General features: G+C 62.6%; 47 protein-coding genes. 24 read left to right on the forward strand and 23 right to left on the reverse strand.

Annotated elements, in window-relative coordinates:
* Positions 1–152: 152 nt before the first annotated feature.
* Positions 153–629, reverse strand: a complete 477-nt coding sequence (locus tag SFU85_08985; protein MDX6766912.1) for a transcriptional repressor — start codon at positions 627–629, stop codon at positions 153–155.
* 218 nt (positions 630–847) lie between these two features.
* A complete protein-coding gene (locus tag SFU85_08990; protein ID MDX6766913.1) occupies positions 848–1,735 on the reverse strand; it encodes a LysR family transcriptional regulator in 888 nt (295 codons plus the stop codon).
* A 125-nt stretch (positions 1,736–1,860) separates the two neighbouring features.
* Between SFU85_08990 and SFU85_08995 the strand changes: the two genes are divergently transcribed.
* The gene (locus SFU85_08995) at positions 1,861–2,544 is read left to right on the forward strand and encodes a YggS family pyridoxal phosphate-dependent enzyme (protein ID MDX6766914.1); all 684 of its coding nucleotides are present in this window, start codon (positions 1,861–1,863) and stop codon (positions 2,542–2,544) included.
* Positions 2,541–3,158: a DNA-3-methyladenine glycosylase gene (locus SFU85_09000; protein MDX6766915.1), complete on the forward strand. Its 618-nt coding sequence runs from the start codon at positions 2,541–2,543 to the stop codon at positions 3,156–3,158. The genes SFU85_08995 and SFU85_09000 overlap by 4 nt, the downstream gene beginning before the upstream one ends.
* Before the next feature lie 44 nt (positions 3,159–3,202).
* Here SFU85_09000 and SFU85_09005 read toward each other — a convergent pair whose 3' ends face one another.
* The 6 genes from SFU85_09005 to nusA form a co-directional block, all read right to left on the reverse strand.
* The gene (locus SFU85_09005) at positions 3,203–4,081 is read right to left on the reverse strand and encodes an ABC transporter permease (protein MDX6766916.1); all 879 of its coding nucleotides are present in this window, start codon (positions 4,079–4,081) and stop codon (positions 3,203–3,205) included.
* Entirely contained in the window at positions 4,078–4,995 is a 918-nt protein-coding gene (locus SFU85_09010) for an ABC transporter permease (protein ID MDX6766917.1), read from the reverse strand. The genes SFU85_09005 and SFU85_09010 overlap by 4 nt, the downstream gene beginning before the upstream one ends.
* A 185-nt stretch (positions 4,996–5,180) precedes the next feature.
* Positions 5,181–6,065: a glycosyltransferase family 10 gene (locus tag SFU85_09015; protein ID MDX6766918.1), complete on the reverse strand. Its 885-nt coding sequence runs from the start codon at positions 6,063–6,065 to the stop codon at positions 5,181–5,183.
* 44 nt (positions 6,066–6,109) lie between these two features.
* Positions 6,110–6,472 (reverse strand): 30S ribosome-binding factor RbfA, encoded by a 363-nt coding sequence (rbfA, locus tag SFU85_09020; GenBank protein MDX6766919.1) that lies wholly within the window; start codon positions 6,470–6,472, stop codon positions 6,110–6,112.
* A 56-nt stretch (positions 6,473–6,528) separates the two neighbouring features.
* Complete coding sequence (infB, locus tag SFU85_09025) at positions 6,529–8,637, reverse strand: translation initiation factor IF-2 (protein MDX6766920.1); 2,109 nt, start codon at positions 8,635–8,637, stop codon at positions 6,529–6,531.
* Between the two features lie 33 nt (positions 8,638–8,670).
* On the reverse strand, positions 8,671–9,930 hold the full coding sequence (gene nusA, locus SFU85_09030; protein ID MDX6766921.1) for a transcription termination factor NusA: 1,260 nt from the start codon (positions 9,928–9,930) through the stop codon (positions 8,671–8,673).
* A gap of 158 nt (positions 9,931–10,088) precedes the next feature.
* Here nusA and lpxI point away from each other — a divergent pair, with 158 nt between their 5' ends.
* The 3 genes from lpxI to lpxB are packed head-to-tail and all read left to right on the forward strand — an operon-like array spanning position 10,089 to position 13,008.
* Entirely contained in the window at positions 10,089–10,901 is an 813-nt protein-coding gene (gene lpxI / locus SFU85_09035; protein MDX6766922.1) for a UDP-2,3-diacylglucosamine diphosphatase LpxI, read from the forward strand.
* Positions 10,898–11,830: a Gfo/Idh/MocA family oxidoreductase gene (locus SFU85_09040; protein MDX6766923.1), complete on the forward strand. Its 933-nt coding sequence runs from the start codon at positions 10,898–10,900 to the stop codon at positions 11,828–11,830. The genes lpxI and SFU85_09040 overlap by 4 nt, the downstream gene beginning before the upstream one ends.
* Entirely contained in the window at positions 11,827–13,008 is a 1,182-nt protein-coding gene (gene lpxB / locus SFU85_09045) for a lipid-A-disaccharide synthase (protein MDX6766924.1), read from the forward strand. The genes SFU85_09040 and lpxB overlap by 4 nt, the downstream gene beginning before the upstream one ends.
* A 136-nt stretch (positions 13,009–13,144) precedes the next feature.
* Here lpxB and SFU85_09050 read toward each other — a convergent pair whose 3' ends face one another.
* The gene (locus SFU85_09050; protein ID MDX6766925.1) at positions 13,145–14,026 is read right to left on the reverse strand and encodes a polyprenyl synthetase family protein; all 882 of its coding nucleotides are present in this window, start codon (positions 14,024–14,026) and stop codon (positions 13,145–13,147) included.
* Between the two features lie 77 nt (positions 14,027–14,103).
* On the opposite strand from SFU85_09050, the gene SFU85_09055 reads away from it, so the two are divergent.
* Positions 14,104–15,417: a hypothetical protein gene (locus SFU85_09055; GenBank protein ID MDX6766926.1), complete on the forward strand. Its 1,314-nt coding sequence runs from the start codon at positions 14,104–14,106 to the stop codon at positions 15,415–15,417.
* An 89-nt stretch (positions 15,418–15,506) separates the two neighbouring features.
* Here SFU85_09055 and clpX read toward each other — a convergent pair whose 3' ends face one another.
* From clpX to tig, 3 genes are read right to left on the reverse strand one after another with little or no spacing between them, the layout of a single operon-like run.
* Positions 15,507–16,763: an ATP-dependent Clp protease ATP-binding subunit ClpX gene (gene clpX / locus SFU85_09060; protein MDX6766927.1), complete on the reverse strand. Its 1,257-nt coding sequence runs from the start codon at positions 16,761–16,763 to the stop codon at positions 15,507–15,509.
* A gap of 57 nt (positions 16,764–16,820) precedes the next feature.
* Positions 16,821–17,480, reverse strand: coding sequence for an ATP-dependent Clp protease proteolytic subunit (locus SFU85_09065; GenBank protein MDX6766928.1), 660 nt, complete (start codon positions 17,478–17,480; stop codon positions 16,821–16,823).
* Between the two features lie 8 nt (positions 17,481–17,488).
* Complete coding sequence (gene tig / locus SFU85_09070; protein ID MDX6766929.1) at positions 17,489–18,784, reverse strand: trigger factor; 1,296 nt, start codon at positions 18,782–18,784, stop codon at positions 17,489–17,491.
* 120 nt (positions 18,785–18,904) lie between these two features.
* Here tig and SFU85_09075 point away from each other — a divergent pair, with 120 nt between their 5' ends.
* From SFU85_09075 to SFU85_09085, 3 genes are read left to right on the forward strand one after another with little or no spacing between them, the layout of a single operon-like run.
* Positions 18,905–19,468, forward strand: a complete 564-nt coding sequence (locus SFU85_09075) for a flavoprotein (protein MDX6766930.1) — start codon at positions 18,905–18,907, stop codon at positions 19,466–19,468.
* Between the two features lie 35 nt (positions 19,469–19,503).
* Positions 19,504–21,447: an acetate--CoA ligase gene (gene acs / locus SFU85_09080; GenBank protein MDX6766931.1), complete on the forward strand. Its 1,944-nt coding sequence runs from the start codon at positions 19,504–19,506 to the stop codon at positions 21,445–21,447.
* Between the two features lie 3 nt (positions 21,448–21,450).
* Positions 21,451–22,839 carry a UTP--glucose-1-phosphate uridylyltransferase gene (locus SFU85_09085; protein ID MDX6766932.1) on the forward strand — a complete coding sequence of 463 codons (1,389 nt, stop codon included), beginning with the start codon at positions 21,451–21,453 and terminating at the stop codon, positions 22,837–22,839.
* A gap of 53 nt (positions 22,840–22,892) precedes the next feature.
* Here the strand turns inward: SFU85_09085 and SFU85_09090 are convergent, their stop codons facing one another.
* The 4 genes from SFU85_09090 to SFU85_09105 form a co-directional block, all read right to left on the reverse strand.
* Complete coding sequence (locus SFU85_09090) at positions 22,893–23,432, reverse strand: adenine phosphoribosyltransferase (protein ID MDX6766933.1); 540 nt, start codon at positions 23,430–23,432, stop codon at positions 22,893–22,895.
* A 245-nt stretch (positions 23,433–23,677) separates the two neighbouring features.
* A complete protein-coding gene (locus SFU85_09095) occupies positions 23,678–24,529 on the reverse strand; it encodes an RNA polymerase sigma factor RpoD/SigA (GenBank protein MDX6766934.1) in 852 nt (283 codons plus the stop codon).
* A gap of 72 nt (positions 24,530–24,601) precedes the next feature.
* Positions 24,602–25,450, reverse strand: coding sequence for a homoserine kinase (locus tag SFU85_09100; protein MDX6766935.1), 849 nt, complete (start codon positions 25,448–25,450; stop codon positions 24,602–24,604).
* 54 nt (positions 25,451–25,504) lie between these two features.
* Positions 25,505–25,996, reverse strand: coding sequence for an HIT domain-containing protein (locus SFU85_09105; protein MDX6766936.1), 492 nt, complete (start codon positions 25,994–25,996; stop codon positions 25,505–25,507).
* Positions 25,997–26,009: 13 nt separating this feature from the next.
* Here SFU85_09105 and holA point away from each other — a divergent pair, with 13 nt between their 5' ends.
* The 11 genes from holA (at position 26,010) to SFU85_09160 (ending at position 39,597) form a co-directional block, all read left to right on the forward strand.
* Positions 26,010–27,110 (forward strand): DNA polymerase III subunit delta, encoded by a 1,101-nt coding sequence (gene holA / locus SFU85_09110; GenBank protein ID MDX6766937.1) that lies wholly within the window; start codon positions 26,010–26,012, stop codon positions 27,108–27,110.
* A gap of 24 nt (positions 27,111–27,134) precedes the next feature.
* Positions 27,135–27,455, forward strand: a complete 321-nt coding sequence (locus SFU85_09115; protein ID MDX6766938.1) for a rhodanese-like domain-containing protein — start codon at positions 27,135–27,137, stop codon at positions 27,453–27,455.
* 28 nt (positions 27,456–27,483) lie between these two features.
* The gene (locus tag SFU85_09120; GenBank protein MDX6766939.1) at positions 27,484–28,521 is read left to right on the forward strand and encodes a phosphate acyltransferase; all 1,038 of its coding nucleotides are present in this window, start codon (positions 27,484–27,486) and stop codon (positions 28,519–28,521) included.
* A complete protein-coding gene (locus tag SFU85_09125) occupies positions 28,518–29,654 on the forward strand; it encodes an AAA family ATPase (protein MDX6766940.1) in 1,137 nt (378 codons plus the stop codon). Before SFU85_09120 ends, SFU85_09125 begins: the two co-directional genes overlap by 4 nt.
* A gap of 50 nt (positions 29,655–29,704) precedes the next feature.
* Positions 29,705–30,235 carry a GNAT family N-acetyltransferase gene (locus SFU85_09130; protein ID MDX6766941.1) on the forward strand — a complete coding sequence of 177 codons (531 nt, stop codon included), beginning with the start codon at positions 29,705–29,707 and terminating at the stop codon, positions 30,233–30,235.
* Positions 30,236–30,270: 35 nt separating this feature from the next.
* Positions 30,271–31,692, forward strand: a complete 1,422-nt coding sequence (locus tag SFU85_09135) for a dihydrolipoyl dehydrogenase (GenBank protein MDX6766942.1) — start codon at positions 30,271–30,273, stop codon at positions 31,690–31,692.
* 63 nt (positions 31,693–31,755) lie between these two features.
* Positions 31,756–33,093, forward strand: coding sequence for a glutamate--tRNA ligase family protein (locus tag SFU85_09140; protein MDX6766943.1), 1,338 nt, complete (start codon positions 31,756–31,758; stop codon positions 33,091–33,093).
* Positions 33,094–33,174: 81 nt separating this feature from the next.
* A complete protein-coding gene (locus SFU85_09145) occupies positions 33,175–33,765 on the forward strand; it encodes a CDP-alcohol phosphatidyltransferase family protein (GenBank protein ID MDX6766944.1) in 591 nt (196 codons plus the stop codon).
* Between the two features lie 53 nt (positions 33,766–33,818).
* Entirely contained in the window at positions 33,819–35,474 is a 1,656-nt protein-coding gene (gene der, locus SFU85_09150; GenBank protein ID MDX6766945.1) for a ribosome biogenesis GTPase Der, read from the forward strand.
* Between the two features lie 122 nt (positions 35,475–35,596).
* Positions 35,597–38,467 (forward strand): aminomethyl-transferring glycine dehydrogenase, encoded by a 2,871-nt coding sequence (gene gcvP, locus SFU85_09155; protein ID MDX6766946.1) that lies wholly within the window; start codon positions 35,597–35,599, stop codon positions 38,465–38,467.
* A 95-nt stretch (positions 38,468–38,562) separates the two neighbouring features.
* Positions 38,563–39,597, forward strand: a complete 1,035-nt coding sequence (locus SFU85_09160) for an aldo/keto reductase (protein MDX6766947.1) — start codon at positions 38,563–38,565, stop codon at positions 39,595–39,597.
* 27 nt (positions 39,598–39,624) lie between these two features.
* Here SFU85_09160 and SFU85_09165 read toward each other — a convergent pair whose 3' ends face one another.
* On the reverse strand, positions 39,625–40,236 hold the full coding sequence (locus SFU85_09165) for a polyphenol oxidase family protein (GenBank protein MDX6766948.1): 612 nt from the start codon (positions 40,234–40,236) through the stop codon (positions 39,625–39,627).
* A 224-nt stretch (positions 40,237–40,460) separates the two neighbouring features.
* Between SFU85_09165 and SFU85_09170 the strand changes: the two genes are divergently transcribed.
* Entirely contained in the window at positions 40,461–42,611 is a 2,151-nt protein-coding gene (locus SFU85_09170; GenBank protein MDX6766949.1) for a sodium-translocating pyrophosphatase, read from the forward strand.
* Between the two features lie 58 nt (positions 42,612–42,669).
* Here the strand turns inward: SFU85_09170 and SFU85_09175 are convergent, their stop codons facing one another.
* Both SFU85_09175 and SFU85_09180 read right to left on the reverse strand, forming a co-directional pair.
* Positions 42,670–43,029: a hypothetical protein gene (locus SFU85_09175; protein MDX6766950.1), complete on the reverse strand. Its 360-nt coding sequence runs from the start codon at positions 43,027–43,029 to the stop codon at positions 42,670–42,672.
* Positions 43,026–43,481 (reverse strand): hypothetical protein, encoded by a 456-nt coding sequence (locus SFU85_09180; protein MDX6766951.1) that lies wholly within the window; start codon positions 43,479–43,481, stop codon positions 43,026–43,028. The genes SFU85_09175 and SFU85_09180 overlap by 4 nt, the downstream gene beginning before the upstream one ends.
* Positions 43,482–43,631: 150 nt before the next feature.
* Between SFU85_09180 and SFU85_09185 the strand changes: the two genes are divergently transcribed.
* A complete protein-coding gene (locus SFU85_09185; GenBank protein MDX6766952.1) occupies positions 43,632–44,267 on the forward strand; it encodes a hypothetical protein in 636 nt (211 codons plus the stop codon).
* Between the two features lie 57 nt (positions 44,268–44,324).
* On the forward strand, positions 44,325–44,633 hold the full coding sequence (locus SFU85_09190; protein MDX6766953.1) for a hypothetical protein: 309 nt from the start codon (positions 44,325–44,327) through the stop codon (positions 44,631–44,633).
* Positions 44,634–44,640: 7 nt separating this feature from the next.
* Here SFU85_09190 and SFU85_09195 read toward each other — a convergent pair whose 3' ends face one another.
* The 3 genes from SFU85_09195 to SFU85_09205 all read right to left on the reverse strand — a co-directional run bounded on the left by SFU85_09195 (position 44,641) and on the right by SFU85_09205 (position 45,461).
* The gene (locus tag SFU85_09195) at positions 44,641–44,886 is read right to left on the reverse strand and encodes a hypothetical protein (GenBank protein ID MDX6766954.1); all 246 of its coding nucleotides are present in this window, start codon (positions 44,884–44,886) and stop codon (positions 44,641–44,643) included.
* 4 nt (positions 44,887–44,890) lie between these two features.
* The gene (locus SFU85_09200) at positions 44,891–45,148 is read right to left on the reverse strand and encodes a hypothetical protein (protein ID MDX6766955.1); all 258 of its coding nucleotides are present in this window, start codon (positions 45,146–45,148) and stop codon (positions 44,891–44,893) included.
* Between the two features lie 106 nt (positions 45,149–45,254).
* A complete protein-coding gene (locus SFU85_09205) occupies positions 45,255–45,461 on the reverse strand; it encodes a cold-shock protein (GenBank protein MDX6766956.1) in 207 nt (68 codons plus the stop codon).
* Positions 45,462–45,677: 216 nt separating this feature from the next.
* Here SFU85_09205 and SFU85_09210 point away from each other — a divergent pair, with 216 nt between their 5' ends.
* Positions 45,678–46,301 (forward strand): dihydrofolate reductase family protein, encoded by a 624-nt coding sequence (locus SFU85_09210; protein MDX6766957.1) that lies wholly within the window; start codon positions 45,678–45,680, stop codon positions 46,299–46,301.
* Positions 46,302–46,304: 3 nt separating this feature from the next.
* On the opposite strand, the gene SFU85_09215 is transcribed toward SFU85_09210, so the two are convergent.
* On the reverse strand, positions 46,305–46,536 hold a 232-nt coding region (locus SFU85_09215; GenBank protein ID MDX6766958.1), incomplete at its 5' end, for a DUF2306 domain-containing protein.

Consider the following 46,536-nt stretch of genomic DNA (forward strand, 5'->3'; position numbering starts at 1 on the left):
GGGTGATGGCGGCACCTGCCCACCCCCTTCGTCGTCTCTTCCTTGCGTATCTCGTCCCGATATGCGCGGTCGCTCCTCCTCGGGCCCGGGCAGGTGGCACTCATCACGCGGGCCACGGGGGTTATCCGGATAGGCTCTTAGTCCGTCAACCCTCAGCCCTTGGAGCGGCGGGTGCAGGTGCCGTTGCGGGCCATTTCTTCGCAGGTGGCCTCGATGCGCAAACGCACCGTGCCCGGACGGAAGCCGAGGTTTTTGGCCAGCACGCTTTCCCGCACATCCAGGCAGTAGTCCTCGAATTCGACGATTTTGTCACAGTCGAGGCAGATGATGTGGTTGTGATTCGGATGGGTGGCGTAATTGGGGTCGTAGTATTGCTGGTCCTTGCCGAGATCGAGTTCGCGCAGGAGGCCGGTCTGGACGAGGACGGGCAGGGTGCGGTAGACGGTGGCGCGGGAGACCGAGGCATCGATGGCGCGCGCGCGTTCGAGGAGATCGTCGGCGGTGTAATGGTCGGTGGTGCTGAAGGCGGCCTCGATGATGGCCCGTCGCTGGTTGGTGATGCGCATCCCGTTGCTTTCCATGTAGGCGAGCACTTTGGCGCGGATTTCGTGGGATTGTTCGGGGGCCATGTCTGAGGAGATGATTAAAGCAATGACGGCGCGGCTGTCACGCTTGGAGAAGGGCGCTGGCTTTCAGATTTCTGAGTGCGGAATGACGCTGTTTCCTCAGTGGCCAAGGGGGACGATGGACGGATGTCGGAGGGCTAAAAGCCATGAGTTAAAGCCCATGGGGAAGGGATTCCCCGATTACCAAGACAGAGGGAGGACGACAGACGTGAGCAGGGGGATCAGACGGCGGACTCGTCCTTGAGTGTCTTGAGGAAGCGCTTGAGGGCGGGGGAGAGGACGCGACCGCTCTTGTAAATCATGCTCAGGGGGCGGTGGTAGGGTTTGCCCTTGAATTCGATGGCCACCAGGCTGCCGCCGCGGACTTCCTGCTCGATGGTGGCGCGGGGGACGATGGAGATACCGGCATCGATTTCCACCGCGCGTTTGACCGTTTCGATGTTGTCGAATTCCATGACGGGTTTGGGTTCGAAACCGGCATCACGGAACATTTTGTCGATGGCCCGGCGGGTGGGGATGTCGGGCTCGAAACCGATGAATTTGGTCACGCCGATGTCCTTGACTTCGACCTCTTCCTTGGTGGAGATGGGGTGGTTGGGGGCACAGATGAGCACGAGGCGGTCCTTCTTGAAGGCCTCGGTCTTGAGGGACTTCTTCGGGGTGGCGAAAGCCACCAGGCCGAGGTCGCAGGTGCCGGCCTGGACTTCTTCGTAGACTTGGTTGGAGCGGCGATATTCCACATGCACGTTGACGTTGGGGAATTCCTTGAGGAAGCGCTTGAGGTAGGGGGGGAGCTCGTGCAGGCCGATCGAGTAGACCGTGGCGATGCGGATGTTGCCGGAGATGATGTTGCGCATCTCGTTGAACTGGTTGGTCAGGGTGTCGAAGTGGGAGATGATGTCCTTGCTCGTTTCGTAGAGCAGTTCGCCTTCGCGGGTGAGGGCGAAGCGTTTGCTGGAGCGCTCAATCAAGGGGATGCGAAACCGGTCTTCCATGGCCCGGATCTGCTGGCTGACCGCGGATTGGGTGATGCTGTTCATCTGGGCGGCCTTGCTGAAACTCTGGGATTCGACCAGATCACGGAAGACGCGGAACGATTCGATCTGCATCGAGCCATGATAAGGTGGACTAATTGGGCGTCAATTAGAAAATCAGATGGGAGGACAAGATCGGCATGAGCATGGCTTACAGGTCCTTTGCTTGGCTGGTGGTGAAAACAACGTAAGATGGCCTGATGGATGCAGCCTTGGCGTTGAAGTGGTGGAAAGAGGAGATGGAAAAAGAAGCGGCGGCCTGCGGGCGAACGCCGGGCTCGGTTCGCTTGATACCGGCCAGCAAAACCGTGGCGCCCGAACGGCTGCGGGAGTTTGTCGATGCGGGTTGGCGGGTTTTTGGGGAAAACCGCATCCAGGAGGCCAAGGCCAAAGTCCCGCTTTTGTCGTCCCAGGTGGAGTGGCATTTCATCGGAGGTCTCCAAGGCAACAAGGTCAAGGATGCGGTGGCGCTGTTCGCCTGCATCCATTCGGTGGATTCGGAGAATCTTTTGCGTGAAATCGAGAAGCGGGCGGCGGTTCCGGGGAAGATTCAACGGGTGTTGATCGAGGTCAATGTGGCCGGAGAAGCGAGCAAGCACGGGTGTCCGCCGGACTTGGCCCCGGAGCTGGTCCGTCTGGCCGATGCTTTGCCACATGTGGAGGTTGCGGGATTGATGACCGTGGCTCCGTTCTCCGAGGATCTGGAAGTGGTGCGTCCTTTTTTCCGCCGGTTGCGGGAGTTGCGCGATGAGATCCAACAAGCCACCGGGGCGGTCTTGCCGGAATTGTCCATGGGGATGACCCACGACTGGCGGGTGGCGGTGCAGGAGGGAAGTACGATGATCCGTATCGGCACTGGATTGTTTGGCATGCGGGCGCCATGAAGGCCGGGAAAAGCAGGCGTCTGTCGCGGCTTTTCTACCAAGGTGATGACGTGGTTGCCATCGCCCGGACGCTGCTGGGAAAACGTCTTTGTACACATATCGGCGGCGTGGTGACGAGCGGGCGCATTGTCGAAACGGAAGCCTACGGGGGGATCACTGACCGGGCTTCGCATGCCTTTGGCGGCCGGCGGACGACGCGCACCGAGACCATGTATGCGGCGGGGGGACTGGCCTATGTGTACCTGTGCTACGGACTGCACCATCTGTTCAATGTGGTCACGGGTCCGGAAGGCCGTCCGGATGCGGTGTTGGTGCGGGCAGTCGAACCCTTGGAAGGGGTGGAGGTGATGCTTCGCCGCCGGCGGATGGAGAGTGCCGCCCGCCGCCTGACGGCGGGTCCCGGGGTGATGTCGCAGGCGCTTGGGATCACCACCGCCATTGACAGGTGCGATCTCCGGGGCGACCGGGTGTGGATAGTGGATGACGGGGTGAGCGTGGCCGGGGCTGACGTGGTGTGCTCGCCACGGGTGGGGGTGGATTATGCGGGCGAGGATGCACGGAGACCCTGGCGGTTCCGGATCCGTGGCCACCGCTTCACCAGTCCGGCCCGGTAAGGGCCTTGGCATGAGCCCCATTTGATGGGTGCGTACTGAGCAGACTAACGGGAGCGATTCAGGCGGGGGTCGGAGCGGTCGCGGAGGGCATCGCCGAGGAAATTGAGGGAGAGGAGGGTGACGGCCATAAGTCCGGCCGGTCCGAGCAGGACCCACCAATTGATGGTGAGGGGATTGACCATGCCCGCGCCGTCGGAGAGGAGGGTGCCCCAACTGGCGCTGGGGGCTTGGACGCCCAGGCCGATGAAACTGAGGAAGGCCTCGACAAGGATGACGTTGGGGATGGTCAGGGTCAGGTAGACGAGGATGATGGGCAGGAGATTGGGCAGGAGGTGGCGTAGGAGGATGCGCAGGTGGGTCTGGCCCATGACGCGCGCGGCCTGGACAAAGGCGCGTTCACGGAGCGAGAGGACCTGGCCGCGGACGATCCGGGCCATGGTGAGCCATTCGACCAATCCGAGGGTGATGAAAAGGAGGATGACACGGGTGTGCGGCACGCAGGCGGACCATCCCTGTGCTTCCATGAATACCTTGGCGCGTTCGTCGAAGAGGGCGATGAGGATGATGACGATGAGCAGGCGGGGGACGGCGTAGAGCAATTCGACGAAGCGCATCATGAGGTCGTCGACCCAACCCCCGGCATAGCCGCTGACCAACCCGTAGGCGACACCAACGGTCAGACTGATGACGGCACCGATAAGTCCGACCATGAGGGAAATGCGGGCTCCTTCGAGCGAGCGGGAGAAGACGTCGCGCCCGTGGACATCGGTGCCCATCCAATGGGCCAGGGAGGGCGGGTTGAATTGCCGGCCGGAAGTGGTGCCGGATTTGTAGGGGGAGAGTTCCGGACCCAGGATCGCAGCGAGGACGATCAGGCCGAGGAGGGCCAGACAAACGGCCATGGTGCGCACGGGGGTGTTCACCACAGCCGGATCCTCCGGTCGAGCAGGGCGGTGGCGATGTCGGCGAGCAAATTGAGGAGGATGAGGAGGGTGAAGTAAACGATGACGCAGCCACCGACGAGGAAGATATCGCGGCTGAGCACGGCGTTGACGAAGAACGGGCCCATGCCCGGAATTTTGAAGATTTCCTCGATGACGAGGCTGCCGGTGAGGACATTGGCGGCAAGCGGGCCGGCGTAGTTGACCAGGGGGAGGGCGGCGACGCGGAGGGCGTGGCGGTAGGTGACGACGCGTTCGTCGAGTCCCTTGGCCCGTGCAGTCCGGATGTAATCCTGGCCGAGGACGTCAAGCATGCTGGTGCGCATGAGGCGCGCGCAATAGGCCCCGTAGGGGATGCCCAGGCATGCCATGGGGAGGACAAGGTGGCCGGGTGTGCCCCAGCCGGCGACCGGGAAGAGTGGGAACTGGATGGCGAGGAGGAGGATGAGCAACGGGGCAAGGACAAAGGCGGGCAGGCAAATACCAGCCAGGGCCAGGGCCATGGCGGCGTGGTCGCGGAAGCTGCCGTGGTGCAGGGCGGCCTGCGATCCTGCGACGATGCCGATGCCGAGGGCCACAACCATGGCCCCCAAGCCAAGGAGGGCGGACTTGGGGAAAGTCTGCCCGATGATATCCGCCACAGTGCGGTTGCGGTACTTGATGGAATCACCCAGATCCCCGCGGAGCAGGTTGGCCCAATACGCGGTGAACTGCCGCATCAAGGATCCATCCAGTTGATAGCGTGTGAACAGGCGTTGCTCGATATCAGCCGAGAGTTTTCGGTCGGCTCCAAACGGCGAACCCGGAGCCAGCCGCATGAAGAGAAAGGTGGCCGAGACGACGATGGCAAAGACGGGGAGAGAAGCCAGGAAGCGTTTGAAAATGAAGACAATCACGGGGAAAGGACCAGGTTCTCAGGGCAAAGGGAAAGGGCGTCTGCGTCGGAGATGTTTTCATGCCGGGAGGATTCGTCCAGCAGGAAAGATTCGCCGGCGATGCGACCCTGCCCACTTCGAGGGAGAATGGGGGGACGTCCCGGTAGCTCATTCAGCGGGGCGCGCAAAGGGATATCAATGGGATATCATTGCCCCCGGTAGAGTATTGTCTGGAGTTGGTGGTGGAACCGTCGTTCCCAAGCAGACCAAGGGTCCCTGTGGCACCACTTCGGTGCTTCCACCGCGCGAATGATCCAGCGGTCGAAAACATTGCGGTCGCAGAAGGGGGTGGTGCGGCCATCCTTCAAGAGCGGTTGCCGGCGTATTTCCTCGTAGCGTGCCGGGTCCGCATCGACCGCAAGGATGTGGTCGATGCATGCGTCAATGCCGGGGAAGTCGTGCACGTTGATGAAAGATTTGGTGTTGAAGTCGTCGGCGACCCGTGGATCGCCCCAATAAATGGGAATCGTACCGGCCAGTTTGGACTGCACGACTTTCTCGGTGGTGTAGCCCGGGTGGGAGGAATTTTCGAAAGCGAAGGAGAAGCGGTATTGTTGAAGGAAGGCGTTTTTGTCAACCACGGGAGCCCCGATGTTGTTGCGGAATTTTCCACCGGAATCGACCGGTCGGACCTGGCTGAGGCGGTCCAGGAATTCGTTGCGGAATCGACCCTCCGGGTTGGTGATGACGACGGCGCAAAACTTTTCCCGATGATCGGTGAAGACGGGAAATTCCGCCATGTGATGGTATAAATTGTAAATCGGCCAGCGCAGGTGGCGTGGGTTGTTGAGGTGGTCGAAACTGATGGCGTAGTCGCAATCCCGGAAATCCGGGCGGACGTTCTCGCCAATGTAGGCGATTTTCTTGCAGGAGTATTCCCGGTGCTTTTGTGCGAAGAGGGAATAAATCAGGACATCGGGGTCGGATGACAGTTCCAGATCGTAGAAACGGGACAAGCGCTGGGTGAAGAAGTTGTCCGTCAAAGGGAAGTCGTCCCAGAAATCACAGAAGCCCAGCCGGAGTTTCTTCATCGGTCTTCGGGGTTCCAAGGGGACGGGGATCGGGAAACCGAAAATTATTTTTCAGGAGCGTCGGCAGGGGGGTCTTCGAGGTTGCGGAGGATTTCCATGACACGGTCTCCCCGGGTCAGGGAATCGTCGAAGCGGAAGGTCAGTTTGGGGGTGTATTTGATGTGCATGCGCGCGGCGATTTCCTTCTGCCAATCGAAGGCCAGACGGTGAAGGCAGGCCAGGAGATCGTCGGGAGAGATGCGGTCGCCGATCTGGCTGACATAGACGAAAGCCTGGCGCAAGTCGGGGGTGACATCGACGGAAGTGATGGTCACCACGACATCCTCCAGAAGCCGTTCTTTGCGCAGCATGCGGCTGAGCTCGCTTTGCAAGAGGCCGGAAATCCGGGTGAGGCGGCGGGAGCTCATGTCCGATATGGGGGATTCCGGGTGCGGCGTTCTGCTGCGGGATCCGGGATCACGGGTTACAGGGCCTGGGGGACTTTTTCCAGGATGTAGCACTCGATAATGTCGTTTTCCATGTAGTCATCGAAGTTGCCCAGACGGATGCCGCATTCCATGCCGTTGCGGACTTCGGCGGCGTCGTCCTGGAAGCGCTTGAGGGTCTGGATGCTGCCGTCGTAGACCGGCTGGTTGCGTCGGATGACGCGGGCGCGGCCGGTGCGGACGATCCGGCCCTGTTCGACGATGCAGCCGGCGACGGGGAACTTGGACAGGCTGAAGACCTTCTTGACGGCGGCCTTGCCGACGGAGGATTCCCGGAGTTCGGGGTCGAGGAGGCCGGCCATGGCTTCTTTCACCTGGTCGATCAATTCGTAGATGATGGAGTAGAGTTTGATCTGGATGTCCTGGCGCTTGGCCTCGGCGTTGGCGGCATTGTCGACCTTGGTGCTGAAACCGATGATGACGGCGGCGGAGGCCTTGGCCAGGAGCACATCGTTGACCGAGATGGGGCCGACCCCGCCGAGGACGTAATGGATCTCGACCTTGTTGGTGGGGATCTTGTTGAGGGAATTGATGATGGCCTCGAGGGAGCCCTGGACGTCGGATTTGATGATGAGGTTGAGGGTCTTTTTCTGTCCGTCGGCGATGGAGTCGAAGAGGTTTTCCAGGGTGACCGGGCGGGCGGTGGAGAGTTTGTCGAGGCGGGCGGCGGCTTCGCGTTCCTCACCCAACTGGCGGGCCTCGCGTTCGTTGCGCATGATGTGGAATTCCTCACCCGGGGTGGGGGAGCCGCTGAAGCCGAGCACTTGCACCGGGGTGGAGGGACCGGCGACCTTGATGGGTTGGCCCTGGTCATTGAGCATGGCCTTGACCTTGCCCCAGAACGGACCGCAGACGAAGGGGTCGCCGATCTTGAGGGTGCCCTGCTGGACGATGATGGTGGCGTTGGCACCCTTGCCGACATCTATACGGCTTTCGACCACGGTGCCGCGGGCGGGACAGTCGTGATCGGCTTTGAGCTCGAGAAGCTCGGCCTGCAGGATCATGAGGTCGATGAATTCGGAGATGCCGGTGCCCTTGGTGGCCGAGACGAGACAGACAACAGTGTCGCCGCCCCAGTCTTCGGGGGTGAGGTCGACTTCCTGGAGTTGTTGTTTGACGCGGTCGGGGAGGGCGCCGGGGACGTCGATTTTGTTGAGGGCGACCATGATCTTGACCTTGGCGGCCTTGGCATGGGCGATGGCCTCGCGGGTCTGGGGCATGAGACCGTCGTCGGCGGCGACCACAATGACGGCGATGTCGGTGAGGTTGGCGCCACGGGCTCGCATGGCGGTGAAGGCCTCGTGGCCCGGGGTATCGAGGAAGGTGATGGACTGGCCGTTGCGGGTGATGCTGTAGGCACCGATGTGCTGAGTGATGCCTCCGGCTTCACCGGCCGCGACCTTTGTTTTGCGGACGGCGTCGAGAAGGGAAGTTTTGCCGTGGTCGACATGGCCCATGAACGTGATGATGGGGGGGCGGCCGACCTGAAGGGTGGTTTCGACGGGCGGAGGGACGGGGATTTCGACTTTTTCCTCGACCTTGTGCACGCCGCCGCCTTCTTTGCGCCGTTCGAGTTCGAAGACGAAGCCCTTGCGTTCGCAGACTTTCTTGGCGGTTTCCTCGTCAATGACCTGGTTGAGGGTGGCGAAGACGTTCATTTCCATGAGCTCGTGGACAACTTGGAAGGCCTTGAGCCCGACGCGGGCGGCGAGGTCCTTGACCACGATGGGGGGTTTCATGGAGATGACACTGCCAGGGGCGGGAACCTCGAGGGCGGTGGTGGCCGGGGCAGTGGGGGTCGTGACAGGCTTGGAGGCCGAAGGGGACTCAGCGGTTTTCGCCGGGGCGGCGGGAGCTTTTTGAGCCAAGGCCGCAGGGGTGGCTGCGGCGGTAGAAGCCGGTGCGGCAGCAGCGGGCGCTGGGGCGGGCGAGGGTTCGGAGGCGGCGGCTTTTTTGGCCGGGGCTTTCCGGGTGGCGGTTTTCTTTTCAGCACCTGCAGGAGCCGTCGCGGCCGTTTTCTTGGAAGGGGTGGATTCCCCGGATTCGGCGGGCTTGGCGGTTTTTTTGCGGGTGGTTTCGGGGGCCATGATGATCGGGTATCTGAGAGGAGAGGATTAAAATTAGGAAGCGGTTGTTTGTTCGGCGGATTCGGCGGCGCTGCGGAGGGATTGGATGGTTTCGTCGTCCAGATCGGGCAGGGCGTCCTTGATGTCGGAGGCCTCGACGCTGAGGATGACATCGGCACCGGTGAAACCGGCCTGGATGAGTTTCTCGGCCAGGTCGACGGCGATGCCCAGCTGGGTGGCGAGTTTTTCCGCGGCGAGGTGTTTCTTTTCCTCGAAGCCGACGACGTGGACCTCGTCCTTCTCGATGTCGATTTCCCAGCCGGTGAGCTTGCTGGTCAGGCGGGCGTTCTGGCCCCGGCGGCCGATGGCGAGGGAGAGGTTTTCCTCATCGACGAAGGCCTTGGCGCGCTTGGCGTCGTTGTCGATGATGAGGTTTTTGAGCTTGGCGGGTTTGAGGGCCTCGATGATGAGTTCCTTGATGTCGGGGGACCAGCGAAAGAGGTCGATCTTTTCGTTGTTGAGTTCGCGGACGATGTTTTTGACACGCGAGCCGCGCATGCCGACACAGGCCCCGACGGGGTCGATTTTCTCGTCCTTGGACCAGACGGCGATCTTGGTGCGGTAGCCGGCTTCGCGGGCCATGCCCTTGATTTCGATGGAGCCGTCGTGGAGTTCGTTGACTTCCAGTTCGAAGAGGCGGCGGACGAAGTTGGGGTGGCTGCGGCTGAGGATGATCTGGGGGCCACGGGCGGCGCTGTCGACGGCCAGCACGAGGGCGCGGATGCGTTCGCCCGGGGTGTATTCTTCGGTGGGGACGCGTTCCTTGGAAGGGATGACAGCCTCGAACTTGCCGAGGTCGATGATGACATCGGAACGTTCGAAACGGCGGACGACGCCGGCGACGATGTCGCCTTCACGGTCCTTGAACTCGTCGAAGATCATTGTCTTTTCGATCGAGCGGAGGTTCTGGTTGATGGTCTGCTTGAAGATCTGGGCGGCGATGCGGCCGAAGTCCTTGGGGGTGACTTCGATTTCGACCATTTCGCCGAGTTGGGCCATGATTTTCTGTTGGCGGGCTTTCTGCAGTCCGACTTCCTCGACGGGGTTGGTGACTTTTTCAACGACGCGGAGGGAGGCGAAGCACTTCATGACGCCGTTCTTGGGGTCGAAGCTGACGCGGAGGTCTTTGGCGGGGCCGAAGCTCTTGCGGGCGGCGGAGAGGAGGGCCTGTTCGATGGCCTCAAGCATGCGCTTGCGGTCGATACCCTTCTCTTTTTCCATGTATTCCAAAACTGCAAGAAAATCCTGGCTCATCTGTCGGTTCCTTCCCTTGTCTGTTCGATTCAGGTGGAATCGGGGAAAAAAAAAGTGGAAACCTGGGGTTTCCACCTTTCCTCACTCGGAAATCCAACCTGAATTGAAAAAACTAGTTGAAAAAGAGAGTGGGTCAAGGCTTAGTTTGACCCCTTAGGATGGCACCACTGGGGATCATTGCCGGCAAGGGATTGTATCCCGAGCTGTTGCTGGAAGAGGCCCGAGCGGCCGGGGAGAGCCGTATCTGCATGGCGGCCTTCGAGGGGGAGACCGATCCGGCCCTGGCGGCCCGGGCCGATGTGTGTGCGTGGATGCGGGTGGGGCAACTGGGGCGTTTGCTGGATTTTTTCAAACAGGAAGGGGTGGAACGGGCCGTCATGGCGGGTCAGATCACGCCCGGACGGTTGTTCGATCTGCGACCGGATTTCAAGGCTTTGTGGTTGTTGGCGCGGCTGAAGGAGCGGAATGCGGAAACGCTTTTTGGTGCGGTGGCGGGGGCGTTGGCCGGGGTGGGGGTGGAATTGTTGCCGGCGACCACGCACTTGGAGCGCTATCTGGCACCAGCCGGGCACGTGGCCGGCCCGAAGCCGCACCGCCGTCTCCGGGAAGAGATCGCGTTTGGATGGCCCAAGCTCAAAAAAGTGGCGGCGATGGACATCGGCCAGTGCTTGCTGGTGCACCGTGGAACGGTATTGGCTGTGGAGGGTTATGATGGCACCAACGCCACCATCCGGAGGGGTGGAGCCCTGGCCGCGGGGGCGACGTTGCTCAAAGTATCAAAGCCGGGGCAGGACATGCGCTTCGACGTGCCGGTCATCGGCCCGGATACGGTGCGGGTGGCGGCGGAGTCGCGGTTGGGGGCGATTGTGGTCGAGGCCGGAAAAACACTCATGCTTGGGCTCGACGAGATCGAAAGTCTGGCCCAGAAAGAGCATGTGACTATTTTTGCCGTGGATACGGAGGGAGCATGACGCCGGTGCGGGTAGGTGTGGTCGGAGTGGGCCATATGGGCCGGGAACACGCCCGGATATACGCCAAGCTGCCCTCGGCCGCCCTGGCCGGGGTGTATGATAACGACAAAGGCACGGCCCGGAAGATCGCGCAGCAGCACCAGTGCCGGGTTTTCGATTCCCTGGTCGACATGCTGGATGCAGTGGATGCGGTTTCGATTGCCACACCCACGTCATCGCATTTCGAGACGGCCAAGCTTTTCCTGGGCGCGGGCAAGAATGTTCTGGTGGAGAAACCGATCACCCATACCACCGCGGAAGCATCGGAACTGGTGCAAATGGCCGACCGGTACCGGCTGGTTCTGCAAGTCGGGCACATCGAGCGATTCAACCCGGTGTTGCAGGCCCTGGAGGAACGGCTGACCCGGCCCCGGTTCATCGAGTCCCACCGCCTTTCCCCCTACCCGGGTCGCAGCACGGACATCGGGGTGGTGATGGACCTGATGATCCACGATCTGGAGATCATCCTGCATTTGGTGCGGTCGCCGGTGGTCTCGGTCGATGCGGTGGGGGTGCCGGTCTTGAGTTCGGCGGAAGACATCGCCAACGCGCGCATCCGCTTCGAGAACGGATGTGTGGCCAACATCACCACCTCACGAATCAGTCCCGAGAAGATGCGCAAGATCCGGGTTTTCCAGGACGACGCCTACCTCTCGCTTGACTACATGAAGCAGGAGGGGCTGATCTACCGGCGCGAAAACGGGCAGATCACCCGGGACAATATCCCGGTGTTCAAGGACGAGCCCTTGAAACGGCAGCTGGATTCCTTCCTGCGTTGCGTGGCCGAGAAGGGCCAGCCGGTGGTCTCGGGCAACCACGCCACGGCGGCCTTGAGCCTGGCTTCGCGCATTTGTGCCCAAATCGCCGAATTCCAACCGCCCCGCCCATGAGTGCCGATCCCACTGGACCGGCCACGCCCGGGCCGGAAATATTCGTGGTGGCGGGCGAGGCCAGCGGGGACCGGCACGCGGCCGAGTTGCTGCGGGAGTTGCGCAAGCTTTACCCAACAGCCCGATTCACCGGGGTCGGGGGGCGCCACCTCAAGGCGGCCGGGCAGGAGCAATTGTTCGACCTGGCGGTGCATGCGGTGGTGGGTTTGACCGATGTGTTGTGGAACTACCGGAAATTCCGGGGTTTTTTCCGTCGTTTGGAGGAAGAATTGGTGCGGCGACAGCCGGCGGCACTGGTCCTGGTGGATTTTCCGGGGTTCAACCTGCGTCTGGCGGCGGCATTGCGTCGCCGGTTGCCGGAGACCAAGTTCATCTACTTCATCAGCCCGCAGGTCTGGGCCTGGAAGTCGGCAAGGGCCGACGACATGGCCCGGGTGCTGGACCATTTGTTGGTGATTTTTTCTTTCGAGAAGGAGTGGTTTGCCAAGCGCCGTCCCGACCTGCCCGTGACCTGGGTGGGCCACCCGATTGTCGACCGCTGGGCTGTGGATGAGACCCATCTGGACGAAGAGGAAGCGGCGGAACGCATCGTGTTGTTGCCGGGGAGCCGACGCCGGGAGATCGACCAGCACCTGACGATCCTCCTGGGTGCGGTGCGGATCATCAGTGCGCGGCGACCGGGGGTGAAGTTCAGTGTGCTGGCCTCCGACCCGGAGCGGCGGGCCCAGATCGAGAAAGTCATCCGGCGGGAGCGGGCGGAGAGCCTTGGGTTGGACATCCGCATGGGATATCAATTGACCCATCTGGCCCGTTCTTCACTGGCACTGGTGGCCTCGGGAACGGCGACGTTGGAATGCGCGGCGGCGGGCCTGCCCATGATCATCCTTTACCGGGTCAATCCCGTGACATTCTGGGTCGGGCGAAAATTGGTCAAGCTGCCCTACATCGGCATGGTCAATGTCATTGCCGGGGAGAAAGTGGTCCCGGAGTTTCTCCAAGACCTGGCCACACCGGAGGGACTGGCCGAGGCCTCGCTCGCGCTGTTGGACCATCCGCCCACGTTGGAGAAGATGCGCGAGCGACTGGCCAAGGTGCGGAAGACACTGGGAGAACCCGGGGTCAATGAACGGGCCGCGCGGGCCATCCGTCAGGTGATCGAAGAACCGCGCAAGGCTTGACCCGGGTCATTGGGTCGGCCTGCACCGGAAAATGTGGCTCCGTATGATGGTTTGGGAGCACGGCACCGTCCGAAGGTCAGGCGGTGCAGAATCCGGCGCAACATGGCAGGTCTCTCCGGGCGCGGGGCGACCGGGATCAGTTTTCCCGGGCCAGCATGATGTCGGAGATCGCGAGGAGGATTTCTGCTTTTTTTCCGAAGGGATTGAGGCTGTTGCGGGCCAATTTGGTCAGGCGGGTGGCTTCCTGGCGGGCTTTTTCCATGCCGAGAAGGGATGGGTAGGTGGCCTTTTCCGCGGCCAGATCCTTGCCCGCGCTCTTGCCGAGTTGTTCGCTGGTCTGGGTGATGTCGAGGATATCGTCAACCACTTGAAAGGCCAGGCCGAGGGCCTGGCCGAAGCGGGTGATGGCGGCCAGCTGCGCGGAGGTGGCGTCGGCCGACATGGCTCCGAGTCGGAGGGAAGAAGCGATGAGCGCGGCGGTCTTGCAGCGGTGGATGTAGGCCAGTTCCGCGGCGGAGATTTTTTTTCCCTCGCACTCCAGATCGACGACCTGGCCGGCGATCAGTGCGCGGCTGCCGGAGGCCCGGGCGATTTCCTGGATGACATCGGCGGTCTTGTAACGTTTCCATCCGGGGACACGGGAAGCCAGTTCGAAAGCGTGGGTCAGCAGGGCATCGCCGGCGAGCACGGCAATGCCTTCGCCGTAGACCTTGTGCGAGGTGGGTTTGCCCCGGCGCAGGTCGTCGTCGTCCATGCAGGGCAGGTCGTCGTGGACGAGCGAGTAGGTGTGGATGCATTCGACCGCGCAGGCCAGGGGCATGGCATCGGCGATTTTGCCGCCGAGGGTTTCCGCGGCGGCCAGGACGAGGATGGGGCGGAGTCGTTTGCCGCCGGCAAAGAGACTGTAGCGCATGGCGCCATGGATGGTGGCGGGTTTGGTGTCGGCCGGAGGCAGGGCACGGTTGAGGGCTTTTTCGAAACGTTCCTGACGCGACTTCCAGTACTTATTGATGTCCACGGGGTCGAATCCTCTCAACGCCCTCCACGGCTGGCAAGCCTTCTTGTCAGTTGGATCTCGGGGGGTAGGGTGAGTGGATGCGTCGAATCGTCCTCTGCGCCTGCTTTATGGCCGCTGGTGGCGGGCTGTTTGCGGCGAACCCCGCCGTGGCCAAACCTGCTCCGGGGCGTGCGGTGGTGCCGGTGGTGCGGCACGAGAGCAGCGTGGCTCCCTTGGTGGTGGTGGCGCCTGATTCGGGGGATGCCCGGCGGGCGCTGGCTTACGCAGAAGAGGCTTGGCGGATTTTCGCCACGACATTGCAGGTGAAAGCACCCCCGGCCGAGACCCGCATCGTGCTGCAGTGGGTGGTGGTCAAGGAACCGGCGGCCCTGCCATCGGAGTTTCCCGTGCGCCTGGCTTTGGCCGGGAAGCGGAAGGACTTTATCATTGAATGGTTTGGAGACGCCTCACAGGCACGCGAGCCGGTGGTGCGCAGTGTGATGGGGGCGTGCCTTCAGGCTCTGGCTTGGGACGGACAAATGCCAGCGCCGGGTGGGTCGATCGCCCACGCGCCCTTCTGGATGTCGGAGGGCTTGGTGCAACGCCTGCTGGACCGCCGGATCGAGGACACAGCCCAGATCATCCACCGGCTGGAGCGGGCGAAGGCACTGCCCAAACTGGAGGAAATCCAGGGCTGGGAAGATGCAGGGGAACTGCGCCAGGAAAAGCTCATCCGGCGTGCGGTAACGAACTGGTTGTTCCGTCAAGCGACGGGGAGTCCGGTGGAGGCCGAATCGCTCAAGCTTTGGTGGCAGTCGCAACGGGACAATTCATCGCCGCGCTATTGGGATGATTCCGGGCAGAGCGAGGGTTGGTGGCACCGGGTGGCCGAGGTGAGGGGGCCGGTGGGCCTGCCCGTGTTGTCGTGGGAACAAACGGCGAATCATGTCCGGGAAGCGCTGCATTTTTCCGCCAGGTTGAAAGGGGAGAAAGAAAGCCGCTTGCTGAGCATACTCGATCTTCCGGAAGCGCCCTCGGATCTGGAAAATCCCGCGGTGGTGCAGGAGGTTGTGAAGAAACTGGTCGATGTGGAAAGCCGGGCCCATTGGTTGTGGCCCTATGTTCTGGAGAAATACCGTGCCGCCCTCGATTCCTGGAGCGCAGGGCGTTACGTCGTTTACCGGCAGCAAGTCGACCAGGCGCTGGTGATCCAGGGCCGGATGGACGGACTGGTCAAGCGTTCGGAGGATTACCTGGATTGGTTCACCGTCAACTACCCTCTCCAAGTGCCCGACCCGGAGTGGGAGGACTACCGGCGGTTGGCGGTGGAAATGGAATCCGCCCGGGCGCCCTTCCAGGGCACAAGACCCGGACCGGCGGGGATCATCGAGCCGGTTGGGAAACGACGATAACCCGGTTGTTTTCCTTTTGGGCTGGGCGTGGTCCTGTTCGCCCCATGAGCGTGGCCTGACAACAGGTGCTCAGACAACTTGATATGGGTTCAAGCAGCCTTCTGGTTGTCCTTGCGCGTCAGGAGGGGCGGGCGTTTGCCCTCGATGGTGGCCCGGGTCATGGTGACGGAGGCGATGTCGTTGCGGGAGGGCAGTTCGAACATGAGGTCGCGCATGACCGTTTCCAGGATCGAGCGGAGGGCGCGCGCACCGGTGCCGCGCCGGCGTGCGGCCTCGGCCAGGGCCCGCAGCGCGTCCTTGGTGAAGACCAGTTCCACGCCGTCGATGCCGAGTAGTTTGGCGTATTGCTTGGTGAGGGCATTGCGCGGGTCCTTGAGCACGGAGACCAGTTCGTTTTCGGTCAGTTCCCCCAGGGTGGCCAGCACGGGCAGGCGGCCGATGAATTCCGGGATCATGCCGAAGCGCAGAAGGTCCTCGGGCTCGACGTGGGCCAGGGCATCCGCGGCGGTGGCCTCGGTGGCGGCGTGGCCGAAGCCCATGCTGCTCCCGCCCCGGCGGCGGTGGACGATGGCGTCCAGGCCGACAAAGGCCCCGCCGCAGATGAAGAGAATGTTCTCGGTGTTGACCTGGACGTACTCCTGTTGGGGGTGCTTGCGCCCGCCCTGGGGGGGGACGTTGCAGACCGTGCCCTCCAGAATCTTGAGCAGAGCCTGTTGCACACCCTCGCCGGAAACATCCCGGGTGATGGAAACGTTCTCTGTTTTGCGTCCGATTTTGTCGATTTCGTCGATATAAATGATGCCGCGTTCGGCCCGTTTGACGTCGTAGTCCGCATTCTGGAGCAGGCGCAGGATGATCGTTTCCACATCCTCGCCCACGTAGCCGGCCTCGGTCAGGGTGGTGGCGTCGGCGATGCAGAAGGGGACGTCAAGGATGCGGGCGAGGGTTTTGGCCAGGAGGGTCTTGCCCGAGCCGGTGGGACCGATGAGGAGGATGTTGCTTTTCTCGATTTCAACGTCGGCGAATGGCCCGGGAAGGGCGAGTTCGGTTCCCTTGTGCAGGATGCGTTTGAAATGGTTGTGCACCGCGACGGACAGGGTGCGTTTGGCCCCGTCCTGGCCGATCACGTATTTGTCCAACTCGTGCAGGATGGAGGCGGGTTTGGGGACCTTGAGCGATTTGGTCGGCGGGGCATCGCCTTCGCCGAGTTCTTTTTCAAGGATATTGCGGCAGACATGGACACAACTGTCGCAGATGTACACGCCGGGGCCGGCGATGAGTTTGCGCACCTCGGCATGGCTCTTCCCGCAGAAAGAACACATGGTGAGGTTAGGCGTCCGGGCCATGGGGTCATCCTAGCAGCAGGGGCCGGTCAAGACAAGGACCAGCGGCCGGACTGGGGGTCAGGCGGGTTTGCCACCCTTGCGGGGGGAAACCACGTGGTCGATGATGCCGTAGGTCTTGGCGTCGTCGGGCGACATGAAGCGGTCGCGGTCGGTGTCTTTTTCAACCTGCGAGTACGACTGCCCGGTGTGGTCGGCCAGGATTTCGTTGAGTCGGCGTTTGGTGCGGAGGATTTCCTGGGCCTGGATGGAAATGTCGGTGGCCTGGCCCTGGGCACCGCCGAGGGGTTGGTGGATCATGATGCGGGCATTGGGGAGGGCGTAGCGCTTGCCCTTCGTTCCCGCGGCCAGCAAGACCGCTCCCATGCTGGCTGCCTGGCCCACGCAGAAGGTGGCGATGTCGCAGGTGACGTACTGCATGGTGTCGTAAATGGCCATGCCTGCGGTGACGTAACCCCCGGGGGAGTGGATGTAGATCTGGATGTCCTTTTTGGGATCCTGCATCTGCAGGAAGAGCAACTGGGCGGTGACGGCGTTGGCCACGAAATCGTCGATCGGCGTACCGATGAATATGACGCGGTCCTTGAGCAGGCGGGAGAAGACGTCCCAGGAGTGTTTTTCACGGCCGATTTCCTCCACGACCTGGGGGACGATGTAGGGACCGGACACCGAGGTGAGGCGGGGGGCGTAGGCGCTGAGCAAACGGACGTCGGAAACCATGGGATAAACTACTCCATGGAGGCCGATTGCAAGAGGAAATCGAGCGTCTTGCGATTGAGGATGTCCTCTTCGACCTTGTCCAGGTTGTTGTTTTCGCGGAGTTTTTTGACCAGTTTCTCCACCGTCAGTTGGTAACGGGCGGCCAGGAACTGCAACTCGGCGTTGAATTCTTCCGGGGTGACCTCGATTTTTTCGGCTTCGGCGATTTTGGTCATGATGAAGCCGAGTTTGACCCTGTCTCGCGCGGTGGTCTGGGCGGCGTTGAAAAGATCTTCCTTCTTCTCGTTGAGCAGGTCCTCGGAAATCCCGCGCTCCTGGTTTTCCCGCACGATGTCGTAGAGGGCGCGCTGGGTTTCGTTCTGCACGGCGGACTCCGGCAGGTCGAATTCGGTGTTGCCGCGCAGGAATTCGAAGATTTGTTTGGCGTGCTCGGCGCGGGCAGCGCGTTCTTTGTCGGCGGTGACATTGACCCGGATGCGTTCCTGTAATTCGGCCAGAGGGACCTGGGCCAGTTCCTGGGCCAGGGCGTCATCGAGAACGGGCAGGATTTTTTCCCGGACATCCTCCACCTTGACTTCGTATTGGGCCTTCTGGCCGCGGAGGGCCTCCTGGGCGAAGTCCCCGGGGAAGGTCACCGAGACCGAACGGTCTTCCCCGGCTTTGGCTCCGACGAGTTGGTCGCCGAATCCGGGCAGAAAGATGTCTTCCTTGATCCAGATCCAGAATTTCTCCTGTTTGCCCAGTTGGGGCACGTCGGGAACGATTTCTTCGATCGGGCGGCCATCGACTTTTCCGGAGTAGGTGATGATGACAAAGTCATCCTGCTGCACCGCGCGGTCAACGGTGCGGTAGTCGGCGCGCTGGTCGCGGATGCGCTCCAGCACTTTTTCAACGTCGGCGTCGGTGATGCTGGTGTCGCTCTTTTTGACCTTGATGCCTTTGTAAGAGGGCAGTTTGAAATCGGGAGCCAGGTCGACCACGGTGGAAAAGCTGAAGGTCGATCCCTTTTGTGCCACCTTGACGTCTTCGACGCCGGGGACATTGACCACTTGGAGTTTTTTGCTCCGAACGGCCTCGCGGAAGGCGTCGGGGACAAGTTTGCGCCGAACTTCCTCCTCGATGTCCTTGGCGTAGCGCTTCTCGATGACGGATAGGGGAGCTTTGCCAGCACGGAAGCCCTTGATGGTGGCCATCTTCTGGAAATCTTCGGTGATGCGGGAAAATTCGGCGTTGACCCGGTCGGCGGGAACCTCGATGCGGAGGCGGCGACGGAGGTTGGAAACCTCTTCAATGGCGATATTCATAGCCCTCCAAGCTAGCCCTGGCGACGAACGATGCCAGCAAATTGTCGGATTCCGACAATCGACGGTTTTTTGCCACCGGGGGGCTTGGCGAAGCGGCCCCTCTCTGGGTAATCTGGTCGGATGGCTGCACGCAAGAAATCTCCCGGTGTCCCTTCCCGGGTGGTTTTGGGCGTGACGGGTTCGATTGCGGCCTACAAAGCGGCCGATATCGCCAGCGGGCTGACCAAAGCCGGAGTGCTGGTTGATGTGGTGATGACCGCCGAGGCGCGGAGATTCATCACTCCGCTCACCTTCACCGCCCTGACCCACCGCCCGGTGGTCGCGGACCTCTGGGACGAGGAACAGGGAGGAAAGCCGACCCATATCGAGTTGGCTGACGCGGCCCGCTTGGTCATCATCGCCCCGGCCACCGCCCACCTCATCGCCCAAATGGCCCACGGTCTGGCCTCGGATGCGCTCACCTCCATCCTGCTCGCCACCCGTGCGCCGGTGACGGTGGCCCCGGCGATGAATGGCAAGATGTGGAGCCATCCTGCCACCCAGGACAATGTGCGACTGTTGAAAAAACGCGGGGTGTCTTTCATCGGCCCCGAAGCCGGCCTGCTGGCCTGCGGTTATGAGGGACTGGGACGTCTCTGGCCCGCCGACAAGATTGTGTCCCGGGTGTTGCAATCCCTGCGTTGATCGCTTTAGTGTCTTTTTTCCAATCCATCCATCCCATGAGCCAAGACATCCAATCCATGTTGAAAGAAAAGCGCGTCTTCAAGCCCAAGGCCGCATTTGCCAAGAAAGCCCTTGTTTCCAGCGAGAAGGAATACCTCAAACTTTACCACCGCTCGCTGAACAAGCCGGAGAAATTCTGGGCCGAGATGGCGGAAGGCCTGCAATGGATCAAGAAGTGGCGCAAAGTGGTCAATTGGAAGGTTCCGTTCTCCGAATGGTTTGTGGGGGGGAAACTGAACGTATCGGCCAACTGTCTCGACCGCCACGTGGCTTCCGGGCGACGCAACAAGGCCGCCATCATCTGGGAAGGTGAACCCGGCGAGGTGATCACCCTGACCTACCAACAACTGCTGGTCCAGGTTTGCAAATTTGCCAACGTTCTCAAAGCCGAGGGGATCAAGCCCGGCGACCGGGTGGCGATCTACCTCCCGATGATTCCGGAAGCGGTGGTGGCGATGCTGGCCTGCACGCGCATCGGTGCGGTCCACACCGTGGTGTTCGGTGGGTTCAGTGCCGAGGCCCTCAAGGAACGCATCAACGACTGCCAGGCCAAGTTGGTGGTGACCGCCGACGGTGGATTCCGCCGGGGTTCGGCTTCCGGCCTGAAGGGAAGTGTCGACACCGCGGTCCAAGGCACCCCCACCGTCACCCGGGTCATTGTGGTCCGGCGCACCGGCCAGGAAGTGTCCATGGGCCCGCTTGACCGGTGGTACCATGAACTGATGGCCGCAGCCTCCCCGGACTGCCCGCCCGCGGTCCTCGACAGCGAGCACCCGCTCTTCATCCTTTACACCTCGGGCTCGACCGGCAAGCCCAAGGGCATCCTCCACACCACCGCCGGCTACCTCCTGGGTTGTTTCCTCACCACCAAATACGTCTTCGACCTCAAGGAAGACGACATCTTCTGGTGCACGGCCGACATCGGTTGGATCACCGGTCATTCCTACGTGGTTTATGGGTGCCTTTCCAATGGCGGCACCAGCCTGCTTTACGAGGGAACCCCCAACCATCCGCAACCCGACCGGTTCTGGGACATCATCGCCCGCCACAAGGTCAACATCTTCTACACCGCCCCGACGGCCATCCGCGCCTTCATGAAGTGGGGCGACGAATGGCCGGCGAAGCACGACCTTTCCTCCCTCCGCCTCCTTGGATCGGTCGGTGAGCCGATCAACCCCGAGGCCTGGATGTGGTACCACAAGGTCATTGGCAAGGGGAACTGCCCGATTGTGGACACCTGGTGGCAGACCGAAACCGGCTGCCACATGATCACCACCCTGCCCGGGGCCAATCCGACCAAGCCTGGCTCCGCCGGGGTGCCGTTCTTCGGCATCGATGTGGCCGTGGTGGATGAAACCGGCAAGGAAGTCCCGCCCGACCACGGCGGCAAGCTGGTCATCCGCCGTCCCTGGCCCTCGATGTTGCGGACGATCTACGGCGACGCCTCGCGTTACCGCAAGCAGTATTGGAGCGAGGTCAAGGGTTGTTACTTCACCGGGGATGGCGCCCGCCGTGACAAACAGGGTTACTTCTGGATCGTCGGCCGCATCGACGATGTCCTCAACGTCTCCGGCCACCGCCTGGGCACGGCCGAGGTGGAAAGCGCCTTGGTCAGCCACCCTGCCGTGGCGGAGGCTGCGGTCGTCGGACGTCCTGATGATCTCAAGGGCCAGGCCGTGGTGGCGTTTGTCATCCTCAAGACCGGCCAGACCGCTTCCGATGCCCTCATGGCTGAACTTCGCACCCATGTGGCCAAGGAAATCGGTCCCATCGCCAAACCCGACGACATCCGTTTCGCCGAAGCCCTGCCCAAGACCCGCAGCGGCAAAATCATGCGCCGTCTGTTGAAGGAAGTGGCCGCCGGGGGCGAGGTCAAGGGCGATGTCACCACCTTGGAAGACCTCAACGTCATCGCCGCTCTGCAAAAGCTCGACGAGTGACCCATGACCGACCGATCCGGCCATTCCCAAATCATCCGTTCGAAGATGCAGGCCGCAGGGCAGGGCGGGGCGGCCATTGAGGCCTTCCTGCGGTCCTGCGAAGTCTTCCGTTCCGGCGACACCGGGATGATCCCGGAAGACCGCATCGTTGCGGTCGATGACCTGCTGCGTTGGGAAGAACTTCCCGATCTGGTCGATCCCTCCCTCCTGGCCCGGGCGGCGGTGGTCAAACTCAACGGTGGTCTTGGCACCAGCATGGGGTTGGATAAAGCGAAGTCGCTCCTCCCGGTCAAAAACGGGGCCAACTTCCTTGACCTCACCCTGCGGCAATTGGCCCACCTCGCCACGGGAACGGGCACGGCTCCTTGTTTCATCCTCCTGAACAGCTTCAGCACCAGCGCCGACACCCGCGCCCACCTGGCCGCCCATCCGGTGGCCGGGGCACCCGAACCCTGGGAGATGATCCAGTCCCAGGTGCCCAAACTCAATGCCGCCACCGCGGCCCCGGTCGCCTGGCCGGACCAACCCGACTTGGAATGGTGTCCGCCCGGCCACGGCGATATCTATCCGACGTTGTTCCACTCCGGCCTGATCGAAAAGTTGGAGGCGCGCGGCATCCAGACCCTTTTCTTCTCCAACTCGGACAATCTGGGCGCCGTCCTGGACCCGCGCATCCTGACCTGGTTCGTGCGCGGCAAACTGCCGTTCTTGATGGAAGTGGCCGAGCGCACCCCGTCGGATCGCAAGGGCGGACACCTGGCCCGGCGGCGGGAAGACGGGGCGCTCATCCTCCGCGAGTCGGCCCAGTGTCCTTCCAGCGATGAATCCGCATTCCAGGACATCAAGCGCCACCGTTTCTTCAACACCAACAACCTTTGGATCTCATTGCCCGTCCTCAAGGAAGCCCTCACCCGTTCGGGCGGCTTCCTGCCCCTTCCACTCATCGTCAACCGAAAGACCGTCGATCCGCGCAATAAGCAATCGACCCCGGTGGTGCAGTTGGAAACCGCCATGGGTGCGGCCATTGGTTTCTTCCCCGGCGCCGCCGCTCTGGTCGTCCCTCGGTCCCGCTTTGCCCCGGTCAAGACCACCTCGGACCTCCTGGTGGTGCGTTCCGACGCCTATGCCCTGAGCCCCGCGCACACGCTGGCCGCCCGGTCCCAGCCGGTGGTCAGACTCGATGACCGTTTTTACAAGAACATGGCCGACTTCGAGGCCCGTTTTCCGGACGGGCCGCCGTCCCTGGTGGGCTGCCGCAGCCTGACCGTTCAGGGCGACTGGACCTTCTCATCGGGAGTGGTTTGTCAGGGAGAGGTCGACCTGCGGACGGAATCGCCCCGCTCGCTTCCCGCCGGCGAGGTCACCGGCGTGTTGGGTCAATCGGCCTGTTGAACGGGTTTCGGGACGCGGTGGAAGTCCATACCGGGACCCCGGGCTTCGATCAATCAATCGTACTGCAGGATGGAAAAAACCGGGGTGGGGGAGAGTTTGGCCGCTCCCTTGAGGAACTTCAGTTCGATGAAAAAGGCGGCCTCGGTCACGTTGCCGCCGAGCTGTTTCACCAAGTCGACGGTGGCCTGCATCGTTCCTCCCGTGGCCAGAACATCGTCGATGATCACCACCTGCTGGCCGGGTTTGATGGCATCAATGTGCATTTCCACCGTGTTGCTGCCGTATTCGAGGTCGTAGGAAGTGGTGATGGTTTTGTAAGGGAGTTTGCCCTTCTTGCGCACCAGCGAAACCCCGCAACCGAGGACATAGGCCACCGCGCTGGCGAAGAGGAACCCGCGGGCATCGACGGCGACGATCTGGTCGACCTGCTTGCGTTGGTAGCGGTCGGCCAGGACGGTGATGGCCAGGCGGAAGAGCTGGCCGTTTTGCAGGATGGGCGTGATGTCCTTGAAAACCACACCGGGCTTGGGGAAGTCGGGTACGTCCCGGATGGAGGATTTCAGGCGTTCCACGGCGGATTTGAGCAGGACCATGGACGAGGATTAGAGCAGACGGCGTGCGGTGACAATCTGTATGTCAGTCGGGGAGGGGGGATGCTGAAACTTGAAATGCGAAGACTGTCAGGATTCAGAATTCGGGATTTGGGATTTGGGATCTAGGATGAAACCCAATGGCTGATGCAACTACGGAACGGGGAAGGGATCCCCCGTCTTCAAACCCAGGGTGCCCCAAGATCAGCCAATAGCTAACAGCAAAGAGCAAAGAGCAGGTTGGGGGATCAGTGCTTTTTCGAGGCCAGGTAGGGGGACTCCTGGCGTTCGAGTTCGGCACGGAGTTTTTTCAGGGCCTGGTTCTGCAACTGTCGGATGCGTTCCCGGGTCACCTTGAGCTTCGCACCCACTTCTTCAAGTGTGAGTTCCTTGCGGGAGTCATCCAACGGGAAACGCAGGGCCAGGATGGTGCGTTCGCGCTCATCGAGGACATGGAGAATCTTGCCCAGGGAGGCCCGCATGCTGCGGTCGGTCAGGATGGCCACCGGATCGGGGGATTTATCGTCGGGTACCAGGTCGCCGAACTCCGTGCCGTCTTCGTCACCGAGCATGGCGTTGAGCGAGGTCGGACGCATGGAAACGCGGTGGAGCATCTTGACCTTCTTGAGGGGAAGGTGGAGTTCCTCGGCCAGTTCCTCGTCTGTTGGTTCCCGGCCCAGTTCCTCGGTGAGTTGCATGGCCAGACGGCGCATGCGGGCCAGGCGGTCGACCATGTGGACGGGGAGGCGGATGGTTTTGCTCTGGTTGGCCAGCGCACGTTTGATGCCCTGCTTGATCCACCAGGCGGCGTAAGTGGAGAACTTGGTGCCGCGGTTGGGGTCGAAACGGTCGGCGGCTTTCATCAGGCCGATGTTGCCCTCGGAAATCAGGTCCAGAAGCGGGAGGCCGTAGGCGGAGTAATCCTGGGCGATCTTGACCACCAGGCGCAGGTTGGCCTGGATCATCCGCTCGCGGGCTTTTTCGTCGCCCTTCTTGATCTTGCGGGCGAGGGATTTTTCCTCCGCCAGGGTCAGCAAATCCACTTTGCCGATCTCGTCGAGATAGGAGGTCAGGGCAAAATCTCGGTCATGCGGGGGCATCAGCAGTCGCCAGTCTAGAATCGATCCGCGACCGGGCAAGGGAAAAGCCCGTGCAGATTCTCCGGGCTCGGATCAGGGGTCCAAAACGACCGCGCCGTCATTGTCCGCGGTCAGGACGTGGGTGACGGGTTCCGCCACGCCCGCCCCGCGGAAGGCCGCACCCATGGCCAGGGCAATCTGGTGTTCGCTGTGCAGGGTCAGGGCCATCATGGCGGAGCCGGAACCGCTGATGAAGGCCCCGAGCGCGCCTGCATCAAGGGCCGCGTCCATCACCGCCTGGCAGCCGTGAATGAGAGGGGCCCGGTAGGGTTGGTGCAGGGTGTCCTGGAAGTTTCCCCGCAGGGCCGGGTAGTTTTTGTCCACGAAGGCCCCGACCAGTGCGGCGGTGCACTGAAGGTTGAGGATCGCATCCCGCAACGGCAGGGTGGCTGGAAGAACGGCCCGCGCCGCTTTGGTTTCCACCTCGAAGTCCGGGATGGCGACGACGAACTTGAGTGTGGGCTCGACATCGATCCGGGTGTGGCCCTTGGGGCCGCAGGCCGCGAAGCCGCCGTGGAATGCCGGGACGGCATTGTCGGGATGGCCCTCCAATTGGATGGTCAATTCGAGTATTTTTTCCGGTGGAAGCGGTCTCTTTTCGCGTTCATTCAGGGCCAGCAGCAATCCCAGCCGCACGGTCACGCTGCTGCCCAGGCCGCGCGCGCGGGGAACATCGCCTTCGATCAATACCTTCCAGGATCGCCGCTTGCGCCCGGCCGCCCGGAAGAAGGCCTCCGCCGCCTCTGACATGAACGCGTCCGGCCATGGGGCGGGTTCGTCGAGCAAGGTCAGGGTGTTGTGCAGGCGCACCGCCGCCCCCAGGCAGTCGAAACCGGGACCGAGGTTGGCCGTGGTGGCGGGGACGCGGACACGAACGGGCATGGCGCCATCGTGGAACGTACCGGCGGGCAACGTCCAGCCGGAAGTGCGGCGTCTTCAGGCCGCCGGGCCGGAAAGAAGCCCGGAAAGGGTGCGGTGCACCGTTTCCAGGTCGTTCGGGTGGATGCGCGTCTCCGCCAGCGGAGTCATGAAATTGGCGTCATTTTCCCAGCGCGGCACCACATGCACATGCAGGTGCTTGGGAATCCCGGCCCCGGCCGCCGTCCCCAGGTTCATGCCGATGTTGAATCCATTCGGTTGATAGGCTTCCCGCAGGGCCCCGGTCACCCGCCGGACCATCGACCAGAGATCGAGGGTCTCGCCATCGGACAATTCCTCCAAGCCGGCCACCACCCGGTAGGGGACGACCAGGCTGTGGCCGCTGTTGTAGGGGTAGCGGTTGAGCACGGCGTAGCAGGTCTTGGAACGGGCGATGACGAGGTGGGCGGCATCGTCGGTAGACTGCCCGATTTCCCAGAAGAGGTTGGCCGACGTTTTTTGGGCGCCGGAGACATAACGGTTGCGCCACGGTGCCCAAAGGTGTTCCATATCGGGTCCATCTATGGCAGAGAACGCGGGCAAGCGCAAATCCGGACACTGGCTCATCGCAGGCAGCGATGAATTCGCGGTCAAGGAACGGACCCGCGCCCTGTTGGCCACCTTGGCCCCGGAGGATCCGATGAACTTCGAGGTGGTCGACGCCCAGGCCGACACCGTTGAGGCAGCCCGGCAGAGGCTGGTCCAACTTCAGGAAGCCCTCCTGACCCTGCCTTTTTTTGGGGGCAGCAAGCTGGTCCATTTCAAGTCCTGCCCTTTTCTGGCCGATTCTGTCACCGGTCGCAGTGAAACCGTGCTGGAAGGTTGGCAGGGGGTGGCAGAAACGCTCCGGAAAGTGGGACCGGAGGAAGTCAGCCTGGTCATCAGCGCCGGTCCGGTCGACAAGCGCCGCTCGTTTTTCAAGGCCTTCTCCAGCTTGGGAACTGTGGAGTTTTTCGATCTTCCCGACCTCGGTCGCGGACGGGACCTCCAGGCTTTTGTCAGCGGGGTCGAGGGCATGTTCCGGGAGGCAGGCTTGCAACCGGAACACGGGGTGGCCGAGTTGATGGTCGAACTCGTCGGGGGCAACACCCGGGGCATCCATGGCGAAATCGAGAAGCTGGCGCTTTTCGCCCATCCCGAGAAGCGCATCACCGAGGCCCACTTGCGGACGATGGTCGCCTCGACCCGCGAGTCGATCATCTGGGACCTCAATGACGCGGTCATCGAGGGCGACACCACCCATGCGATTTATCTGGTGAGGCAATTGCTGGCCCAGGGCGAGTCCGAGGTTGGTATGGGCATCCTGTTGGCCGGGCAGGTCAGGCTGGCCGCGCTTGGCACCCATTTGTTAGAGACCAAGCGTCTCCGTTTGGTCAAGCAGGGTTACGGGGTGAACGTCGAGATCACGCAGGAGGGGATGCAATTGGTGCCGGAAAACAAAAAAGGGGAAAAGCCCTCCGGCTTCCGCCTGGCGCGCATCGTCGAGCGCGCGCGCAAGCGCAGCGCGGCCCGTTGGTTCCATGCCGTCGATTTCCTCCACCAAACCGCCTTCCAGTTGGTCAGTTCGGGCGGGGACCGCCGCCGCATCCTCGAGGCCGCAGTCATCCGGCTTTGCCAGATCTGATTTTTCACCTTTAAGCGCATGGCGATGAAGCAGATTGATGTGCAGACGTTGCGGCAGTGGCGCGAGGACGGACGTGATTTCCGGCTGGTCGATGTGCGGGAAAAGGACGAGTGGGAACTGGTCCGCATCGAGGGTTCGGAATGGCTCCCGTTGTCCTCCTTCCAGCAGTTGGCGCCCCAGCGGCTCGATCCCGCGCACGAGGTGGCTTTGATCTGCCATCACGGCGTTCGCTCCCATCACGCGGGCTTGTTCCTGGAGCGGCTCGGTTTCAATCGGGTGGTCAATATCAGCGGCGGTATCGATGCCTGGGCTAAATGTGTTGATCCGACCCTGCGCACCTACTAGGTTGGTTCTCCGCCGACCGGCGCCCTGCATGAGCGAATTCATCGAATCGATTTTCGACAAACTGCGCCGCCACCCCAAGCGCATCGTCTTCCCCGAAGGCAACGACCCGCGCGTCCTGCGCGCCGCCACGGAATTCTACCGGCTCCGGCTGGGCGTGGGTATTGTCCTCGGCGACCCCGACCACATCCGCAATGTCGCCCGCGGCCACGACATCAACCTCGACCACGTCCTCCTGGTCAATCCGGAGAAAGCGGATGACATGCCGCTTTTCATCCGTCGGCTGGAAACCCTCCAGCGCTACAAAGGCATCAAGAACCAGGACGCCGAAGCCATTCTCAAGAACCCGAATTACTTCGCCGCCATGATGCTGCAGAACAGCCAGTGCGATGGCCTGGTGGCCGGTGCCAGTGAGTTTTCTGGCAACATCCTCCGTCCGCTCTTCCAGCTCATCAAACCCCTGCCGGGTGTGAAGAGCATCTCCAGTTGCGTCATTCTGGTCGTTCCGGACTGCACCTACGGCGACAACGGGGTGATGTTTTTCGCCGATGCCGGGGTCATTCCTAGCCCGACCGTCGAACAACTGGCCGATATCGCCGTGGAAACGGCACGCCTGCGCCGCCAGCTCACGGGCAAAGTTCCGCACGTGGCCATGTTGTCCTACTCCACCAAGGGCAGCGCCCAGACCCGCGATACGGAGAAGATCATCGCCGCCACCGCCCTGGCCCGGCAGAAGATCCGCGACCTCGGGATCAAGGCCGAGATCGACGGGGAATTACAAGTGGATGCCGCCATTCTTCCTGAAATCGCCGCCATCAAGGCTCCGGGCAGCCCGGTCGGGGGAATGGCCGATGTCTTTGTTTTCCCCGACCTCAGTTCGGGCAACATCTCGGTCAAGCTGGTCCAGCGGCTTTCCAAGGCCACTGCCTACGGGATGATCCTGTTGGGACTTTCCAAGCCCGCGGCTGAATTGTCGCGCGGGGCCAGTGTCGAGGACATGGTCGGCTGTGCCGCCCTCGTCGGCCTCCAGGCTGTCGAATACCGCAAGCTCTATCCCGATCAAGCATGATCGGGTCGCAGGACCCCGCCATGGAACTGAATACGGTCACCCCGCGGGTCTTTGTCGCCGCCACACGGCAGGACGATGGAAAGACGACCACTTCCCTGGGTCTGCTCGGGGTTCTTCGCCAGCGCCTGGGCCGTATCGGTTACATCAAGCCCGTCGGGCAGCGCACGGTCGATATCGGCGGACTGAAAATCGACGAGGATTCGGTCCTGATCAATGACACGTACAATCCCGGCCTGCCGCTGGAGGCCATGAGCCCGATCGCCGTCGAGGGGGATTTCACCCGCAAGTATCTGGACCATCCCGACCCCGCGCCGCTGGAGGAAAAAGTGGTGGCCGCCTTCAACCGCGCGGCTTGGGAGCAACAGTTTGTCATCATCGAGGGCACCGGACATGCCGGGGTGGGCAGTGTCTTCGACATGTCCAACGCCCGCGTGGCCCAGTTGCTCCGCAGCCGGGTCATCATCGTCAGCCAGGGTGGTGTCGGAAAACCCCTGGATGAAATCGCCCTCAACCTCTCCCTCTTCCGCGAAAGGGGGGTCGAAGTTCTCGGTGTGGTCCTGAACAAGGTCATCCCGGACAAGATCGAGAAACTCCGCCCCTACGCCGAGAAAGGACTTTCCCGCATGGGACTCAATCTCCTCGGCATCATTCCGTTGAGCCAGGAACTGCGCAAACCCACCATCAACCAGGTCCGCCAGGAACTGGGCGGGGAATGGGTCTCGGGGGCCAAGTACCACCGCCGCCGCGTCAACCGGGTCTTCATCGGGGCCGCCTCCTCCCGCCATGCTGAATTGTACTTTGAGCCGGATTCGCTCATCATCACCTCCGGCGATCGGGAGGACCTCATCCTGGCCATCCTGGCCGCCTGTGGCGATGGCTCGGCGGTCCGGCTGGCCGGTGTGGTCCTGACCCAGGGCCTGATGCCGCAGAGCGGCTTGCTCAAGGTCATGCAGGGCAAGAATATCCCCTTTATTTGTGTCAAGCAGGACAGCTACACCGCCGCCACCATGATCAACAGCATGACGGTCAAAACCGAGCCCGGCGACAGCCAGAAGATCGGCCTCATCCAGGATCTGATCAACACCCATGTTTCCGTCGAGCGCATCATCGAACACGGGCGTGTCTCCGCATGAGGGTGCAAAATCCTCATTGAAAAGCCCCCGCCCGTCCTCATTCTCTCACCATGTTCAGACCCTATTGGGCGGCCTTTCATTGGAACTTGAAATCGCTGCCTGCAGATTGTCCCCGACCGCAGGTCAAGTCCATCGAGCTCCGTGAGGCCACGGTCGAGGATGCCGCCAACCTTTGGTCGGTCATGCAGCGTTCCTTCAACACCGAACTGGCCTGGGGGCTCCTGCTCGAAGAGCGCACCCGCTTCCTGCGCCGGACTGTCTATGACGGCCTCTTGGACCGCAAGGTGGAATTCCTCGTCGTGGAACACGGCCGTCGCATCATCGCCGGCAGCGGGTTGCTGAAAAATCCGCAGAGCCCGGTCCACCTGGTGACCGGCATCTGGGTCATGGAAGAATACCGTTGCCGGGGCCTTGGCCTGTACCTTCTCCATGCCTCCCTCAAACGGCTCGCCGAATCCGGCTTGGAAGATGCCTCGGTCATCACCCGCAGCAACACCGCCGCCGCCAAGTACCTCTACCCCAAACTGGATTCCCACACCGTCAAGCTCGAGGCCTATCCAGAACTCAAGTCGTTGGACTGAATCCCCTCAACGATCGGGAACGGGTTGCCTTCACCATGTCTTCAGCAATTTACGACGTCGTGGTCATTGGCGGGGGCAGCGGGGGTTACGCCGCCGCGCGTACCGCCGCCGCACTCGGTGCCCGGGTGGGTGTGGTCGAGGGAGGCCGGGAGATGGGCGGTCTCTGCATCCTCCGGGGTTGTATGCCGACCAAGGCCCTCCTCGAGTCGGCCCACCGCAGCCATGAGATCGGGCGCGCCGCTGAGTTCGGCATCGATGTCGGCAAACCCCGCCCCGATTGGGAACGCATCGTCGACCGCAAGGACGCCTTCATTCGCGACTTTGCCGGCTACCGCCGTCAACAATTGGAAAAGGGAAAGTTTGATTTGATCCGTGGTCGCGCCCGCTTCATCGATGCCCGTCGCATCATGGTCGACCCGCTCAAGACCGGTGGCCGCAGACGGGAACTCGCCTCGCGCACCTTTATCCTCGCCACCGGCTCGGTCATCGAGCGCAAGCCCATTCCCGGTCTTTGGGAAACCGGATGCCTGACCAGCGACGAAGCCATCCACCTCCGCCGCCCGCCCAAGAGTCTGGTCGTGCTCGGCGGCGGCCCCATTGCCTGTGAATTCGCCCAGTATTTCCACCACCTCGGGGTACGCACCACCCTCCTCCAGCGCAGCCGGCAATTGCTCAGCGGCCACGATGCCGATACGGCCGGGGAACTGGAAAAGACCTTCCGTCGCGAGGGCATGGAGGTCCTGACCGGAACGCAGTTGCTCCAGGTCTCCCGTCATGGAAACGGCAAACGGGTCTCATTCGAGCAGGATGGGAAGCGTCGCCACATCGACGCCGGCGAAATTCTCTACGCACTCGGACGTATCCCGGCTGTTGCAGGGCTTGGTTTGGAATCCGCCGGAGTGGCCTTGCGCGGGCTCGCCGTGCAGACCGGACCGACGATGCAGACCACTTGCAAGCACATCTTCGCCGTGGGCGATGTCACCGGACCCTACGAAGTGGTCCATACCGCCATCACCCAGGGTGAAGCAGCGGCCCGCAACGCACTGAAGTTCCTTCGAGGCACCGGTAAGTTGGAACGGGTTGACTACACCTCCCACATGGAAGTGGTTTTCACCTCGCCCGAGGTCGCCTCGATCGGCCTGTCCGAGAAGGAGGCTCTGGCGGAAAAGGTTCCCTTCCTATCCGCCAAGTATCCCTTCAACGACCACGGCAAGTCCCTGATCATGGGAGCCCGGGAAGGCTTCGTGAAGATCCTTGCCGATCCGGCCAAGGGCCGCATCCTCGGCGCCCAGATCGTCGGCCCGCATGCCTCGGATTTGATTCACGAGTTCGCCGCCCTGATGCACTTCAAAGCCACGGTCCACGACCTCATCCGCATCCCGCATTACCACCCGACCCTGGGCGAGATTGTGACCTATCCGGCGGAGGAAATTGCCGACCAGTTGACCGCGAACTGATTGGGTGGGGGGCAAGTTTCCCTTTGCCACCCATGACGGTTTTGCGGTTTAATTTACTTTCCCATGAGCAACGTCCGTGTCCGTTTCGCCCCTTCTCCCACCGGCCTCCTCCACATCGGAGGCGCCCGCACCGCGCTCTTCAACTGGCTTTACGCCCGCCACACCGGCGGCACCTTCGTCCTCCGCATCGAGGACACCGACGCCGCCCGCAACACACCCGAGGCCCGGGCCATCATTTTCCGTGGTTTGAAATGGCTCGGCCTGGATTGGGACGAGGGGCCGGATGAGGATGGTTCCACCCGCGGCGACCGCGGTCCCTACAGCCAGAGCCAGCGCGGCGACATCTACCGTGGCTACATCAAGCGCCTGCTCGACGAGGGCAAGGCCTACGAATTCGAAGGCGCGGTCAAGTTCCGCACCCCCAAGACAATCTGCACCGTGCCCGACCTCATCTGTGGTGACGTCCAGTTCGACCGCACCAACGACCCAGACTTGGTCATCGCCCGCAAGGACGGCTCACCCGTTTTCCATCTCGTCAATGTGGTCGACGATTTGGAGATGGGCATCACCCACGTCATCCGCGGTGAGGACCACCTTTCCAACACGCCGAAGCATCTGGCCCTCTTCGAAGCCCTGGGCGCCACCCCGCCCCGCTACGCTCACATCCCGCTGATTCTCAACACCAACGGTTCCAAGATGAGCAAGCGCGACGAGGGTGCCTCCGTCGGTGAATACATCGAGCAGGGCTATCTGCCCGCGGCCGTGCGCAATTACCTCTGTCTTCTCGGCTGGTCGCCCAAGGACAACCGCGAGGTCATCGACATCGCCGAAGTCGTTGAACGCTTCGACCTCCCGCAGGTCAACCGCAGCAACGCCCGTTTCGACATCAACAAGCTTTACTGGATCAACGGCGAATACTGGCAGGCCATGGACGCGGCCGCCTTCGAGACCTTCTCACGCGACTTTCTGACCCAGAAGAACGCACTTCCGTCCGGCACCGACCCGGACTACCTGTCCCGGTCCCTCGCCATCATCCGCGAGAAAATCAAGATCGGCCGCGACCTTCCCGAGTGGATCGCCCCGTTCCTCAACGAGGAATTTGCCTACGACGCCAAGGCGGCCGAGAAAAATCTGGCCCAGCCCGAGGCCTACGCCCGGGTTGGCAAATTGAAGGAAGTCTTCGCTTCCCAAACCGATTGGACGGCTGCCCCATTGGAAGCCGCCCTGGTCAAGGCTGCCGAGGACGAGGGAGTGAAGACGGCATTCTACGTCCATCCCTGTCGCGTGGCCGTTTCCGGCACGGCGGTCGGCCCCTCGCTCTATCACATGCTTGAAGTCATGGGTCGTGAGCGGGTCCTGCGCCGGATCGACCGTTCGCTCGCCCGGTTTGCCAAGGTCTGACCGGCCCCATCCGTCGGGCCATGGGATCGCGGCCGGGATGGATTGCATTCTGGCCGCGGATGGCTAATGTAAATGCGGAGCATGACACTGCCCAATTTCATCACCCTCTTCCGCTTCTGCCTCGTGCCGGTGTTCGTGGGGGCCCTTCTTTATTACCAGCGCAGCTACCGACTTGGGGAACCGGACTCGCTCTATTGGGCGATTGCCCTCGGTTCGTTTGTCACCGCTTCGCTCTCCGATGCCCTCGACGGCATCCTGGCCCGCCGGCTCAATCTTCACAGCCAGCTCGGCGCCATCATGGACCCCTTGGCCGACAAGGCCCTGCTGGTCAGTGCCATCATCACCCTCTGTTGGCTCGACACGGATCTGGCCCAGCTTCCCATCTGGTTTGCGGTCCTGGTTCTCGGTCGCGATTTCCTCCTGGTCGCCGGTGTGATCGGTCTCCAAGTCTACGTGCGCAACATCAAAATCAAACCGCACTGGTCCGGTAAGCTCTCCACCGCCCTGATCATGCTCATCGTCTCGCTCATCCTCCTCAAATGCCCGTCCGCTTGGGTTGATCCGCTCGTCTGGATCGGCGGCGCATTCACCCTGCTCTCCACCGGGATCTATCTTTCAAGGGGCATGCGCGCTGTCGTCACGAGCGGAATCGACCCCCCGCGCCACCGCTGAGGTTGCAAAACCCGCCGTTTACACGCCCGCCCCGGGCGGTAGTCTGTCCCTTCATGAAACCCGTCCTGGCCATCGTCGGCCGACCGAATGTGGGCAAGTCCGCCCTCTTCAACCGCATTTCCGGCAAACAGATCTCCCTCGTCTTCGACCGGCCCGGAGTCACCCGCGACCGCATCAGCCTCGACTGCGCCTGGCAGGGCAAGCCTTTCCAGTTGGTCGATACCGGCGGCATCGGCCTCGATGACGAGTCCGGCTTCGAGGATTCCATCCAGCGTGAAGTCACCGTCGCTCTCGCCACCGCCAGCGACATCTTCCTCGTCGTCGATGGCCGGGAAGGCCTGCACCCCCTCGATGTCGAGGTCGCCCGCCGCCTCCGCAGCACCGGTCTCGGCATCCACGTGGTTGTCAACAAGATCGACACGAGCCTAACTTCTGGATGGGAAGGCGAGTTCCAGCGTCTGGGTTATCCCTCGATCCATGCCGTCTCCGCCCTCCACGGGCTCGGGGTCGAAGCCCTCATGGCCCGTATCACCCGGGACTGGCCCGCCGCCGAGGAGATCGAACTATCCGTCCGCACCAAGCCGATCCAGGTGGCCATCGTGGGCCGTCCAAATGCCGGCAAGTCGTCGATGATCAACGCCCTCCTCAATGAGGAACGCGTCATCGTCAGCCCGATCGCCGGCACCACGCGTGACGCCGTCGATGTCCACTTCCACCGCAACGGCCAGCATTACTGCCTGGTCGACACAGCAGGCATGCGCAAGAAGGCCCGCATTTCGGATCCGTTGGAATCGATCATGAGCGGCCGCTCGGCCCACACCATCAACCGCGCCGATGTCTGCGTGCTCGTCGTCGACGCCGTGCAGGGCATCGGTGTGCAGGAAAAGAAAATCGCCGGGCTCATCCAGGAAGCGGGCAAGCCCTGCCTCATCCTGGTCAACAAATGGGACCTGACCAAGGGCGCCGAGGTCCGCCGGCCCGAGGCTGTCAGTCCGAAAAGTGAGCGCAAGGGCTGGTTGACGCGCGAACCGAAAAGTTTCCAGGAGGAATACGAGATGGCGGTCCGGCGCGAGTTGTTCTTCCTATCCTACGCCCCGGTGGTGTTTGCCAGTGCCCTGGAGAAAACCAACGTCGAGGCGTGGATCGACACCCTCGAGCGCATCGGCCGCAACCGTCGCGCCGAAATCCCCGCCGGACCGCTCAACCGCCTCGTCCACCGTCTCTTCGCCGGCCACAACCCGCCCTCCAAGGGCAACCGCCCGTTGAAAATTTACTATGTAGCCCAGATGCGCGATGAACTGTGTCCGACCCTGGCCGTTTTCATCAACGATGCCCAGCTCTGGACCCAGGACTATGCCCGTTACATGGAGCAACATGTCCGCGAGGAATTCCCCCTCGAAGGTTGTCCGCTCGTCTGGCAATTGCGCGACAAGAAGGGCACCACCGAAAAGGGAAGTGCCGGTCGAAGCCCAGCGGGGAATGCCGCCAGGGGAGGGGAACCGCAAGCGAGAAGAGGGGGCAGGCCGCCGCGCCAGCCCAAAGCCGAGGCTCCACGCCGGGAAAAGCCCAAACCCTCACGCACCCAACCCCCGACACCGCGTCGCCGGGCCAAACCATCCCCATCCCACAAGCAGAAACAGGCCGGCCCCAACAAACCGGTCAAGTGGGACCGCCGTAGCATGCCCAAAAAACGGAATCACCACAGCTGAAGATCCCTTCTTTCATTCGTGTTCGGGGTCCTTTTTCCTTCCTTAAAGGTAAATACTCTTTTCTCCAAAGAACGTGAAACGGTTTGAATTCTGCGTGCCGGACTTATACTGCTCCGACGTTTATGCACCAGACTCTGGCCTCCTCTGATCCTTCTTCGCTCGACCCCCATGCCTTCGCCCCCCGTCACCTCGGGCCATCCGAAGGTGAAACCCGCGGGATGCTGGAAGCGCTCGGGGTTGATTCGATCGCGACCCTGATCCGCCAGGTGGTCCCCGACAGCATCCGTGTCCCCGCCCTCCTGCCTGAGCTTCAGCCCCTCGATGAAACCGCCGCCCTGGCCCGGCTGAAAAGCTACGCCGCACAGAACCGTACCTGGCGCACCTACATCGGCCAGGGTTATTACCCCAGCATTCTTCCCCCGGTCATCCTGCGCAATGTCCTGGAAAATCCCGGATGGTACACCGCCTACACTCCCTATCAGGCCGAAATCGCCCAGGGGCGTCTGGAAGCCCTTCTCACGTTCCAGACCATGGTCACCGACCTCACGGGAATGGAGATCGCCAACGCCTCGCTTCTCGACGAGGCCACCGCCGCCGCCGAGGCCGTGGGCATGTGTGCCGCTCTCGTCGACAATCTGGCCGAACGCCCCGTCTTCCTCGCCTCGGACCGTTGCCATCCGCAAACCCTCGCCGTGGTCCGGACCCGGGCCCGGGCCATCGGCATTGAGGTGAGGGTGGGGGACGCCAACGCTTTCACCTTCGAACCCGGCACCATCGGTGTGCTGGTCCAATACCCCGATACCCACGGTCGCGTCGAGGATTGGTCGGGCCTCGTAGGCAAGGCGCACGCCGCCGGGGCGAAAGTCGTGGTCGCCACCGACCTCCTGGCCCTGACCCTGCTCCGTCCGCCGGGCGAATTCGGCGCCGATATCGTGGTCGGCAGCACCCAGCGTTTCGGCATGCCCCTCGGCTTCGGCGGGCCGCACGCGGCCTTCTTCGCCACCCGCGATGCTTTCAAACGCAGCATGCCCGGCCGCCTCATCGGGGTCTCCAAAGACTCGGCCGGCAAGCCCGCCATGCGACTCTCGCTCCAGACCCGCGAGCAACACATCCGGCGCGACAAGGCCACCAGCAACATCTGCACCGCCCAGGTCCTGCCCGCGGTCATCGCCACCATGTATGCCGTTTACCACGGCCCCGAACGCCTGCGCACCATCGCCGCCCGCATCCACGGGCGCACCCGCGCCCTCGCCGCCCATCTGGCCTCCGCCGGATTCAGCCTCGAAGACGGACCGTTCTTCGACACGCTCTCACTGCGTGTTTCCGGCCAGGACCGGGCCGACATCCTGGCCCGGGCGCATCAAGCGGAAATCAATCTCCGACACGACGATCCATCCCGCATCGGTGTCTCCCTTGATGAAACCGTCGGAGACGATGCGCTCAACACCCTGGCCGCCGTCCTCACGGGCCGGCCCGCCGCACTCTCCTGGCAGCCCGGTCTTCCCGAGGCATCCTTCCGCCGCACTTCGGAGTACCTGCAGCACCCCAACTTCCAGACCTACCACTCCGAAACCGAAATGCTCCGCTATCTCAAGCGGCTGGAGAATCGGGACATCGCCCTGACCCACTCGATGATCGCCCTCGGATCCTGCACCATGAAGCTCAATGCCACCGCGGAGATGATTCCGATGACCTGGCCCGAGTTCGGCAATGTCCATCCCTTCGCACCGGAAGAACAGTGGCAGGGCTACCGGGCCATGTTCGACGACCTCGAACGCTGGCTCGCCGCCGTCACCGGTTTCCAGGCCGTTTCGCTCCAGCCCAATGCCGGCTCGCAGGGCGAATACGCCGGCCTCCTCGCCATCCAGAAATTCCACCAGGCCCGCGGGGAGGGGCACCGGGACATTTGCCTCATTCCGCAATCGGCCCACGGAACCAACTTTGCCAGCGCGGTCATGTGCGGGTTGAAGGTCGTCGTCACCAAATGCGATGACATGGGCAATGTCGATCTCGCCGACCTCCAGACCCACATCGCCGCCCACCGCGACCGCCTTTCCTGCGTCATGGTCACTTATCCCTCCACCCACGGGGTCTTCGAGGAGGAAATCCGCGACATCTGCGCCGCCGTCCACGGGGCCGGGGGACAGGTCTACATGGACGGGGCCAACATGAATGCCCAGGTCGGCCTTTGCAGCCCCGGGGCCATCGGGGCCGATGTCTGCCACCTCAACCTCCACAAAACGTTCTGCATCCCCCATGGCGGCGGCGGTCCGGGCATGGGTCCGATCGCGGTCGCTTCCCACCTGGCCGGCTATCTGCCGCAAAACCCCGTCGCTGCCGTTGACCCCGAACACCAGGTCGGCGCGGTCTGCGCCAGTTCGCACGGCAGCGGGTGTATCCTCACCATCTCCTGGACCTACATGGCCCTCATGGGCGGATCCGGTCTGACCCGCGCCACCGAGATTGCCATCCTCAACGCCAACTACATCGCCTCCCGCCTCCGACATGCCTACCCCGTCGTCTTCCAGGGACGGCAGGGACGGGTGGCCCACGAATGCATCATTGATTTGCGCCAGTTCAAGGCAAGTGCGGGTATCGAGGTGGAGGATGTGGCCAAGCGCCTGATCGATTACGGCTTCCACGCCCCCACCATGTCCTGGCCCGTGCCCGGCACCCTCATGATCGAACCGACCGAGAGCGAGCCCAAGGACGAACTCGACCGCTTCTGCGACGCCCTGCTGGCCATCCACCAGGAAATCAAGGACATCGAAGAAGGCCGCCTGGACCGCAAGGACAACCCCCTCAAGAACGCCCCCCACACCGCCGAAGTGGTTGTCTCGGATGCCTGGAACCGTTCCTACTCCCGCGAACGTGCCGCCTTCCCGCTGCCCTGGATCCGCGAGCGGAAATACTGGCCCCCCGTGGGCCGGGTCGACAATGTCCACGGCGACCGCAATCTCTTCTGCTCCTGCATTTACCCGGGTAAAGAATGAGTTAGGGAAGACAAGACCTGGTTCCGGGAGTTGATCGGCGGGGGCACCGGTCGTTTCTGTTCGCGCGCAGCCCGGGACCATGGTAGGATTGGGCCATGTCGAGCGATCGCCGCGATTTCCTCAAGAAAATCGGTCTGGCCGGGGCCGCCTCCCTGGCTCCGTTCTCATCCAAGGGAGCCCCTGCAGATGAACCCACCCCGGCGCCCGCAGGCAACCCCAAGCCCGTCACGGTGCCCCGGCGCAAGTTCGGCAAACACGACCTGACCGTTTCCTGCCTCTGTCTCGGCGGCCACACCCTGCGCACCGCCTCCGATGAGGAAGCGGCCAAGATTGTCGACGCCGCGCTCGAGTGCGGGATCGATTTCTTCGACAACGCCTGGGATTACCACGGGGGAGGGGCCGAGGAATTGATGGGCCAGCTCCTTCGGGGCCGCCGGGACAAGGTCTTTCTCATGACCAAGGTGTGCAGCAACCACAAGGGCGGGGGAAAGAAGGCCGCCATGGCGATGTTGGAGGACTCCCTCCGCCGCCTCCGCACCGACCACCTCGACCTCTGGCAATTGCACGAGCTTGTCTCGCTGGCGCAGGTGGAAACGGCCTACCAAGTGGATGAGACCCTCGAGGCCCTGACCGAGGCCAAAAAGCAGGGCAAGGTGCGCTTCATCGGGTTCACCGGCCATGCCAACGCGGCCGCCCACTTGGCCATGCTCGAGCGGCAGTTCCCCTTCGACGCCTGCCTGATGCCCGTCTCCGCCGTCAATTTCCAGAAAGGCCCGAATTTCAATCTCCAAGGGAAGGACTACTCCGAGCAGGTGCTGCCGGTCTTGGTCAAACAACAGATCGCCGCTCTGGCCATGAAAACCATGGGCGGCGACGGTGCCCCCATCCGCTCCGGCATGATGACGGCTGAGGAGGCCTTGCGCTACGCTTTGTCACAGCCCGTGGCCTCGGTGCTCACCGGTGTCAATCAAGTCGGGCATCTGCTGGCCAACGCACGCATCGCCGCTTCCTTCGTCCCGATGACCACGGCGGAAATGCGCGCCTTGGAAGACCGCTTTGCCCGACATACAGGCAACGAGCTTTACGCCTACTACCTCGGCGGCCATCACCGTGATGGTTCTCGGGTTTGAAATGCGAAGGGTGAGGGAGGAGGAGCGCTATTTGCGCAAGCGCAGGGCGGCAAAGTGGCGTCCCGTCTGGCCTTGCTCGACCCGGTAGGAATAAAAGCGTTTCAGGTCGGCGGCCGTATTCAGGCCGCAATCGCTGACCCGAGGGACGCCTGAATCCCGGGCTTGGCGGGCGATGGCGGCGGCGAAATCCACCTCATAATGCGGCGGGCGGATGCAGGGCCCGATGACCGCATGCAGGTCGGCCACATCGCAGCCGCAGTTGCGCACCATCCGCGCGATCGCCCCCGGTACGATGTTCAGGCTGGTGCCGCGACGGCCCGAATGGACCAGCCCCACGACCTTCCGGACCGGATCAACGAGAAACACCGGGGCGCAGTCGGCCACCCGGATGATCAAGGTCAGGTTGGGCACATCCGTGATCAGACCATCAACCCCGGGGATGACCGAGTCTGCTTGGATGACGCCGCAGACGGAGGATTCCGCCCCGTGGACCTGTTCGGCCTGGACCCAGAGCGGGCTGGAGAACCCCTGTCGGGCCAGGGTTTGCGGCCCTTCGCCCATTCCGGGGTGCACATCGGCTTCGCGCTCGGTGAAGGCATAATCCACCGGCAAAGCATCCAGTTCGGGAAAGCGGATCACGCCACCATGTTGGACCGCTTTTTGCCGGCAGACAACCCCCTCCTTTCAACCGCCACCCATTCCTCTCCGTGCGCCAATGCGTAAAAAATCGGTTGCCCTCGGTCTTTTTGACCGTACCATCTCACGATCCGCATCCTGGTTGGACGGGTCTTTGAATGGACTGGAAGCATCGGTCTTCCGGCCCTTTGGAAAAGCGAAAAGCGGAAAGTTAGGTTATTATGGATATGAATGTGTTGCATTTTGTGGGGGGCTCGACCTTCGCCCAGATCGAATGGAATTTTCTCGGACGCTACGGGATCGAAACAGCCCTTTTGGCCGGTGCGGTGGCCCTGGTCTTCGCTGGATGGTTGATCAAATGGATCCTCGCCCAGCCCGCAGGGAATGAAAAGATGCGCGAGATCGCCTCGGCCATCGAGGAAGGCGCCAAGGCCTACCTCCGCCGCCAGGTCAACAGCATCGCCCTCATCGCCGCCATCCTCTTCTTCGTCATCGGCTTCGCCAAGGATTGGACCACGAGTGTCGGCTTCCTGGTCGGTGCGGTCTTCAGCCTCCTGGCCGGTTACATCGGCATGCGCGTGGCCGTCCTCTCCAACGTCCGCACCACCCAGGGGGCCACCGAATCCAGCCGCAAGGCCCTCCGCGTCGCCTTCAATGGCGGTGCCGTCACCGGCATGCTCGTCGTCGGCCTCGCCCTCCTCTCGGTAGGCGGTTTCTATCTCGCCGTCCTCGCCCTCGGCGACACTCGCCTGGCCATCAACAGCCTCGTCGGCCTGGCCCTCGGCAGCAGCCTCATCAGCGTCTTCGCCCGTCTCGGCGGCGGCATCTACACCAAGGCCGCCGACGTCGGCGCCGACCTCGTCGGCAAGATCGAATCCAACCTCGACGAGGACGACCCACGCAACCCGGCCACCATCGCCGACAATGTGGGCGACAACGTGGGCGATTGCGCCGGCATGGCCGCCGACGTCTTCGAGACCTATGTCGTCACCCTCATCGGCGCCGTCTTGGTCGCCTTCCTCACGCTTTCTTCCGTCCCCGCCGCCGTCATCTATCCCTTCCTCGTCGGTGCCGTCTCGGTCTTCGGTGCCATCGCCGGCATCGCCTACGTCAACCTGACCAAACAAAATGCCAATGCCGCCCTCCGTCGCGGAGTCGGCATCAGTGCCCTCGTGACCGGGGTTTTTCTCTACCCGGTGACCAAGTTCATGTTCCCCGCCCCGGTCATGATCGGCGGCCTGTTGCGCAGTCCCGATGAAATCTTCTTCGCCGGCCTCGTTGGCCTGGCCATGACTTTCATCGTGGTCATCATCACCAATTACTACACCGCCACCGAACACGCCCCGGTGCGCAAAATCGCCCAGGCTTCCGAAACCGGCCACGCCACCAACATCATCGCCGGTCTCGCCGTCGGGTCGCACGCCACCGCCCTCCCGGTGGGTTGCATCGGTCTGGCCATCCTCGCCTCCTATCACTTTGCCGGCCTCTTCGGCATCGCCATCGCCGCCATGGCCATGTTGAGCATGGCCGGGATCATCATTTCCCTCGACGCCTTCGGTCCCATCACCGACAACGCCGGCGGCATCGCCGTCATGTCCGAATTGCCGAAGGAGGTCCGCCACATCACCGACGAACTCGACGCCATCGGCAACACCATGAAGGCCGTCACCAAGGGCTATGCCATCGCTTCCGCCGGTCTGGCCTCGTTGGTTCTTTTCGGTTCCTACGTCCAGGAACTCAAGGCGCACTGGGAACTGGCCGGTCATGTGGTCCAGAGCCTCGAATTCTCCCTCACCGAACCCAAGGTCATCATCGGTCTCTTCCTCGGTGGCATGCTGCCGTTCATCTTTACGGCCTACAGCATGGATGCCGTCGGCAAGGCCGCGGGCGCTGTGGTCTCCGAAGTCCGCCGCCAGATCGCGGAAAAACCCGGCCTGCTCCTCGGCACGGAAAAGGCCGACTACGGACGCTGTGTCGACATCGTCACCACCGCCGCCCTCCGCGAGATGATCCTGCCCGCCCTCCTGCCGGTCATCTTCGTCGTCGCCGTCGCGGCCATCCCTCAACTCGGCGCGGTCGTGCTCGGCGGCGTGCTCGTCGGCAGCATCGTCACCGGCCTCTTTGTCGCCATTTCCATGACCTCGAGCGGCGGCGCCTGGGACAACGCCAAGAAGAGCTTCGAAGACGGCTTCGTCGACAGCAAGGGCGAAAAGCACTTCAAGGGCTCGGAAGCCCACAAGGCCTCCGTCACAGGCGACACCGTCGGCGACCCCTACAAGGATACGGCCGGCCCGGCCGTGAACCCAATGATCAAGATCACTAACATCGTGGCGCTGCTGTTGCTCGCCGTGCTGGCACATCTGGGCGGCGCGGCGTAAAACGCCGATCTAGCGCCGAGAATGAAAGAGGCCCGGGAGCAGTCCCGGGCCTTTGTCGTCAGGCGAAGAAAGCGGCATCCTCTCCACGCAAGAGGTCCCGCGCGGATTTGTGGACGATAATGCCATAACCCACTTGGCCTTCGTGCCAAAATAGCCTGCCCTCACGGTGATAGCGGCTGAAGTGCAAATCGCCGCCAAGCATCATGAGAGCCATCTGAATCGCGGCAAGACTGTCCAGGCCGCTGACCACTGATGACCGGGTCCTTTGAGCTGGCTCTTCATCCTCGGGCCAGTCGAACTCATACCAGCAACGCCAACGGCCATCAGGCTCTTTTTGAGGCGCCTCAATTCGTAGCTCGACAGGCTTGCGCACGCCGGACTTGGAGACGAGCGTTAGAGTGCGTGTGGCGACAATCATTGCGCGTCCGCCAGGCGATAGATCAGAGGAGGAATTGGGTCGTCCTTCATGCATGTGTTACGGCGCGTCATGGCCTGATTTTCGCATGCAGATCGGTATCGTGCCTGTGCGACGAAGCTGCAATGAAACATATCGCTGTCGAACTGTGCCTCGCACTTCGCACGGTTGGCCTCGTTCCAAAGGCCCGCTACTTCCGAGTCACTGCTACTTGCAGGGCGATCTTCGCCGTGACCAACCCAATCGATCCAGCGCCCCGTCACGTCACGAGGCTGATCAGGGCTGTACTTCGTCGCTCGAATCCTGTGCCAAGCCGTCAGCACCCGGTTGCCCGCAGCATGATATCTGAGCTCATTGCCAATTCTTTTGAACATCATTTCCGTCCTACGATCATCAATGGCGATAGTGTAAGCGCCCTGGAATGGACGGGGATAACTTTTCGCAATCAGCGCCAATACGATAGTCGATGCAATATCTTACGACCGATCGCCAGCCTCAAACTGCGGTCCCGGTCACCATCCTAGCTCACTTGATCGCACTGCAGCGCGTCCTCCCCGTAAGCGGGAGAGGAGCACCGATCGCGGCCTCCGTGCTAGAAGCGCGGCATGGCTGGCACCACCACCCCGCTCACCTTCCGCACCGATGTCCGCGGCACGCTCTATCTCGCCTCGGCCGGCCTGCTGATCCTCGGCCTCGTCTTCACCGGCTATTTCCTCACCACCCCCGACGCCGGCTTCACGGGCATCCTCACCGTCACGCTCGGTGTGTTCTTGCTCTACGTTGCGTGGGTCAATTTCTGGGGGACGCGGGCGGGCTATCCGCATCTGACGCTGATCGGGCACTGGCTCATCGTGCAATCGAGCGGCACGCAGCGGCGCGATCTCGATCTCGGCGCGCTCGGTGCGCCCGAGATCGTCACGCTTCGCGCCCGCCGCTCGGCCAATCGCGTCTATCTCGGCTTTCCGCCGCTGCCGGGGGCGACGCACACGCCCTCGCGCTTCACGGCGCCCGAGCTGCAGCGCTTCGCTGAGACGGTGCTGCTCAATGGCTATACGGGAGGCGATCCGGCGCGGGCCACGGCGATCACCGATGTCATCAATGCCCGCCGCGCCGAGCCGAAGCAGGATGTGGCCCCGCCGCCGCGGCTCGATGCGACGCTGGCGCGAATCCGCTTCGTCGCCACGGCTGGTGCATTTGCGGCGCTCTGGTGCGGGCTGGTCTGGTGGCGGCTCTTGCCCTGATCTGGACAGCACCACCGGTCGCAGGCCAGAGTTCGGCTCGACCGGGGGACCATGCAAATGACCGACGCTTCACCCGCGACCGGCCGTCCGCTGCGCTGGCTCGTCTATCTCATCGCTGCGGCGCAGGTCGCGTTCTTCGCCTATGCCGCCTGGCGCATTCTCGCGGCGCCGCCGGGCGATGGCACCGGCATGCGGATCGTGGCCTTCGTGCCGCTTGGCGCGCTGCTTCTCATCGGCGTCTTCCCCGCGATCAGCTACGCGCGCAGCAACAAGCCCCTTGTCGGGCTGGCGTTTGCGCTGTTCGGATTCGGCGCGACGCAATGGCTGTGGTGGACGATGCTCGTCAATGAGCTCCGTCTTACCTGAGCACGGCTTACGCCGCGGCCAGCGTCCGCTCCAGCGGATAGCCATCCGCGTCGTAGAGCGCGCGGATCTGGCGGCCTTCGAAGCGGGTGCCGTCGACATCGAGATAAGTGCCGTTGAGCCAGGCTGCGGGCATTTTCTCGATCACATGCTTCACGGCTTCCGCCGCATTGGCGAAGCGCTGGTAGCGCGCCAGCGATTTGGCGTAGCGGCGGCTGGGGAAGAGCTCGGCGGGAGCGGCGTAGTCGATCGTCATGATCTTACCTCGTTGAAACGTCGTTCTTGCGGGCCAGCGGATAGCGCCGGCTGTTATAGAGCGCGAGCATGTCGGCCCGCGCGAAACTCTTGTCGCCGATCCTGAGGCGTGCGCCGCGCAAACTCACGGGAGCGGCCTCTTCGATGGCGAAACGCAGCGCCTTGGCTGCGGTGCGGAAAGCGCGCGGCCCATGGGCTGCAGCGCTGATGCGGTCGCTGCCGAGATAAAGCTCGGCCGGGGCCAGATAGTCTTGACTGGTCATTTGTATTGCCTGGAGATTGGCCTCGACCGGGCCGGCATTCTGCCTTGGCTCTCGGGAGGCGAAGTCGGGGGCGCGCCGCGCGGGCACGCCCCATAGTCATGTATGCTTAGAGCATACGGAGATTGGTCGCCGACACCTTGCCGTCGCGGCCGGTCTCGAGGTCGTAGGAGAGCTTCTGGCCCTCGCCGAGGCCCGAGAAGCCGGCCCGCTCGACGGCCGAGATGTGAACGAAGGCGTCCTTGGAGCCATCATCCGGCTGGATGAAGCCAAAGCCCTTGGTCGAATTGAAGAATTTTACGGTGCCATTGGTCATGGTGAAGTCTTTCGTGTCGTGACGGCTGAGGATCGTGATCGCAAAGCGTCGGTTCCGCTCCCACGACATGCGGGACGGCGGTCTAGAACGTTGCGGAGATCAGGGGAGCCAAACAGCCGGCGAACCGGTCGATCAGAGCCGTGACGGCTGAAACGTATGGGCTGGATATAGGCGCGATGGGTGGCGAAAGCAAGGCGCACGGAAAATGCGTGCGCGATGTCGATTCCTCCGCGGCCCGTTCGTCGCGATGGTGAAGGCGGCCACGGGGCGCGCCGCAAGAGCAAGGATTACATCATGCGCAAAGTTACAGCCGGTCTCTTCCACTCCGTCGATGGCGCCGTCGAGGCGCCTGATCAGTGGCAGTTCGATGCGTTCGACGATGAGCTCGGGGCGATCCTCGGCCAGGTGATCGGCGCCACCGACGCCGTCATCCTCGGCCGCGTGGGCTACGAGGCGTGGAGCAAGGATTTCGGCGAAGGCGGCGACGAGTTCTTCGGCCCCTTCATCAACACTGTGCCGAAGTTCGTCGCCTCGCGCACGCTCAAGGCGCCGCTCGGTTGGCAGAACAGCACGCTGATCGCGGGCGACGTCGCGGCCTTCGTGCGCGATCTCAAGCAGCAGCCCGGCGGCGAGATCGCCGTGATGGGCGGCATCCAGATCGTCCGCTCCCTCTTCCTCGCGGGCCTCATGGACGAGCTGTCGCTCATCACCCATCCGGTGGTCGCCGGTGCCGGCTACCGCCGTCTCTTCGACGCCAGGGACACGGTTCGCCTCGAGCTGATCCGCAGCGTCACCACCAGCAAGGGCAACGTCGTCAGCACCTACACGCTCAGGACGTAGCGATTAACCCGCCGCGGCCATTGCAACGCGCGGCTGCTCGCCGCGGCGGATCATCCATTCCGCCACGGCGAGGTTGATCACCCAGCCCATGGTCAACAGCAGCGATGCACTCAGCGGATCGGGCGTGCCGAACGGCGCGAGCGGGATGAACACGACGATCTGCGTGGCGGCGCCGAGCCCGATCGCATAGGCCCGCATCATCCAGGCGCGGTGTGTCGGCACATCGCGGCGCACG

The organism is Candidatus Methylacidiphilales bacterium, assembly GCA_033875315.1.
Lineage (GTDB): Bacteria > Verrucomicrobiota > Verrucomicrobiia > Methylacidiphilales > CAZTYG01 > JANRJG01.

Bases quoted from the DNA above. Each gene is read 5' to 3' on its own strand.
- SFU85_08985 (MDX6766912.1), bottom strand. From the start codon at position 629: ATGGCCCCCGAACAATCCCACGAAATCCGCGCCAAAGTGCTCGCCTAC.
- SFU85_08990 (MDX6766913.1), bottom strand. From the start codon at position 1,735: ATGCAGATCGAATCGTTCCGCGTCTTCCGTGATCTGGTCGAATCCCAG.
- SFU85_08995 (MDX6766914.1), top strand. From the start codon at position 1,861: ATGGATGCAGCCTTGGCGTTGAAGTGGTGGAAAGAGGAGATGGAAAAA.
- SFU85_09000 (MDX6766915.1), top strand. From the start codon at position 2,541: ATGAAGGCCGGGAAAAGCAGGCGTCTGTCGCGGCTTTTCTACCAAGGT.
- SFU85_09015 (MDX6766918.1), bottom strand. From the start codon at position 6,065: ATGAAGAAACTCCGGCTGGGCTTCTGTGATTTCTGGGACGACTTCCCT.
- rbfA (MDX6766919.1), bottom strand. From the start codon at position 6,472: ATGAGCTCCCGCCGCCTCACCCGGATTTCCGGCCTCTTGCAAAGCGAG.
- infB (MDX6766920.1), bottom strand. From the start codon at position 8,637: ATGGCCCCCGAAACCACCCGCAAAAAAACCGCCAAGCCCGCCGAATCC.
- nusA (MDX6766921.1), bottom strand. From the start codon at position 9,930: ATGAGCCAGGATTTTCTTGCAGTTTTGGAATACATGGAAAAAGAGAAG.
- lpxI (MDX6766922.1), top strand. From the start codon at position 10,089: ATGGCACCACTGGGGATCATTGCCGGCAAGGGATTGTATCCCGAGCTG.
- SFU85_09040 (MDX6766923.1), top strand. From the start codon at position 10,898: ATGACGCCGGTGCGGGTAGGTGTGGTCGGAGTGGGCCATATGGGCCGG.
- lpxB (MDX6766924.1), top strand. From the start codon at position 11,827: ATGAGTGCCGATCCCACTGGACCGGCCACGCCCGGGCCGGAAATATTC.
- SFU85_09055 (MDX6766926.1), top strand. From the start codon at position 14,104: ATGCGTCGAATCGTCCTCTGCGCCTGCTTTATGGCCGCTGGTGGCGGG.
- clpX (MDX6766927.1), bottom strand. From the start codon at position 16,763: ATGGCCCGGACGCCTAACCTCACCATGTGTTCTTTCTGCGGGAAGAGC.
- SFU85_09065 (MDX6766928.1), bottom strand. From the start codon at position 17,480: ATGGTTTCCGACGTCCGTTTGCTCAGCGCCTACGCCCCCCGCCTCACC.
- tig (MDX6766929.1), bottom strand. From the start codon at position 18,784: ATGAATATCGCCATTGAAGAGGTTTCCAACCTCCGTCGCCGCCTCCGC.
- SFU85_09075 (MDX6766930.1), top strand. From the start codon at position 18,905: ATGGCTGCACGCAAGAAATCTCCCGGTGTCCCTTCCCGGGTGGTTTTG.
- acs (MDX6766931.1), top strand. From the start codon at position 19,504: ATGAGCCAAGACATCCAATCCATGTTGAAAGAAAAGCGCGTCTTCAAG.
- SFU85_09085 (MDX6766932.1), top strand. From the start codon at position 21,451: ATGACCGACCGATCCGGCCATTCCCAAATCATCCGTTCGAAGATGCAG.
- SFU85_09090 (MDX6766933.1), bottom strand. From the start codon at position 23,432: ATGGTCCTGCTCAAATCCGCCGTGGAACGCCTGAAATCCTCCATCCGG.
- SFU85_09095 (MDX6766934.1), bottom strand. From the start codon at position 24,529: ATGCCCCCGCATGACCGAGATTTTGCCCTGACCTCCTATCTCGACGAG.
- SFU85_09100 (MDX6766935.1), bottom strand. From the start codon at position 25,450: ATGCCCGTTCGTGTCCGCGTCCCCGCCACCACGGCCAACCTCGGTCCC.
- SFU85_09105 (MDX6766936.1), bottom strand. From the start codon at position 25,996: ATGGAACACCTTTGGGCACCGTGGCGCAACCGTTATGTCTCCGGCGCC.
- holA (MDX6766937.1), top strand. From the start codon at position 26,010: ATGGCAGAGAACGCGGGCAAGCGCAAATCCGGACACTGGCTCATCGCA.
- SFU85_09115 (MDX6766938.1), top strand. From the start codon at position 27,135: ATGAAGCAGATTGATGTGCAGACGTTGCGGCAGTGGCGCGAGGACGGA.
- SFU85_09120 (MDX6766939.1), top strand. From the start codon at position 27,484: ATGAGCGAATTCATCGAATCGATTTTCGACAAACTGCGCCGCCACCCC.
- SFU85_09125 (MDX6766940.1), top strand. From the start codon at position 28,518: ATGATCGGGTCGCAGGACCCCGCCATGGAACTGAATACGGTCACCCCG.
- SFU85_09130 (MDX6766941.1), top strand. From the start codon at position 29,705: ATGTTCAGACCCTATTGGGCGGCCTTTCATTGGAACTTGAAATCGCTG.
- SFU85_09135 (MDX6766942.1), top strand. From the start codon at position 30,271: ATGTCTTCAGCAATTTACGACGTCGTGGTCATTGGCGGGGGCAGCGGG.
- SFU85_09140 (MDX6766943.1), top strand. From the start codon at position 31,756: ATGAGCAACGTCCGTGTCCGTTTCGCCCCTTCTCCCACCGGCCTCCTC.
- SFU85_09145 (MDX6766944.1), top strand. From the start codon at position 33,175: ATGACACTGCCCAATTTCATCACCCTCTTCCGCTTCTGCCTCGTGCCG.
- der (MDX6766945.1), top strand. From the start codon at position 33,819: ATGAAACCCGTCCTGGCCATCGTCGGCCGACCGAATGTGGGCAAGTCC.
- gcvP (MDX6766946.1), top strand. From the start codon at position 35,597: ATGCACCAGACTCTGGCCTCCTCTGATCCTTCTTCGCTCGACCCCCAT.
- SFU85_09160 (MDX6766947.1), top strand. From the start codon at position 38,563: ATGTCGAGCGATCGCCGCGATTTCCTCAAGAAAATCGGTCTGGCCGGG.
- SFU85_09170 (MDX6766949.1), top strand. From the start codon at position 40,461: ATGAATGTGTTGCATTTTGTGGGGGGCTCGACCTTCGCCCAGATCGAA.
- SFU85_09175 (MDX6766950.1), bottom strand. From the start codon at position 43,029: ATGATTGTCGCCACACGCACTCTAACGCTCGTCTCCAAGTCCGGCGTG.
- SFU85_09185 (MDX6766952.1), top strand. From the start codon at position 43,632: ATGGCTGGCACCACCACCCCGCTCACCTTCCGCACCGATGTCCGCGGC.
- SFU85_09190 (MDX6766953.1), top strand. From the start codon at position 44,325: ATGACCGACGCTTCACCCGCGACCGGCCGTCCGCTGCGCTGGCTCGTC.
- SFU85_09195 (MDX6766954.1), bottom strand. From the start codon at position 44,886: ATGACGATCGACTACGCCGCTCCCGCCGAGCTCTTCCCCAGCCGCCGC.
- SFU85_09200 (MDX6766955.1), bottom strand. From the start codon at position 45,148: ATGACCAGTCAAGACTATCTGGCCCCGGCCGAGCTTTATCTCGGCAGC.
- SFU85_09205 (MDX6766956.1), bottom strand. From the start codon at position 45,461: ATGACCAATGGCACCGTAAAATTCTTCAATTCGACCAAGGGCTTTGGC.
- SFU85_09210 (MDX6766957.1), top strand. From the start codon at position 45,678: ATGTCGATTCCTCCGCGGCCCGTTCGTCGCGATGGTGAAGGCGGCCAC.